Here is a 57,671-nt window from a genome sequence, read left to right as displayed (position 1 = left end):
CAATCCCATACTTTTGTGTTTTCATATAATTGTTTTAAATGCTGTTTAAAGTGTGAAAAACTGCAACAACCACATTCTTATATAATTGATTCCAAAAGAGTCAACACCCCTTTTTCTTTCAAATCGCGAACCATCTCCAAATAAACTTTCACAAAAGCATCCGCTTTCTTCAGGTCGGTACTATGAAACGGAGAAATGCCAAGAAAATCAATCGGGTCGTTACTCTCTATCAACTGCAAGTCCTCACCAGTGAGCCACGGATCGTTTATATCGAACGATACGCCCTTGTCATCGATTCTATATTTGAGGTAGTGGCGGTAACTGGCAATAGAAAAGGCAACACGCTTCATATCTGCCTTGTCGCGGATCATGCTGATCAGGTTGGGCATCACATACACGGGGTACTTCGATGCACCGTCAGCACAAAGACGGCTAATCTGGTCGCTTACCGAGCGGTTGCCGAAACGTTCAATTAGTGTCTGCTTATAAAGTTCGAGATCGGTATTTGCAGGTGCCGGCACATAGGGAGTGATGTCGATATCCATAAAGTCGCGCAACAGTTTCGCAAAGCGCTTATCATGCATCGCCTCGTCTACTTTTCTGTAACCGCTAAGGAATGATGGATATGACAGAAGTGTGTGCGAAGCATTCAGCAGGCTCAACTTCATGTTTTCAAAGGCAGTCACATCGTTGGTAAACTCTACGCCCACCTTCTCCCATGCGGGACGGCCGGCAATAAAATTATCCTCGATGACCCACTGGATAAAATCCTCGCAATAGACCGGGACATCGTCTTGTGTACCATTTTTCTTATTAAGTCTTTTCACATCATCGGGGGTGGTAGCAGGGGTGATCCGGTCTACCATACTGTTAGGGAAGGTGACATTTTCTTCCACCCAGGCCTCCAGCTTTTTGTCCTGTGCTTTCATGAATGAGGTGAAAACCCGTTTGGCTGTATCGCCGTTATGCTGCAGGTTGTCACAGGTAAGGAATGTCACCGGCCCTGCACCGTTCTTCATACGCCTGCGCAATCCTTCGGCCACATACCCAAAAACGGTTTTTGGGGTTGCGGGATTAGCCAGGTCAAACTGAACATCCTTATTATCAAGGATAAACTCACCAGTTGACCGGTCTACATTATATCCTCCCTCTGTGATTGTGCAGGTAATAATCTTCACGTTCGGGTCGGCCAGCTTCTTCAGCCCCATTTCGGGATCTTCCACAGCCCAGATCAGCTCTATCAATGATCCAATCTGATAGGATTCATCCACTCCCTTTCTTCCGCATACGGTGAGTGTGTAGAGGTTGTCCTGTTTTTCGAGCCCCTTAACAATCCTCTCATCTCCAGGGAGAAGGTTCAAGCCGCAGATACCCCACTCTTTCTGTGATGAGTCTTCCAACAGCTTATTTGTATAATACTCCAGGTGTGCACGGTGAAAATTTCCCACTCCAATATGAACAATCCCTGTTTTTATCTGGTCTCTTTCGTAACCAAACGATACTAAATTTTTTTTCACGTTTTTCGTTAATTTTTCTTGTTAATTTACAAATTAGTTTTAACAAATGTAAGCCTCTCCTTATTATCTCAGAAAGAAAGTATGTTAATTAATTTTGCAAACGTTCCCGCAAACGTTCCCATTGTTTGCAAACGTTTGCATTACAATTAAAATAATATCTAATTTTTATTTTGTTTCCTTTATTATATTTATTTTTTAATTATCTTTGTTCGTTACAAGGGGGTATTTTGTATTAAAATAATGAAGCCAAAACGCACAACAATAAAAGATATCGCAAAACATCTCGGCTTATCAGTTTCTACTGTTTCACGCGCTTTAAATGATAGTAAAAATATCAAAAAGGAGACTAAAGATCTTATAAGAGAGACGGCACATGCATTGAATTACAGGAGTAACCCCATTGGGCTCAGCCTAAAACATGGTGTTACGAACACAATCGGAGTACTGGTACCTGAAATGGTCACCCCATTTGCATCGGAGGTTATAACCGGTATTCAGGAAACCCTGAACAAGACCGGCTATAAAGTGATTATCGCACAATCGGATGAAGATCCGGTAAGGGAACGGGAGAATCTCCAGCTGATGGAAAATTTCATGGTCGACGGGATCATTATTTGTCCCTGCGATTACAAAACAAACAAAAAAGAATATCTTCGTTTGCAGGACAACGGCATTCCTATTGTGTTTTATGACAGGATACCTTTTGGTATGAATGTGCCGAATGTTATTGTAGATGACTATCGGGAAACATTTTTCATGATAGAGCATCTTATACGCTTGGGCCGAAGAAAAATCGTATATATACAAGGTCCTAATTATATTTACAACTCTGTTGAAAGAATACGTGGATACAAAGATGCCTTAAATAAGTTTAGCATATCCTATGATGAATCACTGGTCGTATATACGGGAATGACTTTTGATGATGGAGGCGTGGCTGCCGAAAAACTGCTAAATAGAGGTGTTAAGTTCGATGCAATTTTTACTTTCACTGAAACACTCGCACTTGGCGCTATGAACTATCTGAAATACAACCAAATTAAAATTCCTAAAGAAGTAGCGATGGCCAGTTTTTCAGGCACAATTCTCTCAACGGTTGTATATCCACAACTTACGAGTATTGAGCAACCCAAAAAAATGATGGGGGAAACAGCTGCAAATCTAATTTTGGAAAAAATAGCGAACCCTTCTGTTGCAAACAAAAAAATAATATTAAGCTCGGAAATTAAATTGCGGGCATCTACTGAAATTAGTCTGTTAAAGAAGGATATAGAAACTCAATAAATAACATACTATCTTTTGGGAAAAGAGAACTCTGTAAAACGCTTTTTGAGTGTGAAACAGCATTATTTTCCTATACAAAACTTGGAGAAGATGTTGCCCAGAATTTCATCGGTGGAGATCTGCCCGGTAATTTCGCCAAGGAAAAACATGCACTCACGGATATCCTGTGAAATAAAGTCGTGGGTAATACCGGTTTCAAGCCCATGCTTTACACGGCGAATAGCCTCCAGTGCTTTGCTCAAGGCCTCATAATGACGGAGATTGGTGACAATCACATCATCTTCGCCAATAGAAGGTATAGCAAAAGCTTTTACCAGCAGTTCCTGAAGACGATCGGTATTGTAGTTAGCTTTCGCTGAAATAAAGAGCCTTTCGCCCTCTACTTCAGGAAGGATAGTCCCGAATTCGTCAAGTTGATCATCCGGAATTAAATCGGCTTTGTTAAACAGCAGGATCACATGCTTGTCTTTCAGCTTCGGTATAATGGATGTTGCCAGCGCTGCGATCTTTTCATGTGGTGTTGTAAGGTCTATCATCCACAAAACTATGGATGCCTGTTCTATCTTTCGGAACGTACGTTCAATACCCATCGTTTCAATAGCGTCGGAGGTTTGCCGGATACCAGCGGTGTCAATAAATCTGAACAGGACTCCTCCTATGTTCATGGTATCCTCAATTACATCGCGTGTGGTACCATGGATATCGCTAACGATTGCTTTCTCTTCGTTAAGCAGCAAATTGAGCAGGGTAGATTTGCCTGCATTGGTCTCCCCGATGATTGCAACGGGGATACCGCTCTTGATAGCGTTACCAAGCTGGAAAGAGCCGGCCAGCCGATTGATTTCCCTTTCAATCTCTTTGGTGAGCTCATAAAGCTTATCACGGTTGGCAAACTCAACATCCTCCTCTGAAAAATCGAGTTCCAGCTCAATCAGTGAAACAAACTGCAGCAATTTATCTCGCAGATCGGCAAGCTTTTGAGCGAAACCACCACGCATCTGGTTCATGGCCACCCTGTGCGATGCCCTTGATGTGGATGAAATCAGGTCAGCCACTGCCTCAGCCTGGCTCAGATCAAACTTCCCGTTGCGAAAAGCACGGCGTGTAAACTCACCTGCAAGTGCCATTCGCGCCCCTTTGCTAAAAAGCAACTCCACTATCTTCTGTTGAATATATATCGAGCCATGACATGATATCTCCACACTATCCTCCCCTGTGAAGGAGTGCGGAGCATGAAAAACCGTTACAAGCACTTCATCAAGCACTTCACCGTCAGACTGTATCCGCCCGAAATGTACTGTATTGGCAGGTGCCTCTGCAAGCCTGTTTCCTGAGGGAGAGATAAAAACGGTATCGGCAAGGGCAATGCTCCCCTTTCCGGAAAGACGGACTATGGCAATGGCTCCCATGCCGGGAGGAGTGGATATAGCGCAAATGATATCATTCATATAATAACGAGTGTGAAGAATGCTGCGGGATGCTATGCTTTGAACTTACGGATAAACAAACCACAACACGAAAACAACTAACATCAATACCGGAAGCTGCTTCCCCCTAAAAACTCCCTTAGAAGCGAGGTAGGCGGTAGTTCACGATCGGTGATATAATTGAAATAGTTCAAAAATTTGAGCAGCCGGTAAGCTTCTGAATACTCTGGTACTGTACGTGGTACACGCATGAGAATTGGTTCAACATGGCGGCGGATGGCGGCCAGTTCATAGATCATTGCGGAATTGAACATCACATCTGCATTCTCCTGAAAAGGGAAAATCCATTTTTCTTCACCACGGCGTACGCTGTCCCACCGAGATATTGTTTGTTCCGCTGAATAACCGCGATAGCGGTAATCACGCACAATACGGCGTATGAGCCGGTTGTCGGAAGCAGGTATCCAGTTGTGCTCGTCGAGTGAGATAGTTGTCAGAGCCGACACATACACCATGAATTTCTTTTCGGCTGGTATGTGTGCCGTAAGTTCCGGATTAAGTCCATGAATGCCCTCGACGATAAGAAGGCTGTTTTCATCCATCTTTAGATAGTTCTTTCTGAACTCCCTTTTACCGGTGACGAAATTATAAAAAGGCAGTTCAACCTCCTCACCCCGCATAAGTGCGAGCATATGCTCTTCGAAGAGTTCCAGATCGAGTGCATAAAGCGACTCGTAGTCTTTCTCTCCATTCTCATCGAGGGGAGTTTTGTCCCTGTCAACAAAATAATCATCGAGCGAGATGCCAACGGGCCTAAGAAGATTCACAAGAAGTTGTATCTCAAGCCTTTTACGGAAAGTGGTCTTTCCCGATGATGAGGGCCCAGATATCAGCACCACACGCACACCTTCCCTGAAACGGTTTGTTATCTCTTCTGCTATCCCGGCAATCTGTTTCGCCTGATATGCCTCGGCCACCTGAATAACTTCCGACATGCGATCGCCACGTTTTGCCATGTTCAGATCACCCACGTTATCAAGACGGCTTATCTTAAGAAACTTCAGATGCTCGCGATACACATTCAGCAACTTATCTTGTTGAATTTCGGGCTCAAGCTCTACAGGGTTTTCACGGTTTGGCACCCTCAAAAGATAACCTCCGTTATAGGGCTGAATATCGAACATGGTTATATAACCGGTCGATGGTGTAAGGCACCCGTAAAAATAGTCGATGTAATTATCAAGCATCGAATAACGAGCATACAACATATCTGCTGTTTCCAGCAATCTTGCCTTTCCCTCCATACCCAAATCACGGAAAAGCTGTACCACTTCAGGCGTCTCCTTCTCCACCTGAACAAAGGGGATATCGGCCTCCACTATCTCCCGCATCCTTTTACGTATAGCATCAAGCTCGGGTTTGCCTACCGGCACTCCAGCCTCTATCTGAAAATAATATCCTTTCGCAACAGCATGTTCAATATACATTTCGGCGTTGGGTAACAAATCATCAACCGCCTTTGCCAATATAAAACAGAGTGAACGCACATAGGTGCGCATAGCCGATGAATTACTTAAATCGACAAATTCTACTGTTTTAGGGCGAAAAACACGGTAGGAAAGAGATTCTGTTTTGTTGTTGACTTTTGCATTCGCAATTAAATAAGGCGATTCAACCTCAAAAACATCAATTAGTTCTTCCAACGATGAACCAATTTTCACATTCTTGTAATCATTAGTGTTTATACAGTGAACACGAACGGTTTCATTCATAATGTTGATTTCTAATTTTCACATTAATTCCCAAATAGATTTATTTTTTCTATATTTGCACGCTAATATACGCTATTTTCTGAACATGGACTACAGTTTATTCGATTTTTTAAGGCTTGTAGGGGCATTGGCCCTGTTTCTGTATGGGATGAAGATCATGAGCGAAGGTCTGCAAAAGCTTGCAGGCAATAAGCTCAGAAATGTTTTGTCCGCGATGACGAAAAACCGTCTGATGGGGGTCCTTACCGGGATGCTTATCACAGCGCTCATCCAATCCTCATCTGCTACAACTGTTATGGTTGTGAGTTTTGTTAATGCAGGCTTGCTGAGCCTGATTCAATCCATTGGCGTGATAATGGGAGCCAACATAGGGACCACAGTCACAGCATGGATGATATCATTTTTCGGTTTCGGGAAGTTCTCAATAAGTGCTTTATCTATTCCGTTAATGGGTATTGCACTTCCTCTCATTTTTTCTTCAAAGAGCAAGAACAAATCTCTGGGCGAATTCATTTTTGGATTTGCCTTTCTTTTTATGGGACTGGATTTTTTGAAAGATTCCATGCCCGACCTCCAAAACGATCCTGAAGTTTTGTCGTTTGTGCAAAATTTCACAGACATGGGGATCGTCTCTACTCTATTTTTCCTGCTGGTTGGAAGTATACTAACCATCGTTGTTCAATCTTCCAGTGCTACAGTAGCACTTACCCTGATTATGGCGGTAAAAGGATGGATAGATTTCCCAAGTGCTGCAGCAATGATTATGGGGGAAAATATTGGGACCACTATTACTGCCAACCTTGCAGCCATTCCGGCAAACATCTCCGCTAAAAGAGCTGCTTTTGCACATTTCATGTTCAATGTGCTGGGGGTTATCTGGATGCTTTTCATATTCAAGTTTTTTGTGAATATGGTAGATAGTATTGTTGCTAACTTTTCATCTGTCCACCCATCTGAATTGCCATCATTTATCGCCTCGCTAACACCGGAACAATACGCACAGGTAACTAACCTCCCTAAATCGGAACTTTCACCTGAACTTGCATCACTCCACGACAAATATCTCAGCTTCCAGGCTGCTACATCATATGGATTATCGCTGTTTCACACGATGTTCAATATTTGTAATGTTTCAATCATGATCTGGTTTGTAAAATTGTATGAAAAAATTTGTCTCACCCTTATAAAGCCGAAGAGCGGAGAGGAGGAAGATGAGGAGTTCATACTGAAATATATATCTACTGGCATGTCCTCTACAGCCGAACTTTCAATTATTCAGGCTGAAAAAGAGGTAGAGGTTTATGCTTACCGTGCAAGAAAGATGTTTGGTTTTGTGAAAAAAATGACCAATATGAGTCATAATGACAAAAAGTTCCTTAAACTTTACAACCGCACGGAGAAGTATGAAAATATTTGTGACCAGATGGAGGTTGAGATAGGCTTGTATCTGAACAAAGTTTCAGAAGGAAGGCTGAGTAATCAAAGCAGGGAGCATGTACGTTCAATACTCCGCGCTGTGACTGAGATAGAAAGTATAGCCGACTCCAGTTGTAATATTGCCAGGCACTTAAAACGAAAAATGGAAGCAGACGTTGTTTTTGAAGATATCATTATTGATAATATCAATTCAATGTACAACTTGCTTGACAAGGCTCACGAAAATATGCAGGCAATGCTGAAGAATAAAAAAATATCTGAATCAGATCTGTTAAACAGCAAGCAGATGGAGAAAATTATAAATGAAAAACGGAACAATCTTAAACGTGAGAATCTGGACAATGTAAACCAAAATATTTATTCCTATCAGAATGGTGTCTTCTATATGGATATAGTCTCGGAATGTGAGCGTATGGGCGATTATATAATAAACGTGATTGAGTCGATAGAGGTGAAACATAGTTAAAGATGATGTTTTTTTTTCTCATAAACCGGGAAAAATATATCTTCGTGTCTAAGACTTATAATGCGATATTTTGTATGCGCCATAGTCTGCTGTAACAGATAAATTCCTTAACAACATGAATGACTGGAAAAAGAGACTTGACATTGTCTATTCTACCAACCCCGATTACCACTACATGAAGGAGGGACAGGAGTATGAAGAGACACTGCCAAAGGAAAAACAGATGCTGCGTGTCAGCCTCGATAAGCGTAACCGCAAAGGAAAGGCTGTAACGCTTATAACCGGATTCACCGGAACTGAAGAGGACCTGCAGGAGCTTGGGAAGATGCTGAAGATAAAATGCGGGGTAGGCGGTTCAGCCAAGGAGGGAGAGATCATTATCCAGGGCGATCATCGCGAGAAGGTACTGGGAATTTTGCAAAAAGAGGGATATGCAGGGTCACGTATCATCTGACCGGCCCTCGGTACATGTAATCAAAGCATCAGCAGGATCGGGGAAAACGCACCGCCTGACAGGTGAATACCTCCGTCTGCTCTACTCCGGGACAAACAACTACAGGCATATTCTGGCGGTTACCTTTACTAATAAGGCGACTGATGAGATGAAATCACGAATCGTTGAAGAACTGCACCGGCTGGCATCGGGGAAAAAATCCACCTACCTGAAAGAGCTGATGAGTGATTTTTCGATGAGTGAAATTAGTGTTCGAAAACAGGCAAAGGTTATTTTAGAAACAATTCTCCACGACTACTCAGCTTTCTCAATCAGTACTATCGACCATTTTTTTCAGCAGACCATGCGTGCTTTCACGCGTGAGATTGGACTGGGTGGCGGATACAATATAGAGGTGAATGAAACGTCACTCCTTATGGAGGCTGTAGACCTGATGCTCTCGGAACTGGATAAACCGGAAAACAAAGCTCTTGCCGACTGGTTGTTGCGGTTTATGCAAAACCGCATTGAAGAGGGAAGAAGCTGGAAAATAGGCCAACAGGTGCTGGAGCTGGCAAGACAACTGTTTAATGAGACTTATAAATCGCTCTCCGACAGAGAGATGGAGACAATCTGTGACAAAGGTCAACTCGAAGTGTACAAACAAATGCTTGTCCGTATTGTAAAAAGCTACGAGAACGAGTTGAGATCGATTGGCATAAAAGCGCTCTCTGTCATGGAGCAATACGGCCTGGGATACGATGACTTCAAACATAAAAGAAATTCCGGCTTCATGCTGTTTGTGAAGCTGGCTAACGGAATTGTGGAGAAACCTTCAAAACGGCTAATAGCACTTGCAGACAACATCGACCTTTGGTTTAGCAACAGTGAAAAAGAGGCCGACATAAGATCGGCCTACGATTCCGGATTGAATGAGTGTGTGAAAGATATAATATATCTGTCTGAAAACGACCGTGAATACCAGACGGCAAAACACCTTCTGCGTAATTTCTATACCCTTGGTATACTTAATGATATCAAAACACGGCTGAATAAGCATCAACAGGAGACTAACACGCTGTTCCTTTCAGACACTACTGAATTGCTGAACAATATCATTGCCGGAACTGATTCGCCATTTATCTATGAAAAAACCGGTACGCGGATCAACCATTATATGATAGACGAGTTTCAGGACACATCTGTTATGCAGTGGCAGAATTTTAAGCCGCTTATTGGCGAGAGCCTTGCATCGGGTAATTTTAATCTTATAGTGGGCGATGTGAAACAGAGCATCTACAGGTTTCGCAATTCAGACTGGCGGCTGTTAGAGGAACAGGTAGACGATGATTTTCATCCGGAGAATATCCAGAAACATATATTGGATACCAACTGGCGCAGCGATGCTTGCCTGGTACAGTTCAACAACGCTTTTTTCTCTAAATCACCATTAATTCTTCAGAGTGATTTTAACATGTCGGTGGAAACGGAACAGGATAATAACCCGGGCCCATCAGGCGATTTGATGATTGCTCATGCATATGCCGATGCATTTCAACATATTCCTCCACAAAAACCGGAGGGCGAAGGACAGGCGAAGATCACCTTCCTGAAAGATGATAAGGAAACTGACTGGAAAGCTGAAGCACTGGAACGGTTGCCGCACGAGATTGAGTCGTTGCAGGATCAGGGCTTCGCACTTAAGGATATCGCCGTTGTGGTACGGCGGAATCATGAAGCTGTACAGGTAGCTGAAACATTGCTCACTTACAGGGAACAGCACCCTGAATCACCATACCGGTACGATATCATATCAAACGAAGCGCTGATAATAGGTAACGCACAAAGTATCAAAGCGGTCATCGCGCTGATGCGCTACTTAAGAAACACGAAAGATAAAGGCTGTCTTATGATGGCGGTGTATGAATATTTCCGGTTCAGCATGAACTGCACCCCAGGCGAAGCGATACGTAAATTTAGTGAAGAGGCTTCCGGAGATTTTCCCGATGAGCTGAAAATTCATATCAACAGGCTGGCTTCTCTTCCTTTGTATAACATGGTTGAACGTTTTTTCTCGCTTAATAACGGCTCGCTCAACATGAAAGAAAATGCTTACATACAGGCATTTTTAGATATTACCCTCAAATTCTGTACCAACAGCCCTGCAGACTTGAATAATTTTCTCGATTGGTGGGATGAAGAAGGTTACAAAAAAGCTCTTTTTTCACCCGAGGGACAGGATGCAATCCGCTTGATCACAATACATAAATCAAAGGGATTGGGATTTGGAGCAGTCATAATGCCGTTTGTAAACTGGGATGTGGATCACAATCAACATCACACCAATATCATATGGTGTAAACCCAATGTGGCACCGTTCAATAAGCTTGGAGTAGCACCTCTCCAATACAGTAAAGGGCTCTCGGGGACCATTTTCAGAGATGACTATCTGGAAGAAAGACGTATGTCATATATCGACAATCTGAACCTGCTCTACGTCGCATTTACCCGTGCAAAACATCGCCTGATAGTTTTTGCGCCCATCCCCAAAAAACCAGGAACCATATCCAATGTTGCCGATCTGCTTTGGCGAACCATAACTGATAAATCTATTCCACATAATTCTGAAAAAGGAGAGATATTACTTGATGATTACTTTACTGAAGATGAGAACGAATCGTCTTTCGTGTTAGGACAAGCTGACGTTATAATAAAAGAAGATGAAGAGAAAGCGGTTATGACATATACTACAGGCGAATGGCGGTCTGTGCCTTTCGACAACCGCCTAAAGATGCGCCTCAACTCTACAGGGTTCTTCTCCGGCGATGGTAGCCGCGATTACGGCAAGCTGATGCACGATGTTATAAGCAATGTAAAAACATTTTCCGATATTCCAATTGCAGTAGAAAAAAAGATCTCGGAAGGAGAGCTAAATGAACGTGACAGGGAAAGCGCTATACGCGAAATGACAGAATTCTTGTCACTTCCAGATATTGCAGATTGGTACAGCGGCAGTTACACCGTGCTCAATGAGGTACAGGTACTGCATCCTCGCATCGGATTCAGGCGCCCCGACAGGGTAATGCTGGGCAACGGCGAGGTGATTGTAGCCGACTATAAATTCGGCGAACTTGAAAGCCCGCAATACATCCGTCAGGTAAGGCAATACGTTAAAACCATAAAAGAAATGGGGTACAGTAATGTAAAGGGATATATCTTCTATGTTAAACTGGGCAAAATTGAACAGGTTTAGTACGCAGACAAGAAAAAAATAAAAAAATCCGGCAGGCCGCAATAAATATTTCTTTGCAGGAGTTGGCCTGACGGATCATACGCATCGGTATTATGCGCTTTGGATAATCTTAAAACAATTAACTTTTATACTTAATCAATTCGAAACTCTTCCGATATTTCACGACGACTGTTTATCAATCACTGTTTTATAACAGTGAATCGGGATTCAAGTTGTCGTGCTCTATATCAAGAAAATATTTATAGGTACCTACTTTCAGCTCAGCGCAGGCATCATAATCGCAAACAATAATTCCCTTCTGATGCAACTGCAGAGCACTTATTGTCCACATCTGGGTGATAGGGCCTTCCACAGCGTGATACAATGCCCTGGCTTTATGATGGCCATTGACCAGTATGAGCACCTCCCTGGCATCCAATACAGTTCCCACACCGACTGTCAAAGCCGTTTTAGGCACCTTGTTTACATCATTATCAAAAAAGCGGGAGTTGGCGATCACCGTATCGGTGGTAAGCGTTTTTATTCTTGTTCTAGAACTGAGCGAGGAGCCCGGCTCGTTAAAAGCTATGTGGCCGTCAGGCCCTATTCCTCCAAGAAAAAGATCAATTCCTCCAACATCGGCAATAGTCTTTTCGTATGCTGCACATTCGGCTTCCGGATCTTCTGCCATACCATTGAGGATATGGACATTTTCTTTTCTGATATCAATATGGCTGAAAAAATTGTTCCACATAAACGTATGGTAACTTTGCGGATGATCAGCCGCCAAGCCGATATATTCATCCATGTTGAACGTAATGACGTTCTCAAACGACACTACACCTGCCTCATAAAGTTTGATCAACGATTTGTAGGTTTCTAATGGTGATGAACCGGTGGGCAACCCCAGTTTAAAAGGATTCTTTTCAGTAGGCTTTGCCTTATTGATCTTTGCAGCAATGTAGTTTGCTGTCCATTGAGCCATTTGACCGGCATCGGGTTGAATAATAAGTCTCATATTTTCATATTAAATTTTAGTGACAAACAGTAGATATATTTGGTGTTACATCTGCTCCGGACATCAGTTTCAGGGCCATGGCACGTCCCAGGCCACGGGCTTTTTCCTCCACCTCTGCCAGCATCGCCTGCTTCATAACCACAGGATCAGCGACAATTTCAAATTCCATCTGTTCAGCAAATAAAGAAAACTGTTTAGCAGATGCATCAGCCCATGTGAAGCTGCCAAAGCAACCGAAGAAACGGTTTTTCAGAAACCTGTTCTGCAGTGCTGAGAGAAGGCTCTCCACGCCTGTATAGAGTTTATTGTTATAGGTGGGCGATCCGATAATAAGTCCCCTGTATTTAAACGCATCGCGTATAATATCGGACAGGTGGCTTTTCGACACATTGTGCATAACAATATTTCTTACGCCGTTCACAGCCGCCTCTTCCGCGATAATCTCGGCAAGCTCTGCGGTGTTTCCGTACATGCTGCCGTAAGCAATCACAAGCCCGTTATCGGCTTCATACCTGCTCAGTTTATCATAGATGCCAACAACCTTCGAGATGTTCTCTTTTTTGGTCCATACGGGACCGTGTGTGGAACAGATAATATCAAGACCTATTCCATTTAGTTTTTTCAGAGCAGTCTGTACAGGAGAACCAAATTTACCCACTATATTGGAATAGTAACGGATCATTTCATCCCAGTATCTTTCCGGACAAAGCTGTGCATCGATCACGCCACCATCGAGAGTACCAAATGTACCAAAGGCATCGGCGCTGAATAATGTTTTCCTTTCCGGCACATAGGTCATCATTGTCTCAGGCCAGTGTACCATGGGTGTAAGATGAAACTGCAGGGTGTTCTTTCCCAGGCTAAGCTTCTCCTGATCCTGCACAGTAACAACATTGGCGGTGATTCCATAATATCCTTTGAGCATCTCTACTGTTCGTTTGTTTCCCACGATCTTCATGCCGGGATATTTTGTTAAAAGCCATACAATAGATCCTGAATGGTCGGGCTCCATATGGTTTACAATAAGATAGTCGACAGGTTTATCTCCCAATACCGATACTATCTTACGAAAGAACTGATCGGAGTAGCAGATATCTACGGTATCGATCAGAGCAGTTTTATCATCGTTAATAATATAAGAGTTGTAAGACACGCCGTGAGGCAGTGGCCACAGGTTTTCAAAAAGATGCTTGGTACGGTCGTTTACACCTACATAAAAAATATCTTCCGTTATTTCGAGCGGTTTGTACATAAATGTTTGTTCTTAATTTGATTTTTTGGGTTGGATCTATTATTTATGTTTTCTACTTTTTTTATTTCTTTCTTGGTTTGTATTTCTGTTTGTGTTTATCCATATCCGACTGTCTGGGAGTAACCGCCGCTTGTGCCGGGCGCCTCACGGCTCTAAAAATAAGCCATATGCCCCATATGATAAAGGGGATACTCAACCATTGTCCAAGGATCAGGCCTGTACTTTCACGCATGGCATTTTCGGAATCGACCTGTACATTCTTGAGAAATTCCACAAAAAAGCGGAAAAGAAAAATGAACAGGATCCCAACACCCGTGATGAGCCCTTTCCTGTCTTTGGCACTTGTATTCCAATATAAATACATGGTAATGCCGAATACAACAAGATAAGCCAATGCTTCGTAAATCTGTGTGGGATGCGAAGGATCGGAATAAACGGGTTCAGCTCCCCGCATCCAATAATAGATGTTGGTAATGAAGCGAAAGCCCCAAGGTTGATCGGTAGGTCCGCCATAAATCTCGTGATTCATCAGGTTTCCAATGCGAATCATCGCAGCGGTAAACCCAGTGGGGACCATCACCCTGTCGAATGTCCACAACATACTGAGCTTTGTTACTTTCCGTGAGTAGAGCCACACGGCAATGATAATGCCTATTACTCCGCCGTGGCTTGCCAGGCCCCCTTCCCAAACCTTTAACATCTCAACGGGGTTGGCAAGATAGTATTTCGGTTCGTAGAAAAGACAGTGACCGAGTCGTGCTCCAACGATTATACCAACTATCATGTAAACAAACAGCGAGTCGAACCACTTTTCGGGAAGGTCTTCTCGCTTGAATATTCTTTGTACGATATAAACGGCTACAATAAGGCCGATTACCCACAAAAGGCCGTACCACCTTATTTCTCGTCCTAAAAAGGTGAAAAGTGTGGGATCTGCATTCCAGGTTACAGAGAGTAATGTGTCCATCAGAATTGAATTTGTGACAAAGATAATAAAAAAAGCAGATTCTCCGGTTTACCGGGAGAACAAAGACTGTTTTAGAAGCTATAAATCAGGGGAAGCTATTTTCTAAACCAGTTTACTGATCCATGCCTCTTTTTCTCCAGGTAAAAAATCAACCACAGGAATCTCTATCATAGTATATGCTCCCGGCTGTTTCCTCAGCGAGGCGCGCGCCGCCCCCACAAGTACCTGAGCTGTGAGGGCGGGATTGTTAATGCGCATGTCGAACTTAAAAAGCTGGTTTTGTGTATTTCCGGAAACACCTTTACGTTCCATCAATACGCCATGGCCCATATCCTTAAGTGCTTCCACATCCTGTACCTGAAAAACATGGGTCTCATCATGAGCAAAATAATCGTCTGTTTTTATTTTCTGAGCAACTGTTTTGAAATCGTACCCTTCCTGCAGTTCAATATATACCATTCTGCGATGTACACCTGTCCCCGCAGGTATCGTCATAGAGATTGCAGCTTTTACACCATCAATAGCCTTCACGGCTACGGTATGCCCCATGCTCATTCCCGGGCCAAAGTTAGTGTATGTGATACCTCTTGGCGCAAGAGCTTCAAGTAGTGTGCGCACAACGGAGTCGCTCCCCGGGTCCCATCCTGCCGAAACAACTGCAACAGCGTTGTTGCTCTTTGCCGTTTCCTGCAATGAATCACGAAGATGCAATATCTCACTATGTATATCAAAACTATCCACTGTATTAATTCCCAACGCAAGACATGTTTTGGCGAATTTCACCACACTCCGGGTAGGGGTACAGAGTATGGCAACATTAACATCAGTCAGCTCCGCAATAGAAGAGACAACGTTATAATCTCTCAGTTCCGAAGGTATATTAGTGGCATCGCGACGCACGATGCCTGCTATTTCAAAATCTGGAGCGCACTCAAGTGCTTCCACTACATATTTCCCTATGTTTCCATAACCGACGACTGCAGCTCTGATCTTATTTGGCATTTGAGGTAATTTTTTTGTGTAGATTCTGTTTAAAATAAATATTTGTGGTTACAAAAATATATAAAATGAATAGAATTCATTGCGTTTCGCCAGGATAATTTGACAAACCATCTTCGCCAGGCGGCTCTTCATCATCTTCTTCCCAAATTACCTCAGGCTTCTGCGGCCCCTCACCGCGAAGTACTATTGAAAGAATGAGGCCGCTAATGGCACCCGAAAGATGGCCTTCCCACGAGATGGAGGCATCCAAAATTTCCGTGATTGGGAAAATGCTCCATACCATGCCACCATAAATAAAAGCGACAATAAGAGAGACCGATACAAGAGGAATATATTTTCTGAATATACCGCTGAAAAAGAGAAAAAAAAGGAGTCCGAATATCAATCCGCTAGCCCCCGCATGATATGACTCCCGCCCGATTACCCATGTTATTGACCCGCTTAAGACCCATAGAACGGCGAATGCTGCGAATGCAATATTACTGTAAAAATAGAACAGAAACCATATCAATATAAGAAGAGGAAGGGTGTTTGAGAGCAGATGAGAAAAAGATGAATGCAGGAGAGGCATAAACAATATTCCTTTCAGTCCGCTAATCTCCCTGGGCAACATCGCAAATCTGTAAATGTTATCTCCCAAAGCTCCGGTATGTTCAATAAGAAAAGCCAGCCACAACATAGCAGTTACTACAACTGCAGGTATAAAAGCGATACGCATCCGCTTTCTTTCAAAAGAATACCGGTCGGGATTATTCATATTCATTTGCATTCGATACCCGCCAATGAGGTTGTTTATATTACTCTCTTGCCGCAAATATACAAACAAATCCTTTTAAAGCATATTCAGTTGTTATCAGTCCAAATAACTGCATTGCAGTGATATCACATATAAGTCAGCCACTGCTGCTGAGTCGAACCTTATTTAAAACGGTGAAATGTGATGAAATTATTCTTTTTTTGTTTGGGTAATAATTCCAATTTCATTATCTTTCGCAGGAATTAACGGGAAAAACATTTACATACATTACTTTTTAACATGGCGATGAGTTATCTGAAATTCGACAAAGACCTGATAATTAACCTGGAGTACTCTTTATACCGAAACGTATTAAGGACAAACAGAAAAGGAGCTTATCACAATACATCGATATCAGGGTGTAACACAACCAAGTACCAGGGCTTGCTTGTGATGCCAGTACCATATCTGGACGATGAAAACCACCTAATCTTGTCGTCTTTCGATGAGACCGTAATTCAGCACGGAGCCGAGTTTAACCTTGGAATTCATCGTTATGCAGGTGACAACTACAGTCCTAAAGGGCATAAATATATCCGTGAGTTCAACAGCGACAGTGTCCCGAAAACCATTTACCGTGTAGGTGGTGTGGTCCTTTCAAAAGAGATCATGTTCTCATCAAAAGAGAACCGGCTGATGATAAGATATACACTGCTTGATGCACACTCTCCGACTAATATCCGTTTCAGGCCGTTCCTGGGATTCAGGCGCGCATCGCAGCTAACGAGAGAAAACGACCGTGTGGACAAGTCGTATCGCGAGGTGGAAAACGGCATCAGCACTTGCATGTATCCCGGATACCCCGAACTGTTTATGCAGTTTAACAAAAAACCTGAATTTATTTATCATCCCGACTGGTACCGTGACATTGAATATTTGCAAGACCTGCAAAGCGGCGATACCTTTCAGGAAGACCTGTACGTACCGGGGTACTTCGAGATGTCAATTTCGAAAGGTGAAATTATAATCTTCTCTGCGGGAGATATTCTTGTTGACACATCCAGCCTGATAAAAGAGTTCGATTTCGAGATTTATAAACGTACGCCGCGTTCCAATTTTTTCAACTGCCTTAAAAACTCAAGTCATCAATTTTATTACATCCCCGACAGCGACGAATACTTTCTTTTAGCCGGATATCCGTGGTTCAAAGTGCGGGCACGCGACCAATTCATTGCACTCCCTGGCTGCACACTTGCTACAGAAAAGCCAAAGGATTTTGAAAAGATAATGGATTCTGCCATCCCTCATCTGAGAGATTTTATGGAGGATAAGCCTTCGAAAAGCTTTCTCAAACAGATAGAGGACCCTGATGTGCTGCTTTGGGCAACCTGGGCATTGCAGCAATTCTGGCTGGAAAATAAAGAGGTGTTTATTTCTAAATACAGTGATTTTCTGTTTGAGATAATTGATTATATAATCTCCGGGAAACACCCAAACCTGTTTTTTCATAACGACGAGGGACTAATCTCAACAAATGGCCGAAAAGTTGCCGTAAGCTGGATGAATGCTTTAATTGACGGGCATCCTGCCGTACCCAGATCGGGGTATCTTGTTGAATTTAATGCACTTTGGTACAACACACTTAAGTTTGGAGAAGAGGTGGCACTCGAAACTGGCAAAGATAAACTTGCAGCCTCTTTGGAAGAAACAGCCCGATTGTCGGGCAACTCCTTTACTGGGATATTTTTCAACAAGGCAGGTTACCTCTATGATTTTGTTGACGGCACCTATAAAGATCCGGATGTTCGTCCCAACATGATCTTTGCCGTATCATTACCATATTCCCCCCTGATAAGGAGTCAAAAAAAATCGGTAGTAGATTTTGTCACCAAAGAGTTGTTGACCACATGTGGAATACGCTCACTGACACCCAAAAGCGATAAGTTCCGCCCTCATTACACAGGTTCGGAGAACGAGAAAAAATTAGCATATTTCAACGGAATGGCTTTCCCCTGGCTGCTGGGCCCGTATATTGAAGCATATTTGAAAACCTTCCGGCAAAGCGGGTTGTTTCTTGCAGACAGGATTATGGTGGGTATGGAAAACGAGATGCAAAATGATTGTATAGGTTCCATATCTGAATTCTACGATTCCAACCCTCCTTTCATTGCCCATGGTGGATACTCTTTCGCGATGAGTGTTGCGGAGCTTCTCAGAGCACAGCGAATTATGAATTCATACCAATAATGAGTGTCTATTGCAACAAAGAAAAAGAAGGTGTGTAGTTATTAACGGATAAACCGGAACAGGAAATAACAAATATTGGAGAAATGAAAGCATTAATGTTTGGCTGGGAATTCCCGCCACATATACTGGGGGGACTTGGTACTGCAAGTTACGGGCTCACAAAAGGGATGGCCAGGCAGGAGGATCTGGAAACCATTTTCGTTATTCCCAAACCATGGGGCGATGAAGATCAAAGCTTTATTAAGATAATAGGTGCCAACAATACTCCCATCGTATGGCGTGATGTATCGTGGGAAACGGCACAGGCAAAACTGGAGAAATTTATGGATCCTGCCGAATATTACAGGATGAGGGATCACATCTATGCCGATTTCAGCTATTTGAACACAAACGACTTAGGATGCATTGAGTTCTCGGGCAGGTATCCCAACAATATTCTGGAAGAGACCAACAATTACTCTATTGTGGCAGGTGTCATAGCCCGTTCATATGATTTCGATGTTATTCATGCGCACGACTGGCTTACCTACCCCGCTGGACTTCATTCTAAAAGCATTACCGGTAAACCATTGGTAATTCACGTACATGCAACCGAATTCGACCGCAGTCGTGGCAAACCCAATCCAATTGTCTATGGCATTGAAAAGGATGGTATGGATAACTGCGATCACATTATTTGCGTGAGCAATCTGACCAGGCGTACGGTAATTGAAAATTACCATCAGCCACACTGGAAGGTGACTACCGTGCATAACGCCGTAGAACCGCTTAGCCCGGAGATAGAGGCAATTAAGAGAATCTCTGGCGTCTCGGAAAAAGTGGTTACATTCTTAGGGAGAATCACAATGCAGAAGGGGCCTGAATTTTTCGTTGATGCTGCCACTCAGGTCATTCGCAAAACCGATCATATACGTTTTGTGATGGCGGGCAGCGGCGACATGATGGATCAGATGATTCGCCTGGTTGCCGACCGGGGTATTGCCCATAAATTTCATTTCACTGGATTCCTTCGCGGCAAACAGGTATATGAAATGCTTAAATCAAGTGATGTATATGTGATGCCTTCAGTATCGGAGCCGTTCGGTATTTCACCGCTCGAAGCCATGCAGTGCAACGTTCCTAGCATCATTTCTTACCAGTCGGGTTGTTCGGAAATACTGAATAACGTTATCAAGACCGATTACTGGGATGTTGACGCAATGGCCGACGCCATATACTCTATCTGCACCTACCCTGCAATGGCAGAGCATCTGAAGGTAGAGGGGAAAATTGAAGTGGACAATATCAAATGGGAAGACGCCGGCTTAAAAGTTCGTGAAATATACAACAGCCTTATCTGAGAACCAGCATGAGAGAATCAAAAACAATCAAATAAGAAACGATGAAGACAATTTGCTTTTATTTCCAGGTTCACCAACCGTTCCGATTGAAAAGATATCGTTTTTTCAATATCGGCAGAGATCACTACTATTTTGATGACTACGCAAACGAAGATATTCTGCAGCAGATAGCCGCCCGTTCATTCATACCTGCAAACCGTATGCTGCTGGATCTGGTGAACCAATATAAAGGAAAATTTAAAATTGCTTTTTCTATTTCAGGAGTAGCTCTTGAGCAGCTGGAGGTGTATGCTCCCGAAGTAATTGACGGATTTCGTGAACTCAGCAAGACAGGGAACGTTGAATTCCTTACTGAGACATATGCCCATTCGCTCGCCAGCCTCTTCGATCCGGAGGAGTTCCGGCTGCAGGTGAAAAATCATTCGGAACGAATAGAACTGCTTTTTGATCAAAAACCTACCGTTATCCGTAACACGGAACTTATATACTCCGATGAAATAGCCGAAATGGTATACAAGATGGGGTATCACAAGATGATTACTGAGGGAGCCAAGCATATTATCGGCTGGAAGAGCCCTAACTATGTATATCATTCAGCCTCTCAACCCAAACTGAAACTATTGCTCAAAAACAGCCGTTTCAGTGACGATATAGCTTACAGATTTTCCAATTACAGCTGGAATGAATATCCGCTGACTGCCGAGAAATTCATCTCCTGGATTGCTTCTACGCCAGCAGAAGAAAAGGTGATTAACCTGTTTATGAACTACGAGACACTGGGCAACTTGCAACCATCGCACACAGGAATTTTTGAATTTATGAAAGCACTGCCCAGGTTTGCATTTGAAAGAGGAATTGGATTCGCCACCCCCAGCGAAGCAATTGACAACAACAAATCTATTGGAGCCATAGATGTTCCAAATCCCATATCGTGGGCAGATGAAGAGCGTGACCTTAGCTCATGGACTGGCAATAAGCTTCAACGGAGCGCATTGGAGTCGCTTTACAAGATAGGGGAACGTGTACGCCTCTGCACAGATCGCAGGCTTAAGCAGGATTGGGTTTATTTGCAGACAAGCGACCACTTTTACTATATGTCCACCAAACATCATGGCAGCGGGGAAAGCCACTTTAGCCCTTACATGTCACCATATGATGCTTTCAATAACTATATGAACGTTTTGAGCGACTTCATCGGGCGTGTGAAAGCGCAGTACCCCGACACAGTGGATAACGAGGAACTGAATGCGCTACTCACTACCATTCATAATCAGGAGATGGAGATAAAGCGCCTTCAGATGGAGTTGAAAAAGGTGATCGGAACAAATGAGGAATTACTGGTGGGAAAAAGTAAGAAAGCACAAAAAATTGTAAAGTAAAAACCCGTAGCATGTAAACTCCCGACAACGTTTAAACACTATCGGCATGTGAACACCAGACATCATGTATGATATAGAAAAAGGAGCATTTAATGCTCCTTTTATTTTATATGTCGGAAACGCCGGTTTGTTTTATATAGCCTATTTAGCGTAGCTCACTGCACGTGTCTCGCGAATAACAGTAATCTTCACCTGTCCCGGATAGGTCATCTCGGTCTGTATCTTTCGAGCGATATCGGCTGAAAGCTTTTCTGTATCCTGATCATCTATCTTATCGGCTCCAACAATAACACGGAGTTCACGTCCCGCCTGAATGGCATATGTTTTTAAAACACCGGGATAAGAGAGAGCCATATTTTCAAGGTCGTTCAACCGTTTAATATATGCCTCCACTATCTCACGCCGAGCTCCGGGACGTGCTCCGGAAATAGCATCACACACCTGAACAATGGGCGCCAGCAGAGTAGTCATCTCTACCTCATCGTGATGTGAGCCTATTGCATTACAAATATCAGGTTTTTCCTTGAATTTTTCAGCAAGTTTCATACCAAGCACAGCGTGTGGAAGTTCGGGCTCATCATCGGGAACCTTACCTATATCATGCAATAACCCGGCACGCTTTGCTTTTTTGGGATTCAATCCAAGCTCAGAAGCCATTATCGCACAAAGATTGGCTGTCTCACGCGAGTGCTGCAACAGATTTTGCCCGTAAGATGAACGATATTTCATTTTCCCCACCATACGGATCAGCTCGGGATGAAGTCCATGAATTCCCAAATCTATAATGGTACGCTTACCTGTCTCCACAATCTCCTCCTCTATTTGCTTCCTCACTTTTGAAACAACCTCTTCTATGCGGGCAGGATGAATGCGCCCATCGGCTACAAGTTGATGCAGTGAAAGGCGTGCAATTTCACGTCGTACCGGATCGAAGCCCGACAAAACAATTGCTTCGGGGGTATCATCAACCACAATCTCAACTCCTGTAGCTGCTTCCAAGGCGCGAATATTTCTTCCTTCACGGCCTATGATCCGCCCTTTTACCTCATCGGAGTCTATATGGAACACTGTAATGGCATTCTCAATTGACGTCTCTGTTGCCACTCGCTGAATAGTCTGTATTACAATACGTTTAGCCTCTTTGTTTGCAGTCATTTTGGCCTCTTCCATAATGTCGTTTACATATGACTGCGCATCGGTCTTGGCTTCTTCTTTCAAGGACTCTACCAAGCGCTCCTTGGCCTCCTCTGCCGAAAGCCCTGAAATGGTTTCCAGCTTCTCAACCGATTGTCTGTGCAAACGATCCAGCTCTGAACTTTTCTTATCAAGAAATTCCTGCTGATTAACCAGATTCATTTTAGATTCATCAAGCTCAATAAATTTCTTGTTCAGTTCATCCTGCTTCTGGTTTATCGTCATTTCACGTTGTTTCAGCCTGTTTTCAGTAATTTGAATTTTAGACGTACGTGCATTTGCCTGCTTCTCTGCTTCCGTTTTCATTGCGAGGATCTCCTCTTTGGCTTCAAGCAATAATTTCTTCTTTATTACCTCAGCATCCTTTTCTGCGTCGCTCAAAATGTTCTGAGCACGCGAATTGGCCATCTTACCGGTGATAAACCAGGCAACAGCCGCCCCTATTACCAATCCGATAATTCCTATAACTATTCCCATATTTCGTATTATTAATTTATTTATATTCTCTTGCCGGATTCATAATTAATACTCCGGAAAGAAGTTCTTTGTCCTATCTCTTAAATAAATAAAAAAAGCACACAATTAAGCCTATCACAACTAATGTGCCTAAAAGGTGCGTTTATACATACCCCTTTATATAAGAGGTATGAATTATTTTCTCAGATAATTATCCAACTCGTTAATTAACGAATCTATTTTATCTTCAAAGGGTTTCGTATTATTCTTATCACCGAGTGAAAAATTCTCTGCCAATGCCTGAATGGCCGTCATAGCCATAAAATCCTGTGTTGTAAGGTTAGAGTTGCCCCCACCGTAAGCAACACGGTATTGGTTTATTTTACTGTTTATCTTTTTAGCGGCTTCACGGAATGCCTGTTCTTCCGATAGCTCAATTTTCAGCGGATACCTCCTGCCGGCAATCTCTAATGTTAATAATAATTTCTCGTCGCCCATCACATAAATTTCTTAAAGGTTATTTCAACAAATTTATGCACTTATCAACTTCTCGCACCAATTTCGACAGCCTGGCCTTCGCGATATCCACATCTACCGATGAAGCAGTAATGGTCCGGGCTATTTTTAAACTGTCATATTTTGTTTTCAACTGCTCAAGTTCTTCAACCGTAGCGCTCAACTGATTATACTTCGACTGTATCTCTGTCTTTAATCGAGCGTTTTCGTCTTTCAATGAGTCACATAAAAACATCACCTGTTTTATTCGCACCTCCAGATCGATAAGCAGTTTATCATGTTTCTCAGCCATATGAAAACAAAAATTCACGCAAATATAGTTATTGCTACAGACTTACACAAATTAATCGGTTCTTATTTTTTAGAATATATAAATAATTAATACTACTGATTTTTACTAAGGTTGGATATTTAAATTTGCTTCCAGACTTTCTCATACATTCATAATGTGTGAATATAGCTAAATATAAGGTGTGATGATGTTTTGCGTTGCATGGAAGCACGCTAAGTGTTTTCTGCACTTTATTAGGCCAGATTCGGGCAAGGGCAGCATTAGGCCAGATTCGAGAGAGGGCAGCGAAACATCACCTGTCGAACTTTTTGTGTTATATTTTTTATCTTTGTGTAAAGTTTGAAGCGGATTAATGGAGATTAGATGAGATTTATAGAAATTGATAAAGGTTAATAATGGAGGTGAGGAATATTACAATAAGCGAAGAAATTTTAGAGGTATGTCCTGAATTTAGCATGGCAGCGATTACTTGTGAAGTAATTAATAGCCCGTTTAATGCCAGTTTATGGCAGGAGATCCAGTATTTTTCAAGTCGGTTTGCCTCAAAGCACAATATTGAAGATATCAAAAAAAGGCCGGCAATACTCGCCACGCGGCAAGTGTACAAAAAGCTGGGGAAAGACCCAAACCGTTACCGGCCTTCAGCTGAGGCTTTATGCCGAAGGATTCTGAAAGACCAGAAACTTTATCAGATCGGCACACTGGTAGATCTGGTCAACCTGGTTTCACTTAAAACCGGCTATTCAATTGGCGGTTTCGATGATGATAAGATTCAGGGAGGCCTGGTTCTGGGTGTAGGTGAAGCAGGCGAGAAGTTCAATGCTATTGGCAGAGGGCTAATGAATATTGAAGGATTACCCGTTTACCGTGATAAGCTTAGTGGAATCGGTACCCCAACAAGTGATGAAGAGCGCACAAAGATCACAGCCGGTACTACACGCCTGTTAATGCTAATCAACGGATATTCAGGTAAAGAGGGGCTGCAGGAGGCAGTTGATTATTCGGTGGATTTATTGAAAAATTATGCCGGGGCATCAGAAGTAACAGTTACACTCTAAGAAAGATATTCGCTTAACAGATTTTCTTTTGGTTTTGTATGGAAAAAAATGTTTGCACTCAAATAATAGTATTCGCCTAACTAGCTTATTTCAGGATAAAAAATTATTGATCAAGTTTTAAGGTTTTTACTTAATTCAATGCGAAAAGTGGTGCCTTTGCCCAGTTCAGATCTCTTTACAAAGATTTTCCCGCCATGGCTCACTTCAACTATTCTTTTCACAAGTGAGAGCCCCAATCCCCACCCTCTCTCTTTGGTGGTGTACCCGGGTGTAAATATTGTTTTGAATTTCGATTTATGGATACCCCTGCCCGTGTCGGAAACATCCAGTATAACCCTGTTTCCCTTCTCGGTGATTGCAAACATCATGGTTCCCTTCCCCTGCATGGCATCCACCCCGTTTTTGGCCATATTCTCGATCACCCAGCCGAACAGCGATTCATTCAGCAATGTAATTACCGGTTGTTCTGGTAAAAGCGTACGAAATATCACTTCTCCTGAAACGCGCTTCTCAAGATATGACAACGAGCCGGTAATAACCTCACGCAAGTCGGCATTTGTGAGATCTGGTGTTGAACCGATTTTCGAGAAGCGCTCTGCAATCACCTGGAGACGTGTAATATCTTTATCAATCTCAGACAGCAGGCAGGAATCCACTCCCTTCATCCTTAGATATTCCACCCAGCCCATAAGCGATGATACCGGTGTCCCCAACTGATGCGCTGTCTCTTTAGATAAGCCAGCCCACACCTTGTTCTGTTCTGCCCTTTGCGTACGGTTCAGTGCAAAAAAAGCCAAACCAATAAAGAGGGCTATCACCAACAGTTCCACATAGGGATAGATCTGCAGCTGTTTAAGAGTATGCGAGTCATCGTAATAAAGCAACTGGTTCATTTCGTCCAACACAATAGGATTATGCCTCCGGCCAAACTCTTCAGTTTTATTTTGCAGAAATACCTCCATATCCTCTTCCGGAAGCTTTATATTGCGAGGTATTAGCCTACCCGTTCCTTTATCATAAAGAATAACAGGAATAGTGTTGTTACTCTCCAGAATTGTCAAAACCAAAGACATATCAACTTCATCATTTGAAGCCATCGACTCGGTAGCAAGCGCCCATATCTCCATTTTGCGCCGCTCTTCATTGGCCAGCTCATTGACCAGCCTGTTTGATAACAGCAGCGACAGTAATGCACCGGCGATTGCCAGTGTTACAAACAGGTATATGAGTGGTTGCCGGAATTGAATATGGAACATAGGGCTTTAGTCTTATAATTAGGGATGAACCGTTTTAATATAAGTATTCGGATGAAAGATCTCAGGTGAATTATCAGGGAAATGGCCGCTGCGGATACGCCACTCGTGAGGATACAGATTATTAGCCCGGCTTCCGAGGTTCTTTACAAAGCCAATAGGTTCATCATTATATGTAAGCAGCAAAAAACCTTTTGGTGCATCGGGACAAACAATGCTTTCTCTCCGGAGATATGCGATAGCCTTTTCATAATTCACACTGTAACGAGGGAATACTCTGGCGTTGAGTTTTCTGTTCATGGCAAGAATATGCGAAGGAATGAAATCCTTACCTTTGTATTCACCTATTTCTATTCCCATGGAGACAACATTTAAACGTTCGTTTAAAGAAATTAACAATTCCAGCTGTTCTGCAGGCAGAGCATGTACAGAATGACCTGACTCTAAAAAACAGAAAGAGTCGGGGGTTACCAAAAAATTCGAGTAATAAGATCGTTCCTTCAATAACAGTGATGTTTTCTTTTTATTCTTTACAGTTGCAAGCACCTTTTTAAATCCCTGTTCCTCAGATTTTTTTAAAATGGTTACAAATAACCCCTCGCCTCTTGTTTTATGCGGAAAAAAACGATAGCCGGGCACCCGATTGTCGAACGAGGAGGAGATTCCCCACCCTTGATCAATATCAACCTGCACAAATTCGGCATTCCACTTCCCTGCTGTTTTGAGAACATTTTCTTCATTCTCTGCAACATTATATGTACAGGTGCTGTAAACAAGCACTCCTCCGGGTTTGAGAGCCGGCCACACATCGTTCAAAATATCTTTTTGCCGTGCTGCACATAGTCGCACACTGTTTACGGACCACTCACTTATCGCCTCCTTATCTTTACGAAACATCCCTTCACCGGAGCAGGGTGCATCAACAAGTATAAAATCGAAAAGTTGAGGGAAACTGTTAAATTCGTTTGGAGCGTTATTTGTGACCATTACGTTGGAATATCCTGATTTTGCAATTGTCTCGGATAATACATTGGCACGCTGACGGACCACTTCATTGCTAACCAGCAGGCTTCCTTCGGAAAGTGAGGAAAGAATGGAGAGCGATTTCCCCCCGGGAGCAGCACACAAATCGAGGCAGGTTACCGGATGTGTAAATAATTGCCGCACAATATGCTCTATAAACATTGAAGAGGCTTCCTGCACATAGTAATACCCGCTGTGGAATAGAGGATCGAATGTGAAAGCCGGACGTTCTTCCAGATAAAATCCCCATCGGGACCATGGAACACGTTGCACCGGCTCTGCAAATGCCATAGGATTGCGTTCCGTTTTAACCGGGTTCAGGCGGATGCTTATCGGCGCATCGCCAGTTAGCGCTGTAAGGAATGATTCCGTTTCATCTTCCAATAAAGGCCTGACAGATTTGGTAAAATCGTTGGGTAATTTCATCACAAACACGTTTAAGCTACAAAGATAAAAGGTTTTTTGAAGTAATAATCCCGTTCATATTCATAAAGATAAATATGAGATGTTATTTGCTGGGAAAAAAGAGAATAAATAAATGCAGATTAAAAAAACAGGTGCAGCTGCAAATATTTATAAAATTTCAACTATCTTTGTGTACGTACACAATAAAAATGTAAAAAACATGAGAAAAACTTTTTTAATAACGGGATTAATGGTATCACTCGTGATTTCAGCACAAGAACGGCCTGACCCTCAACCGGCACCGGAAACATTCGAAAAGTTCAATATTGGCATGGCAGGCTATACATTTGCAAACTTTGATCTTGACAAGACACTGGAGATAATGGAAAAGTGCGATGTTAAATATCTATGTATAAAAGACTTCCACCTTCCTTTCAAAAGTACGGGCCCCGAGATTGCCGCTTTTCACAACAAGCTTGCCTCCAAAGGAATAACAGGTTATGCCGTAGGCCCTATCTACATGAGGTCAGAAAAAGAGATCGATGATGCATTCGAGTATGCAAAACGTGTAGGCGTGAAATTGATTGTTGGTGTTCCCAACTATGAGCTGCTGCCTTATGTCGACAAGAAAGTGAAAGAGTATGATATGCGCTATGCTATTCATCTGCATGGCCCGGACATGCCTTTGTATCCTGATGCCGATGATGTTTGGGAAAATGTAAAGAATCTGGATCAGCGTATCGGCATGTGCTTGGATGTGGGGCATGACACACGAAATGGAAAAGATCCTGTAAAAGACCTGAAGAAATACCACTCACGTGTGTTCGATATCCATATCAAAGATGTTACAGGAGCTTCCAAAGCCGGTTATTCAGTTGAGGTAGGACGAGGCATCATCGACTTCCCGGCTTTTGTGAAGATGCTACGCAAAATGGGATACACAGGAGTATGCAGCCTTGAGCATGAACGTAATATGAAAGATCCTTTTCTGGGTATTGCAGAATCAATCGGCTATTTCAGAGGCATTATTGCGTCTACCGCAGGCAAATGAGCATATTTAAACTACCGTACGCCATGCATCAGTTTATTTAATTGCCTGGACAAAAGGAGCAGGATAAAAGAAGCAACTGCGGCCATCACTACAAACACCATAAAAAAATCGAAGAGGGTGGAAATCTCAATCCCGAGAAGCGATTTCACCTTTCCCTCCTCGGGATAAAGTGAACTTAATGCGCCTGCCAGCTTATTGGCTGTCGCCATTGAGAGATACCAGACCCCCATCAAAAGTGATGCAAAACGTACTGGGGACAGCTTGTTTACCATGGAAAGACCAATGGGAGAGAGGCAGAGCTCTCCCATTGTGTGAATGAAATATAACCCGGTAAGCCAAAGAATACTCACCTTCACACCCGGCTCCACACCCTGCACGCCAAAGGCAATAAGGAGATATCCCAGAGAGAGAAGCAACAGTCCCACAGCCTGTTTCACCGGCGAGGACGGCTCTATGTTTTTTGCTCCAAGTGAGAGCCACAAGCGTGCGAAGATAGGCGCCAGCAGAATAACGAAGACAGCATTAAACGATTGAAACCAACTTGTGGGCATTGTCCATCCAAGAATTTCACGATTAGTCTGTTCAGCAGCGAAATAGGTTAATGAGATCCCTGCCTGCTCAAATGCAGACCAGAAGAAAATCACGAAAAAAGCGATGATATATATTACCCAGATACGGTGACGCTCAATCTTGGTCAGCGACTTGTCAGAGATAACAAAAGCCGGCACAATTATAGTGGCAGTGTATATCAAAGCACCTATAAAATCATTATTGAACAGATACATAAAACCTGCAAACAGAGCAATCGTACCCAAAAACCATAATGCGATCTCTTTGAAGGTGTATTTTACAATAGTAGCTGCACCTGTTTTTTCCGATTTCTTCATTGCAGCAGGTTCAACACCTATGGAATTTCCATGGGGATCAACCAAATATTTATCTTTTCGGGCAACAAACAGGATTAGACATATGACAGAGACAAGGGCTGCAACAAGAAAGCCCCATTTAAAATCGGCTGGATTACCCGTGTCACCCAAAAATCCACAAATGAGAGGAGCTGCAAACGCACCCAGATTAACTCCCATGTAAAAAATGGTATAGGCTGAATCGAGGCGCCTGTCACCGGGCTCATATAGCTGCCCTACAAATGTTGAAACATTTGGTTTGAAAAAGCCGTTGCCAAATATCAACGCACCAAGGCCTGTATACATCAGCAATTTTGCAGCTTCCGGATGTTGAAAATAAAGCGCACTGAAAAACATAAATAGCTGACCGATAACCATCAGCACCGTACCCAGTAAAACCGATCGCCTCATCCCCCAGTACTTATCAGCAACATACCCACCTATCAGCGGAGTAAGATATACTAGCCCGGTATAATTCCCGTATATAAGAGAAGAGAGTTCCTTATCTATCATGAGGGCTTTAATCATGTAGAGAACAAAAAGTGCGCGCATGCCGTAGTATCCGAAACGTTCGGCAATGGAGATGGAGAATACAAAATAAAGTCCTTTGGGGTGTTTTGCAGAATTTGCTGTCATAAAAGTAAGTGTTATAAAACAACAAAAGTAACCAATTTAACCCACTTGAGCTTAACATTCAGGTGATCATTTCCGATATCTCTGAAAAAAAGGCTTGCTTTGCCCTATTTTGACTATTTTTGTATTCAAAAGCTTCGAAATTGAGATGAGAAATCCAGCCCTTTATTTAATTCCTGTTTTACTTGGCGACACCGCTGTTGAAAAGGTGATACCCGAGTATAACATTTATGTGGTATCGCAACTGAAATACTTTATAGTGGAGAATGTTCGCTCTGCAAGGCGTTTTTTGAAAAAATGCGATCCCGGTATCGATGTGGATTCTCTGGCCTTTTATGAACTCAACAAGCATACCGACAAAAGGCTGCTGTCAGGATATCTGTCGCCAATGAAATCGGGAGAGAGCATAGGTGTAATTTCCGAAGCAGGATGTCCCGCCGTGGCAGATCCGGGTGCCGATGTTGTGGCTATTGCCCAGCAGGAAGGATACCGGGTGATTCCCTTAGTAGGCCCCTCATCTATTCTTATGGCGATAATGGCGTCAGGATTCAACGGACAGAGTTTTGCATTTCACGGCTACTTGCCTATCGATGCATCAGAACGTATAAAACAGCTGAAACAATTAGAGGCAAGAGCTTACTCGGAAGATCAGACACAACTTTTTATAGAGACACCATACCGGAATCAAAAAATGGCTGAGGATATTCTGCAGCATTGCAAACCAAAGACCAGACTCTGCATCGCAATAAATATTTCGTGTGAAGATGAGTTTATAGTTACAAGAAATGTGAAAGCATGGAAGGGAAAGCTGCCTGATATGCATAAAAAGCCGGCTGTTTTCCTTATTTACAGAGGATAAAATATGATCAGGCACATGGCATTTAAGTTGCGGCTTGCAAAAATTAATTGCAGTTAAAGACCTATGAATTATATAATACCCGGAAAGTAAATTCAAACGATAAACCCCGGGAAGAAAATTAATATTTGAAAATGCTTATTCAACATAACGTACAACTTCAACCATACAACTCATTCCGTACGAAAGCAGTTGCTAAATTGTATTGCGAACCTCAAACAACAGAGGAGCTGTCTGAGATAATAAAAAGCTGTCGAGACCAACAGAAGCTGGTTATGGGAGCAGGCTTTAATATGTTTTTCACGAAGGATTTCGATGGCCTCATCATTAGGCCGGGCATGCAGTATATTCGTATGCTGTCGGAATCGGATGATAATATTGAAATTGAGGCCGGCGCCGCCATAGAATGGGACAAATTCGTGGAATATTGTGTCACAGCCGGATATGCGGGCCTGGAAAACCTCTCGATGATCCCTGGCACAGTAGGTGCAGGGCCTGTGCAGAATATCGGAGCCTACGGAACTGAAATAGGTGAAACAATCATTCAGGTGAAGGCTGTTGACCTATGTTCCGGTGAGTATAGAGTTTTCACAAACGAAGAGTGTGAATTTGCTTACCGCGACAGCATATTTAAGCGGGAGCATCGCTTCGCAATAACTTCTGTAATTTTCAGGCTGAGTAAATCGTTTTCATATAAAGAGAAATATATTGACCTGGGGCGCGAACTTGAAAATGTGGCCACTCCAACACTCTTGCAGGTACGTGAAGCAATAATCCGTATCAGAACACGAAAACTACCGGATCACAATGTTCTCCCCAACGCAGGCAGCTTCTTCAAAAACCCAATCCTTACCAAGGAAGAAAAAGAGCACCTGCAACACAAACTGGCTGATGCCCCTGTTTATAAAGCAGGAGATACAGAGTTTAAGACATCGGCGGCTTTTCTGATCGATAAGGCCGGTTACAAAGGCAAACGACAAGGGATGGTGGGCACATATGAACATCATCCACTTGTAATAGTTAATTACGGTACCGATAATGGGCAGGATATTGTGAATTTTATGAATGAAGTCCGGGAGGAAGTTTTGAAACAGTTTGGCGTGAATCTGGAGCCGGAAGTGTGGATTTTTTAATATTCTGATTTAAAACAGTAAAAAAGATATATGTCATCATTTGTTATTGAAGGCGGACGAAGCCTGAAAGGAGAGATTATACCACAAGGAGCCAAGAATGAGGCCCTGCAGGTAATATGTGCCACATTGCTGACACGGGAAGAGGTAATTATTGAAAATATTCCGGATATACTGGATGTAAAGAACCTTATCTCACTGCTTGAAGATATGGGAGTGGAGGTTAAAAAAATTAGCCTGGATACTTTTTCCTTCCAAGCCTGCAATATTAATCTGGCATATACACGAACAAAGGACTTTATGCTTAAATCGGCTGCACTCCGCGGCTCCATCATGTTAATTGGCCCGCTGTTGGCGAGGTTTGGACGCGCTGTCATACCAAAGCCCGGGGGCGACAAGATAGGCAGGCGAAGGCTTGATACCCATCTCAACGGCATCATGAAGCTGGGCGCGGAGCTTGTTATAGATGAAAAAGAACAGCTTTTCAGCCTAACCGCCGAAAAACTTACGGGACAATACATTCTGCTCGACGAGGCATCAGTCACAGGAACAGCAAATCTGTTGATGGCTGCCGTTTTTGCCGAGGGAGAAACTATCATCTACAACGCCGCCTGCGAGCCATATGTGGAGCAGCTGAGCCATATGCTTGTACGTATGGGTGCAAAAATTGAAGGTATCGGTTCAAACAGGTTAACGGTTAAGGGGGTAACGGGACTTTCGGGTTGCCGCCACCGTCTGCTTCCCGACATGATAGAAATTGGAAGCTTCATCGGCATGGCTGCCATGACCGCCTCCGAAATCACAATCAAAGATACATCAGAAGCAAACCTGGGCATTATACCAGAAAGCTTTCGCCGTCTTGGCATTACCGTTGAACAGAGGGGAAACGATCTTTATATACCACAACAAGAAGGATACACTATTGAGTCGTTTATCGACGGATCCATTCTCACCATTGCCGATGCACCATGGCCAGGACTCACACCCGACCTGCTAAGCATAATACTTGTGGTTGCGACCAAAGCTGAGGGGTGTGTGCTTATTCATCAGAAAATGTTTGAAAGCAGGCTCTTCTTTGTAGATAAACTGATAGATATGGGAGCACAGATTATTCTGTGTGACCCGCACCGGGCAACGGTTATAGGGCTGGGCAGCCGTTTCAGGCTACGGGGCATGACAATGACATCGCCAGACATACGCGCGGGAATCTCACTGCTTATCGCAGCCATGAGCGCCAAAGGAACAAGCACAATACACAATATTGACCAGATCGACCGCGGCTATCAGCATATCGATACACGACTGAATGCGCTGGGTGCAAGTATTGAAAGAAAATAAATTAAATTTGCTTTTTAAACAACTCTTTTATTACTTTGCATCTGTTTTTAAATGATTATTCTCAGATTATTAAATTTAAATTTTTCAACCGCCTCATTTGAGGTGGACAATAGCGTTTTTTAGCACATACTCTTGATAATCACTCAATAAAATAACTACAACAGTCATAGGCTGCTTTGCTGAACCAAGAGTTGATTGCAATATTATAAACTTTTCAAATAACCACATAATAAGAATTATGCCAAAAAATTCGGTCGTAACCGACATTAAACAGGTAACCATACGTTTCTCAGGCGATTCCGGTGACGGAATGCAGCTTTCGGGGACGTTATTCTCTACGCTATCAGCTATCTTTGGAAATGAAATAGCAACATTCCCAGATTATCCGGCTGAAATCCGTGCGCCGCAAGGATCACTGCACGGTGTATCCGGATTTCAGGTGCGTATCGGGGCCAAAGACGTGTATAATTCAGGGGACAAAACAGATGTTTTAGTTGCAATGAACCCAGCGGCGCTGAAAGTAAACTCACAGTTTCTGAAAAAAGGATCTATTGTACTTTATGACACAGATTCATTTCAGAAAAAAGATCTCGACAAAGCTCTGTTCAAAACTTCAGATCCTTTTGCAGAACTTAATCTGAGCCATGTGCAACCTATTGGAGTAGGAATCACATCTCTTACAAAAGCATCGCTGGAAGATTCAGGGCTGGACAACAAAGATATGCTTCGCAGCAAAAACATGTTTGCCCTGGGAGTGGTATGCTGGCTCTTTAACCGGCCTCTGGAGATTGCAGACAGGCTGCTGGAGCAGAAATTTTCAAAGAAACCGAAACTGGTGGAGGCAAACATTAAAGCGCTTACCGACGGGTACAACTATGGGCACAACATACATCTGACAGCATCGACTTACAGAATAGAACCTGTTGAAGGGAACAAGGGTTTATATACCGATATAAACGGGAATACAGCTACCGCATACGGATTGATAGCTGCTGCCGAAAAAGCGGGTGTCCAGCTCTTTCTCGGTTCCTACCCTATTACACCTGCTACCGATATTTTGCATGAGCTCTCAAAAAGAAAAGACTTCGGAGTAAAAGCACTGCAGATGGAAGATGAGATCGCCGGAATAACATCAGCTATTGGTGCCAGTTTTGCGGGGTGCCTGGCAGCTACATCTACCTCGGGACCGGGATTATCGCTGAAGAGTGAGGGACTGGGGCTGGCGGTGATGGCTGAACTTCCACTGGTGTTAATAGATGTACAGCGAGGCGGCCCTTCTACGGGATTGCCTACCAAAAGTGAACAGACCGACCTCAATCAGGCTTTGTATGGGCGCAATGGCGAGAGCCCGCTTGTTGTTATGGCGGCTAAATCACCGACGGACTGCTTCGACTCTGCCTTTGAGGCTTCAAAAATAGCACTTGAGCACATGACACCGGTCATCTTGCTTACTGACGGTTATATTGCAAACGGTGCTTCGGCATGGAAAATCCCCGATTTAAATGAATATCCTGATATAAAGCCACCCTATGTGCAAAACCATTTCAATGGAGATCCGGGGGAATGGAGGCCATTTCTAAGAAACGAAAAGACGCTCGTAAGATACTGGGGCGTACCAGGTACCCCAAAGTATATGCATCGCATAGGTGGCTTGGAAAAAGATCAGTTTACAGGCGTCATTTCAACTAATCCTGACAATCACCAGATTATGGTAAATATACGCAGGAACAAAATAGAAAAGATAGCTGATTTTATACCCGACCAGAAGGTTATGGGGGATGAAAATGCCGACACTTTGATAGTGGGATGGGGAGGGACATATGGTCATCTGCTGGAAGCCTCTTTACGCATCAGAGATAATGGGAAAAAAATTGCATTCACCCAATTCAAACATATCTCTCCGCTTCCACGAAACACATACGATTTATTGAAAAAATACAAGAAGGTGATTGTGGCAGAACAAAACAACGGACAGTTTGCCGCTTACCTGAGTGGTAAGTTTCAGGATCTTAAAAACATTCACAGGTTCAACCGTGTGGAAGGCCAGCCTTTTAAAGTGAGTGAACTGGTGAAAGAATTTACAAAAATAATGGAGGAAAAATAAGTATGGAAGCTACGGAAATAAAATATCAGAAACATCTTCCAAAAGACTATAAAAGTGAAAACGCCGTACGATGGTGTCCAGGTTGTGGTGACTATGCCATCCTGAATTGCCTTCACAAAGCAATGGCAGAGTTGAATATTGAACCGCACGAGACAGCTGTCATCTCAGGTATAGGATGCTCTTCGCGCCTGCCCTATTATATGAACACATACGGATTCCACAGTATCCACGGCCGGGCAACTGCCATAGCCACGGGAGTAAAGGTGGCAAACCCAAAACTGAGTGTGTGGGTTGCCACAGGCGATGGAGACTCACTTGCTATCGGAGGTAACCATTTCATACATGCTGTTCGCCGCAATGTGGACATCAATATCCTACTGTTCAACAATAAAATTTACGGACTTACCAAGGGGCAGTACTCACCCACATCGGACAGGGGATTCGTCTCAAAATCGTCACCTTACGGAACAGTGGAGGATCCTTTCCGCCCGGCAGAACTAACTTTTGGTGCAAGAGGAACATTCTTTGCCAGAGCGTTAGACGTGGATATGAAGAACCAGGTAGATGCTATGGTAGATGCCGCCCGCCACAAAGGTACATCGGTAATTGAAATACTACAGAACTGTGTTATCTTTAACAACGGCATACACAATAAAATTAGCGACCGTAGCTGGAAAGCCGATAATACGGTTTTACTGAAACATGGTGAAAAGATGATCTTCGGCAAGGATGAGAACAGGGGAATAGTATTGGATGGCTGGGACCTTAAGGCAGTGACTATTGGCGAAGATGGATACACAATTGATGATGTGCTGGTGCACGATTCAACAACTGTGGATAATTCCTTGCATATGAAGTTGGCACTTATGGACACTGCAAACGGGCTGCCTGTTGCGCTGGGAGTAATACGCAATGTGGACGAGCCTTCATACGAAAATGATTACGAAAAACAGATAGCAGAGGTGCAGAAGAAAATGCCGAAAAAAACTTTCACAGAGTTTCTTCTCAATACTCCCAATGTGTGGGAGGTAAAATAGACAAGGTTGAATAAAAACTTGTTTCAATGAATTTTTTGAGGGTGGTATCGAAATATGATATCACCCTCAATTTAACTGCAGCAGTATCTAATCGGGATAAACGAATGAATCAGCAGGGGATAATCATTTTGCCAAAGGTTTGACTTAATTGCATCTCTTTCGGCAAGCCTGATGCCAAACATGTTGCCGAGCCTCGCTGAAACCCAGGATCGGCCTTGGCGAAAACCCCACTTACTTCTTCTTTCTTCTTCTTACTTCTCTCTGAATGAGCTTCAGTTCGCGGCTCGACTGTCCTTTAACCGAAGAATTCTCCTCAGCACGGCGAAACAGATAGGGCATCATGGTTTTAACCTCTCCGTAAGGTACATATTTCACAACATTGTACCCCTGTTCGGCAAGATTAAATGTTATATGGTCACTCATACCATACAATTGTGAAAAATAGATTCCCTGATGATTTCTTGGCAACTTGTATTCATCAATCAACCGCGCCAGCAGAAGCGAGCTCTCTTCATTGTGGGTTGCAACCATAAAATCGATTGTATCAAGATGATCCATAAAGTAACGGATGATGGCATCAAAGTCGTGATCTGTTGCCGGCTTATCGGGCTGAATAGGCGATGGGTAACCCTTCACCAAAGCTCTCTCCCTCTCTTTTTCCATATATGCCCCACGTACAATTTTAAGTCCGAACTTAAAACCCTTTTCCAGAGCTTGACGGTGGTGCTGTTTAATTCGCTCCATACTATCGTGGCGGTACATCTGATAGGTATTCTGAACAATGGCTTTATCTTTGTTATATTTCACCATCATCTTCATTACAATATCATCAAGCACGGGTTGTATCCACGTCTCTTCGGCATCGATAAGAATGGGGACTCCCAGTTCGCAACCACGTCTGAAAATTGAATCCACCCTCTCTTCTACACGTCTGAATTCATCTCTCTCTTCATCTGTTATGGAATGATTCTCACTGACCTTCGCTAGTAAATCGAAGCGAGCTATCCCGGTAATCTTGAAAGCACTAAACGGCACATTACTGTTCTTGTGCGCAATCTCAACTGTACGGATGATTTCATCACAGGTGGCATCAAACAGATCTTCACGCTCCTCTCCTTCAACAGCGAAATCCAGAATAGTACCCACATTCCGGGATGCGAGTTTCTCAATGGTCTTCACGCAATCATCGATTGATGTTCCTCCAACAAAATGTTTGTAAATAGTTTTGCGAAGAATACCTTCTACAGGGAAATGAATAGCAAATGCAAAATTCACAAGATATTTGCCGGTTTTTACCAGTGTGCGGTTGTTCATAACTTTAAACAGCAGGCATGACTGCCTCAGGCTGTTGTTGGATTGGCCACGAAAAGCGATCTCTGAATTTTCGAAATTGGTAAAAGTAATGTTTTCTGAATACATGCGTTTTTATAAAAGTATTAAGGTGTTACAAATATATAAAAAAAATGAATCAGATGTAGTATGATTGAAAATTTTCATCATAAAACTACTCCTCAAAGTGCCATAATATAACTTTTTTTGGTATGTTTGTACTATCCCAATAAAGTAATAACCTAACTAAACTAATTATTTATGCCTAAAGGAGTCTATCAATTACCGGAAGTAAAAAATGAACCTGTGAGGAGCTATGCCCCGGGAACGCCAGAAAGAATTATACTTAAACAGAAATTGGTCGAACTCAACAAGGGGGGACTCGACCTTCCCATGATCATCGGCGGAAAAGAGGTCCGCACCGGCAAGCTGAAAGATATTCGCCCTCCGCACAACCACCGGCACCTGCTGGGGCACTACCACCAGGGCGACAAGAAACATGTACAGATAGCTATCGATGAGGCATTGAAAGCCAAGCCGGCGTGGGAAGCAATGCAGTGGGAGAGCCGCGCAGCTATTTTCCTGAAGGCCGCCGAATTGATCGCAGGTCCATATCGTGCCGAGTTCAATGCCGTCACCATGATCGGGCAATCTAAGAACGCGTTTCAATCTGAGATAGATGCTGTTTGTGAACTGGTAGACTTCTACCGTTTTAACGTGAAAAACATGTATGAGATATACTCCATGCAGCCCAGTTCTTCACCGGGTATATGGAACCGGATGGTATGGCGGCCACTGGAAGGGTTTATTTTCGCACTTACCCCTTTCAATTTCACCTCCATTGCAGGCAACCTGCCTGGTGCTCCCGCACTGATGGGCAACACTGTAGTCTGGAAACCATCAAAGACAGCTGTCTTCTCTGCACATCTAATTATGAAGGTCTTGCAGGAAGCAGGATTACCCGGTGGTGTAATAAACCTGGTATATGCAGACGGAAGAGATGCAGCAGATGTGATATTTAACCATCGCGACTTTGCCGGATTGCACTTTACAGGATCTACTGCTGTATTCAACAGTATGTGGAAAACCATTGCAGGGAATATGGATAAATACAGATCCTACCCGCGCATAGTGGGTGAAACAGGCGGAAAGGACTATGTTTTTGCCGACGAGACCGCCGATGCCATACAGGTCGCTACGGCCCTTACCCGTGGTGCATTCGAGTACCAGGGACAGAAATGTTCTGCCGCATCTCGCGCATATATTCCCACTACATTATGGGAAGATGTTAAGAAATACATCTGCAGCAATCTTGCCGGAATGAAAACCGGAGTGGTGGAAGATTTCAGTAATTTTGTGAATGCGGTAATTGATGAAGAGTCGTTCGATAAGCTTGCGAAAGTTATCGATGATGCCAAATCTTCTCCAGATGCCGAGATAATATGCGGTGGCAGCTATGACAAATCGAAAGGTTATTTCATCTGTCCGACTGTGATTCTGGCTAAAAACCCCGACTATATCACGATGAGAGAGGAGCTTTTCGGCCCCATACTTTCAGTATATCTGTATGATCCGGCAGACCTTGATAAGACTTTAGATATTCTTGATACAACTACAGACTATGCTCTTACGGGTGCAATATTCTCTGCAGACAGGGCCAATATTGAAAAGATGACTACCCGCCTGACTCACACAGCCGGAAATTTCTATATCAACGATAAGCCAACCGGTGCCGTGGTTGATCAGCAACCGTTCGGTGGCGGCCGTGGATCGGGCACCAACGACAAAGCCGGGTCGGTTTTCAACCTCCTGCGATGGGTTTCCCCACAATGCATCAAAGAGACATTTGTACCGGCAAAGGAATATATGTATCCCAACTTTCTTGAAGAGTAATTGACGAAAACTTATTAAGCAGCATATCCTTACTGTTGGCAAAGACAGATATTCCAATATCAGGACGGGATGCCGAAGAATATCACGAAAATAAAAAATTTGAGGATACTAATAGCCACTTATCTATTACAACATGCTGTTTAGAAAAGTATTGTTACAACATGACAGAAAACCTAGCCGATAAAATTATTACTTTCAACAGGGAGTTACACTATTCCGATGGTTTGCCCGAGGAGTTTCAGGTATTGAACCCTTTTCTAGAAAATACCGAAACATTACCGGTCATGGAGAGATTCTATCGCAAATATTATAACGACATGAACTCCAGAAAATTTATTGTCGGTATCAATCCAAGCCGCCACGGTGCAGGTGTGACAGGAGTTCCGTTCACTGATACGAAGCGACTGGAGAGTGTTTGCGGGATAACGATGCATTCAGCCCACACTCATGAGGTCTCTTCAGTGTTTTTTTACGATATGATTGATGCATACGGCGGTGCAGTTGATTTCTACAGTCATTACTATATCAACTCGCCATTTCCGTTGGCAATTATCCGCAAAACCAAAGACGGCAGGTGGATAAACGCCAACTACTATGATGATGAAAATCTTTTCAAGATGGTAAAAAATTTTATGGTCACATCTATGAGAAAGCATATCAACATGGGGCTGGACACCTCCGAAGTATATATTCTGGGGAAGAAAAACGGCAACTTCATTGAAAGGTTAAACAGAGAGGAGAAACTTTTTGACAGGATAACCGTCCTTGATCATCCGCGCTATATCCAGCAATACAAGTCGAAAGAGAAACAATTATACATTGATAAATATCTGCAGGTATTGAGATAACCGTATTAAAACTGCATCAGCTGTACAGTAAGCCCGTTGATACAACTTACAGGGTTGTTGATCAAGCTTTTTGTACAAGCTTGTACTCGTATTGGATAAGGTGATATTGCAAAAAAAGGATTGTTGATCAAGCTTTCTGTACAGGCCTGGGCAGGTATCCAGACTTTAATGCCAATTAAGTGGTTTTAAAAATGCAAAATAATCACAATGGGAACAACAGGGGTATTCATCTTTTTATGCCAATTATGTGGCTATGCAGGTAGATGTTAAATATTTTTCTCGAAAAAACATTCTACCTTTGCTGATTGTTTAGTCTGTCCGGAAAGATTGCAGTTGCAGGTTGTAGCGAAGAACAATAAAAGAAGACTGCCGGTTGCAACGGTCCGGTGTTTTTTAAGGGGCTAATCATAATTAATTGATTATCAAAATTTAACAGGATTTTAAAGTGAACGGCATAATTGCCTGATTATTTAGATATTAAGTGAATATTTGCCGGACTATCAGATTAAATATGCATGCAAAAAAGATAAATATTGCCGTTGACGGTTACTCGTCATGCGGCAAGAGTACGATTGCTAAAGGGTTGGCCAAAGAGCTGGGTTACACATATATCGACAGCGGCGCCATGTATCGCGCTGTTGCCCTGTATGCTATCCGCAACGGATGGATTACAGAGACGGGGATAAACGAGGAAGCCTTGCTTGAACATATATCAGGGATAAAAATATCTTTCAAACCCAATGATCAGGGAACACAGGATACTTTCCTGAACGGAGAGAACGTGGAGCAGGAGATTCGAACGCTGGAAGCGGCCAACGGCGCAAGCCGTGTGAGTACAATCGGTTTTGTGAGGAAGGAGCTGGTCCGGCAGCAAAAGGAGCTGGGATACAAAAAAGGAGTAGTGATGGATGGACGTGATATAGGAACGGTCGTTTTCCCCGATGCAGAACTCAAAATATTTCTCACCGCATCGCCGGAAGTACGTGCTAAGCGACGCTATGATGAGATGAAAGCCAGGGGTGACCAGCCTCTGTTTGAAGATGTGCTGGCAAATGTGAAAGAGCGCGACCAGCGTGACACCACACGTGCCGAGAGCCCGTTACGCAAAGCCAGTGATGCCCTGGAACTGGATAACTCCCACATCGGCATTGAGGAGCAGTTGCAATGGGCTCTGGATATGTTTAACAAAATCACAACAGAAAATGAACAGAATAGAAATTGACAGCCATTCAGGATGTTGCTTTGGTGTGGCCAAGGCTATCAGCAGAGCAGAAGAGGAATTGCAAAAAGGAGGTACCCTCTATTGCCTGGGAGATATTGTTCATAACAATATTGAGGTGGAACGCCTGGAAAAAATGGGATTGATTACAATCAACCACGAGCAGTTTAAACAGCTGAAAAATGTTCGTGTGCTACTTCGTGCTCATGGAGAGCCACCCAGCACCTATGAGATTGCAAAGCAGAACAATATAGAGATCATTGATGCATCGTGCCCGGTTGTACTTGGGTTACAGAAAAGAATAAATAAGAAATTCACCAGGCGCAGTAACAACAATGCGCAGATAGTGATCTATGGCAAGAGAGGGCATGCCGAGGTTAATGGCCTACTGGGGCAGACAGACGATTCCGCCATAGTTATAGAGAGCAAGGATGAGATTGACAAACTAGATTTTTCGCGCGATATCAGCCTGTTTTCCCAAACGACAAAACCGCTCGACGGATATCGGGAGGTGGGGGAAATTATCAAATCACGTATGCTGAATGGAGCCACCTTTGAGTTCTATGATACAATATGCCGACAGGTATCGAACCGTGTCCCCAACATACAGGAATTTGCACAAACCCACGATCTGATTTTTTTCATTGCCGGAGAGAAAAGTTCAAACGGCAAAGTTTTATTCGCTGAGTGCAAAAAGAAAAACCCAAACTCCTACCTTATCCATTCACCAGATGAAATAGACCCGGCGTTACTAAAAGACAATATGAGCATAGGCATTTGCGGTGCCACCTCAACGCCAATGTGGCAAATGAAAACCGTCGCTGAAAACATTAAGAAACTAAAACCCCGGATGTACATTGAAAAAGCTGCTTTTTAAGCAGCTTTTTTTTGTTGCATCGTTAAAAAAATCTATCTTTGCGATTCATTGTTTTAAAGGGAATCTTAGTAAATAACCAACAAAGATTCAAAGACTAACATTTCAATTATGGACTCAAATATAAAAAGCGTGGGCGTCCTCACTTCTGGTGGAGATGCGCCGGGTATGAATGCAGCAATTCGCGCGGTGACGCGTGCAGGTATTTTCAACGACATGAAAGTTTACGGAATCTACAGGGGATACAAAGGACTGATCTCCGATGAAATAGTTGAATTCAAGACCAATAGCGTAAGTAACATTATTCAGCAAGGCGGAACAATGCTGAAAACAGCCCGGTCTCAGGAGTTTTTGACAGTTGAAGGACGTAAGGTTGCTTATGAAAACATGCAGAAACATGGGATTGATGCGTTGGTAGTGATTGGTGGCGATGGTTCGCTTACTGGCGCCGGGGTTTTTGCCAATGAATACAATATCCCTATTGTAGGACTTCCCGGGACAATTGATAACGACCTCAACGGTACGGATACGACAATAGGATACGATACAGCACTTAACACCATTATGCAGTCGATGGACAAGATCAGGGATACAGCCACTTCTCATGAACGACTGTTTTTTGTGGAGGTTATGGGAAGAAACTGCGGTTTTCTGGCACTTAACAGTGCTATAGCATCGGGTGCCGAAGCGGCTATCATTCCCGAAATTAGTATTGAGAAAGACCAGCTTGGAGAGCTTATTGAGCAAGGCTTCCGTAAATCGAAGAGCAGTAGTATGGTACTTGTTACCGAGAGCGAAGTTACTGGTGGAGCCATCAGACTGGCAGAAAGAGTAAAAAAAGAATATCCACAATACGATGTACGTGTTTCCATTCTCGGGCATCTGCAGCGAGGCGGATCACCCTCCGCACAGGATCGAATCCTGGCCAGTCGCATGGGTATTGCAGCTATACAGGCTTTAATAGAGAATCAAAGGAACGTGATGATGGGAATACGTGAAAACGAAATTGTATATGTTCCGTTTAAACGAGCCATAAAAAAAGAGAGGGAGATAAATGAAGAGATGCTGGAGGTGTTACGTATCTCCTCCATGTGATGATAATTCATCATATTGATATCAAAAAAAGAAATATTCTTTTTTTTTATTTTTAGGATTGAAAGAGGTACTTTTGCAGTTAAACTAAAAAATTATACTCGTATTATATGGAAATTACACACATTGAACACATTGGAATAGCAGTAAAGAATATTGAAGAGCATCTCCCTTATTACGAAGACGTTTTGGGATTAAAATGCTACAATATCGAAACAGTTGAAGATCAAAAAGTTAGAACAGCATTTTTCAAAGTGGGACAGACCAAGATTGAGCTGCTGGAGCCAACCGATGAAGAGAGCACCATTGCTAAATTCATAGAGAAGAGGGGTGAAGGGGTTCATCATATCGCCTATGCAACAAAAAATGTAAATGAAGCACTGAAAGAGTTGGAGAATAAAGGGGTACGGCTCATAGACCGGCAGGCACGCGGAGGTGCTGAAGGACTAAGCATTGCTTTCCTACATCCCAAGTCAACAGGCAGCGTTCTGACCGAACTTTGTGAGCATCCTGAATAATTAACCGTAAGGTGAAGTTAAACAATTCACAAACGGGATTACACTGCCAACTTTACTATCGAAACCTTTCAAATTCAAATAAAAGCCTGAACCGAAAACCCTGAATATCAAAAATTATTATTTATAATACATTGGATATCAACATTTGTTTCGGTTCACTTGCAATGGAAAAGATTTCCCGGGGGGGCAAGGATATAAAGCTGAATAGCAAGAGGCAAGCTTGTCAGAAATATTTACGGCATGCAATGAGCAGAAGTCAAGTTCTCCAGGATTATAATGTTTCGTGAACTTACAATAAACCGTGCCGGCAAAGTATCAGCAAGCCTCTCCTTTACCGTGGCGGGCAAATCAAATACAGATCAGGATTCAAAAAAAATAAGTTTACTTGAATATTACATAGCGACTGAACAGAACAATTAATTTAATGAACATTTTATATGAGCAACCAACTCGAAAAAGTAAAGGAGCTTATCCAACTGCGTGAGAAAGCTCGATTAGGAGGTGGCGAAAAGAGAATTGAATCGCAACACCTTAAAGGAAAATACACGGCACGTGAAAGAATCGCAATGCTCCTTGATGAGGGCAGCTTCGAAGAGTTCGATATGTTCGTGGAACATCGTTCACACAACTTCGGAATGGAAAAAAACAAGTTCCTGGGTGACGGAGTGGTAACCGGTTACGGGTCCATCGACGGGCGACTCGTTTATGTATTTGCACAGGATTTCACAGTTTCCGGCGGATCATTGTCGGAGATGCATGCACAAAAGATCTGCAAGGTGATGGACCAAGCAATGAAGATGGGGGCACCTCTAATCGGTATCAACGACTCGGGCGGTGCTCGTATTCAGGAAGGTATTAATGCTCTGGCTGGCTATTCCGAAATATTCCAGCGCAACATATTGGCATCGGGAGTGATACCGCAGATATCCGGAATTTTCGGTCCCTGTGCAGGCGGAGCAGTCTATTCTCCCGCGTTGACCGATTTTATTATCATGACACAGGGAACATCATATATGTTTCTTACCGGCCCTAAAGTGGTAAAGACTGTAACCGGAGAAGATGTTACACAGGAGGAGCTTGGAGGTGCATCAGTGCATTCCGCAAAGTCTGGCGTATCGCAGTTCCAGGTACAAACGGAAGAAGACGGAATGAAGCTTATTCGCAAGCTTTTAAGCTTTATTCCTCAAAACAATCTGGAAGAGGCGCCCCTCCTCCAAAACGACGACCCTATTGACCGGCTTGAAGACGGGCTGAACGATATTATACCTGACAGCCCAAATAAACCATACGATATGTATGAGGTAATTGGCGCCATCATCGACAATGGTGAGTTCCTTGAGGTACACGCCGATTATGCCAAAAACATTATTGTAGGTTTTGCTCGATTCAACGGAATATCGGTTGGCATTGTTGCCAATCAGCCCAAGTACCTTGCGGGTGTGCTCGATATTAACGCTTCACGCAAGGCAGCCCGTTTTGTTCGTTTCTGCGATGCTTTCAATATACCACTTGTAACCCTTGTGGATGTTCCCGGCTTCCTTCCAGGAACAGGACAGGAATACGGCGGCGTAATAACACACGGTGCCAAACTGTTGTATGCCTACGGAGAAGCTACCGTGCCCAAAGTGACCGTAACACTACGTAAATCATACGGTGGCGCACATATAGTGATGAGCTGCAAACAACTCCGTGGCGACATCAATTACGCATGGCCTACCGCTGAAATTGCAGTGATGGGTGCCGATGGTGCTGTGGAAGTGCTCTACAGTAAAGAGATTGCAGCCGAAAAAGATCCGGAAAAATTGGCAACTATACTGGCAGAAAAGAAAAAAGAGTATAACGACCTCTTTACCAATCCATATGTGGCAGCACGATATGGATATATCGACGATGTGATAGAACCGCGCAACACCCGTTTCCGGGTAATCCGTGCTCTTCAGCAGCTGCAGACAAAGAAATTGCAGAATCCGCCTAAGAAGCACGACAACCTGCCACTTTAAATAAAGATTAATATGAGAAATACAATAAGATTTTCGGCTCTTTTCATCGCAATTGTATTATTCACGGGATGTGCCAAACAAAAGAAAAATCCTGACTGGGTAATCAACGAGGTGATGGTGGTGAACGAGACCAATTACATGGATAATTTTGGACAAAGGAACGGATGGATCGAGATATACAACAATACGGCAAAGACGCAAAATCTGGGTGGACGATATCTCACAAACGACCGCAATAATCCGAAAAAATATCCTATCCCAAGGGGAGATATAAGAACAAGCATTTCTCCACATCAACATGGACTTTTCTGGGCAGACAATGAACCTTTCAACGGAACCTTCCATTTGAATTTCACACTCGACCCCACGGAAGAGAACTACATCGCGCTGTATGATAACGATGGAAAAACGTTGCTTGACGAGATTGTTATTCCCGCAGGAATGCTTGCCGATCAGACTTACGGATACGTACAGGACGGAGTTAAATATGATGAAAAGGGTAACATTGCTGCTACACATTTAAATAGGGTAACGCCTAACAGCAACAATGCCATTCTGGAAGAAAACCCAAAGGTTGCTAACCTTAAGGAAAACGACACATGGGGAATTATGATTACAATAACCTCAATGCTTGTTGTGTTTTCCGGACTGGTTGCGCTTTACTTTTTCTTTAAATTTTCAGGGAATCTAGCCAAAAGAGTATCTGAAAAGAATGTGGCAAAAAGTGGCACTCTCTCCGCTGCCAGAAGTCAGTCTCATATGTCGGGCGAAGTACTGGCTGCAATTTCTGCTGCTATTTACGATTTGAAAGAGAATCAGCACGATATAGAGTCTACAATTCTAACTATAGACCGGGTGAAACGGAACTACTCACCATGGAATGCTAAAAGGCAATCGCTGAGAGAATTACCTAGATAATACAAAACCAGTAATAATAAATCAAGACTTGCAGGCTTAAGATGTAAAACAGCAAAAGCAGAATAAAGGATATTGATAAGTCGATAGTCAAGAAGAAATTAAAAACATTGTACGTCGTATGAAAGAATTTAAATATAAAATTAACGGCACACCTTACAGAGTTGTGGTAACAAAATCAGATAGCGACTCTGTGGAACTTGAAGTAAACGGCACACCATACACCGTTGAAATGGTCCCTTCCAAAATGAAATCGCTCTCTGGCATTAAGCGCCCCAGCACTGCAGCGGCCCCTGCCCCCACTCCACAATCTACAACCACTCCTCTGGTAACTAGGCCTTCTGCCCCCGTTGGAAAAAATACACTCCAATCACCTCTGCCGGGAATTATTTTGGATATACGTTGCAAAGTGGGAGATAGCGTGAAAAAAGGACAAACTCTGATGATACTTGAAGCGATGAAGATGGAGAACAACATCTTGGCAAACAGTAATGGAAAAGTGACTGAAATTCTTGTCCAGAAAGGGGATTCGGTTTTAGAGGGAGCTGAACTTGTAATAATAGAATAAAAGAGGCGGCAAAAGATGAATACATTACTATCATTAACAGACAATTTACAAGCATTCTGGAATTATACGGGTTTTGCAAATGCAGAGAGGGTACATATAATAATGCTCCTTGTAGGTCTGTTTTTTATCTACCTGGCAGTAAAAAAGGAGTATGAACCACTGCTGCTGATCCCAATAGGATTTGGCATCCTAATCGGAAATATTCCTTTCAACGAAGCAGCAAACCTGCAAGTGGGTATATATGAAGAGGGTTCAGTATTTAATATTCTCTACCAGGGTGTGGTAAAAGGCTGGTATCCGCCCCTTATCTTCCTGGGTATTGGAGCTATGACAGACTTCTCGTCATTAATATCAAACCCGAAACTAATTCTAATCGGAGCTGCCTGCCAGTTCGGGATCTTCGGTGCATATATAATCGCTTTAAAATGGGGATTTGCACCCAACGAAGCAGCTTCTATTGGCATCATAGGCGGTGCTGACGGGCCTACGGCAATCTTTACAACATCAAAGCTTGCCCCGCACCTCCTGGGAGCAGTTGCTATTTCGGCCTACTCATATATGGCTCTGGTCCCGGTTATCCAGCCTCCTTTCATGAAGATGCTGACAACAAAGAAAGAACGGCTGATAAAGATGAAAACTCCTCGAGTGGTCTCACAAACAGAAAAGATAATGTTTCCTATCATGGGCCTGCTGTTGACAACTTTCCTGGTTCCCTCGGGTTTACCTTTGCTGGGTATGCTTTTTTTCGGTAACCTGCTGAAAGAGTCGGGGGTAACCCGCCGTCTGGCCGAAACAGCCCGTGGGCCTGTGATAGACACGGTGACCATTCTGCTGGGACTGACTGTAGGTGCTTCCACACAGGCTACCACGTTCCTGCGCCTTGAGTCATTGAAGGTGTTTGCTATCGGTGCACTTTCATTTATTATTGCCACCTGTGCAGGAATCATATTCGTTAAAATCCTGAATCTCTTCTTGTCGAAAGAGAAGAAGATCAATCCACTTATCGGAAATTCCGGAGTATCGGCCGTGCCCGATTCTGCAAGGATTTCTCAAGTTATCGGATTGCAATACGATCAAAGCAACTATCTGCTGATGCATGCAATGGGGCCGAATGTGGCAGGTGTGATTGGTTCAGCGGTAGCTGCAGGTATCTTGCTTGGTTTCTTGTATTAATAAAGTTTAATTGAAAAATTTATGGGTTTAGAACAACTGTTACCTGCTATTGCGGGCATGACCTGGCAGCATTTGGTGATGATAGCTATTGGCCTTATCCTTATCTGGCTTGCCATTGTTAAGAACTATGAACCGACGCTACTGCTTCCGATGGGATTTGGCGCCATACTGGTGAATATCCCCCTGTCATCGGCAATCTCTCAGATTGACCCTGCCACGGGTCAAGCTGTTGAGGGCGTTCTAAACGTCTTCTTCGATGCAGGTATTGCCACGGAGATTTTTCCGTTGCTCATTTTTATTGCTATCGGGGCTATGATCGATTTCTCACCGTTGTTCCGGAACCCTTCACTGCTGCTGTTCGGTGCGGCAGCTCAGTTTGGCATTTTCCTCACGATGCTGCTTGCCTCCCTGCTGGGATACGACATCAAGGAGGCAGCATCCATCGGGATTATTGGGGCGGCCGACGGCCCTACTTCCATAGTAGTGGCATCACGATTTGCCCCAAACCTGCTGGGGCCAATCTCTGTAGCTGCTTACTCATATATGGCGCTTGTGCCTATAATTCAGCCGCCTGTTATACGGATGCTTACTTCACGTAACGAACGGCTAATCAGAATGTCGACCGCTAGCCATAGCAATAAGAAGATATCCAAAAAAGCGCTGATAGCTTTCCCTATTGTAATAACCATAACGGCAGGCATTATTGCTCCTTCGTCGCTGGCACTAATAGGATTCCTGATGTTTGGCAATCTGATTCGCGAGTGCGGCGTACTGAACAAACTATCACTTTCTGCTCAGAACGAATTGTCGAGTCTAGTCACCCTGTTGCTTGGTATAACCATTGCCAGTACAATGACGGCTGAACGGTTTGTCAGGACAGATACTCTAATTATTATTGCACTTGGACTATTCGCGTTTGTCTTCGATACCTTCGGGGGTGTAATCTTCGCTAAGTTTCTTAACCTGTTCCGTAAGGAAGGCAACAAGATAAATCCCATGATAGGTGCATGCGGTATTTCTGCATTTCCCATGTCGGCCCGTGTAATTCACCAGATGGGGCAAAAAGAAGACCCCTACAATTATCTGCTAATGCCGGCAATCAGCGCTAATGTGGGAGGGCAGATAGGTTCGGTTGTGGCTGGAGGTATTATATTGACTCTTGTTCCATTGCTTGCTTAAAAAAGAAATATTATGACGCCAACAGTAAAAACAGCACTGCTTATTGCCTTAATAGGTATTGTGGGGATTTTTATCTTTATGTCTCTCTTTTACCTGCTCATCCTGGCGCTCGATAAGTATCTGCCTTACCAGGAGGAAAAACCTGAGGAAGAGGTTACTGAAGATTCAAATGATGATTAATACTGCTTTCTAACATCCGCTCCCCACATCAATTTGTCGCGCAGGGTTTCATAGAAGGTATGTCCTATTCTTTTTACCACGCGAAGAGTGTAGTCACCCTTTCTTACCTGCAACGCGATGTTCTCGTCCAGCACCCTTGACTGCCCGTCCACCGACACAAGAAACATATGACTGCGGCTTTCTACTTTTAGAGAGATAATGCTGCTGTCGTCCACAACCAGTGAACGAGATGTAAGATTGTGGGGGGCTATAGCAGATAGAATTATGCTTGGCGTTGTGGGCGATAAAATTGAGCCGCCAATACTCAATGAATAGGCAGTAGATCCAGTAGGAGTGGATATCACAAGGCCATCGGCCTGGTACGAAGTCAGGTAATCGTTATTGATATATGCATGAATAGAGAGCATGGATGCGGTGTCTTGTTTCAGAATAGCAACCTCGTTAAGCGCGTGGGTGTTAAAAAATTCAGGTGGAAATGTTTCATCAGTAGTCAACTTCAAAAGTGTGCGTTCTTCCACCCTGTATGTACCATTCATCACCTCCTGTAAAGTCTCCTCTACATCTGCATAGTTTATGGCTGCCAGAAAACCGAGACGGCCGGTGTTAATACCCAATACCGGAATTCCTGAATTGCCAACAGTAGCGGCAGTTCGCAAAAACGTGCCATCGCCGCCAACACTTACAACAATATCTACTTGAGGCAGTTTTTCAGCCAGTTCACATATTGGCTCAATTTTCTGACGAATATTTCCTGGTAGTGATTGAAAAAAATTTCCTGGCAGATACAACTCACCTCCATGCCTTTTAATAGCATCACAAACCCCGTATATCTGCTCTTCCGCCTTCGCGGTTCTATCGGGGAACATACTTCCAAATAAAGCAAACCTCATCTGTCTCAATCCAATTTCGTTACTCAGTATTTACATCTCAAGATAATACAATAACTCAGCCAGCCGCTGTTTTTGGGTATCGGTCACCTCGCCTTCACGCATGAAATAGTAAACCACATTGTAGTTGAATCGTTCGAAGCTTCTTAACAGGATTGTAACATCGTCCACATCAAGCTTTAACGATACTAACAGGACTGCACCGCCGGAGACCGGCATTACATATAGTGCCATCACATGCGCATTATTGCTCTCCACAATCCTGGCTATCTCGGTGAGAGTATAATCTTTCAGCGGAATCTCCAGAATGATAAGCGAATTTTCCGTTTCAGAAAGTTCGGTGAACTGCTCGGGAGTAGGGGGAGAAGTGAACTGTTCAAGCTGTTTTTTGATAAATTCTTTGACTGACATTGCGCAAAACGGTTATTTCGTATTACTTTTGTATCTGATTTACAAAGATGGTGATTTTTTGTCTAAATAAACTCCATTGTTTAGTTTTTATTATTTCTTTATCTAATTTAGGCAAGACCTCACCACTTTATAACAAATTGTTTGTAATATAATTTTATGACAAAACTTAGTGTAAATGTAAATAAAATAGCCACTCTAAGGAATGCCCGCGGAGGAAATATTCCTGACGTGGTACAAGTGGCTATAGACTGTCAGCTTTTTGGTGCGGATGGAATTACCGTTCATCCCCGCCCCGATCAACGTCATATCCGTTACTCCGATGTATTTGATCTGCAGGCTAAAGTAACCACAGAGTTCAATATTGAGGGAAACCCCACACCTGAATTTATCTCCCTCATCAGAAAAATCAGGCCCACACAGGTAACCCTTGTTCCTGATGCCCATGATGCCATCACTTCCGACTCCGGATGGGACACTATTACGCATAAGGCATTTCTGACCGATATTATAGCTGAGTTTCAATCAATAGGTGTACGTACCTCAATATTCGTAGACGCAAACCCAGAAATGGTTCGTATGGCATCGCAAATAGGAACTGACCGTATAGAACTGTACACAGGCCCTTACGCCGAAAAGTATCATGCTGACAGGGAAAAGGCCGTAGCGCCCTTTGTTGAAGCTGCCACGCTGGCAAAGAACCTGGGCCTTGGAGTGAACGCAGGGCACGATCTTAATTTGAATAATCTCCAATATCTATACATAAACATTCCATGGTTAAAAGAAGTATCTATAGGACATTCACTTATCAGTGATGCTCTCTACCTGGGATTAAAAGAAACAATAAAAGCGTATAAAAATTGTTTAAAAGAACCTCAGAGTGATGTTTGAATTTCCAAAATAACTACCTTTATCAAAATAAACTAACAGGAAAACTATCATTTAGAATATTATTGGCATGATTCTTTTGCAAATACCCTCTCCTGCAGATACTGCAGATACATTGTTCAACAACCTACAACCGGCAATAACAGCTGAAACAGAAGCGATAACAATGAACGCGTTCGATTTAACAATGAAGGGCGGATGGTTGATGATTGTATTGTTTATACTGCTATTGATGACAATTTACGTGCTTATTGAAAGGACACTGGTCATAAATAAGGCTAGTAAAGAGGATAACTCTTTTATGAACCGCATTAAAGATTATATTCACGACGGGAAAATAGATGCTGCTATTACTCTTTGCCGCAATACAGACACACCTTCGGCCCGTATGGTAGAGAAAGGTATCACAAGGTTGGGGAGGCCTACTGCAGATGTGATGACCACCATAGAAAACCAGGGAAACATAGAAATATCGAAACTGGAAAAAGGGCTTCCCGTACTGGCTACTTCCGCTTCGGGTGCGCCTATGATAGGTTTTCTTGGGACAGTTACCGGTATGGTAAAAGCCTTTATGAGTATGGCAAGTGCAGGCGCCAACGTTGATGTGACTATCCTCTCAACAGGTATTTATGAAGCTCTGGTGACAACGGTGGGAGGTTTGATAGTCGGCATTATTGCACTGTTTGCTTACAACTACCTGGCAACACGTATAAAAGGGATAGTGAACAGGCTTGAAATGAGAATTATGGAGTTTATGGATATCTTAAACGAACCGGTTATTTAGCAGTATCAGGAGGCTGAATTTACCATCTGATGAATTACAGACTGGCTAATTAATACTGACTTACGGCCACTGATTTCTGATCTTTTGCTTCAGGATTACGGTAACTGACTTCTGATGACAAAACTCTGATTTTTTTGATTACAGACTTCAAAAAACACAAAAAAATGGCATTAAAACAGCGTTTTAAAATAGAATCTAACTTCAGTCTGGCATCTATGACAGATGTGATATTTCTGCTCCTTATTTTTTTCATGATCACATCTACCATTGTAGTGCCAAACGCTATACAGGTATTATTGCCAAGATCGCAGCAACAGGCTCAGGCAAAACCCATAACAAGGGTTACCATAGACAAGGATATGAATTACTATGTAGCCAATGCAAATGAAAAGGAGCGACAAGTGCCTTTCGAAGCGATCACGCCTTTTCTGCAATCGGTTTACACGGCCGATCCAAATATTTTTGTGGCTCTTTATGCCGATGAGAGTGTTCCCTATCGTGAGATTGTAAGAATTCTTGATATCGCCAATCGTAACCAGTTTAAAATGGTGCTGATGACCAGGCCAAATTAAACCTTTCAGGCTCTATTGGCTCAAATCATATCACAACATAATAATAATGATGCAGTTTACAAAAGAAAAAACAGCAGGGATAGCAGGAGCAATAATCTTTGCCATATTGCTTCTGTTAATCCTTTTGTATTCATACTTCACACTTGCATCACCACCAGATGAACTGGAAGGGATACCCGTGATGTTCGGTACTGCAGAGAATGCTTTTGGTTCTGTAGAACCACTAATGTCCGAAGTGGTACCAACACCAGTACAAACTCCTGTTGTCCCTGAATATTCTCCCAGGGAGCAGCTTATAACACAAACGACTGAGCCCACTATAGATGTGGAGGCCAAACGCGAAGAAGAACGTCGCCAGGCACAACTGGCAGAAGAACGCAGAGTCCGTGAAGAAGCTGAGCGCAGGCAACGTGAAGAGGAGGCCAGGAAAAGAGAGATCAATCAACAGATCTCAGGCCTTTTTGGAGAGGGCTCCGGAAGTCGCGGAAACACTGAAGGCAGCGGCACACAAGGTGTCTCTACCGGGAATGCTTCACAGGGATCACCCACCGGTACCGGGGGAATAGGTTCTTATAATCTGGGTGGGCGCAGCCTGGGAAGCGGGGGACTCGCACAACCTCGATATAATGTGAACGATTATGGCACGGTGGTTGTTAATATAATTGTGGACCCTTCCGGTAATGTGATTGATGCTGTGATTGGGCGCGGTACCACAGCCGATAACGCCACACTCCGAAACGAAGCTTTACGCGCTGCAAAAAGTACCAAATTCAACGCGATTAATTCTGCCAACAACCAGAAGGGAACTATAACATATCAATTTAAACTAAAGTAAAAAAACTGATAGTATGAAGAAAGTAGCCCTGTTTTTAGCTAACGGATTTGAAGAAATTGAAGCGCTTGCTACCGCTGATATTTTGCGAAGAGCATGGATACCGGTTGAGACAGTCTCCATTTCGGATGATAGAGAAGTAACCGGAGCACACAAAATTACTGTTACCGCCGACATAACATTCAGTAAATCGGACTTTTCAGATGTGCAGATGTTGTTGCTGCCCGGTGGAATGCCCGGGGCAAAACATCTAAACGAACACGATGGTTTAAAAAAACTGCTGGTTGAATTCAATTCGCAGGGAAAACCTATTGCAGCCATATGCGCCGCTCCAATGGTTTTGGGTGGGCTGGGTTTGCTTAATGGCAAACGCGCTACCTGTTATCCGGGTTTTGAAACTGAGTTAAAGGGTGCGCATGTTACAGGTGAGAAGGTAGTGACAGACGGGAACATAACTACAGCCAAGGGGCCGGGACTCGTTTTCGATTTCGCTTTGAGCCTGGTGGAACAGATTGCCGGAAAAGGCACACGTCAGGATGTTCAGAAAGGATTGCTTCTATAATATCCTCAAAAACAACATCGCAGGCACTACTCAAATTCCGAGACAATAAAAAACAGCCTGCCTCAATAAGACCAAGAGAATATTTCTCTTTATTCACTAAAAAAATTATGGTGCAAAGAGTTGGTTATTAATAAAAAACCAATTACCTTTGCACCACTTTTTTTGAACTTCTCGTTAAGCTGAATCATCTGAAGCCTCTATATGGCAAGCAAAACCCCAAAGAACTTGTCCGGGTTTTGATTGGGTGCGAATGCTGAAATAAAAGTCTGAAATAAATAGTATAAATTTATTGAACAATATAATGTCTCACTTTTTAATTTAAAATTATTATTCACAACAAATGACTGAAAACCTAAAAAATGTGGCCCCCATAGAAGAATTCGACTGGGATGCCTATGCCGAAGGAGATCCTTATAGTAAGGAGAACAGGGAAAAACTTACCGAAAGCTACGATAGTACACTGAGTAAAATCAGTGACAAAGAGGTGGTAACAGGTATTGTAACCTCCATGAACAAACGCGAAGTGGTTGTAAACATCGGCTATAAATCCGATGGCGTTGTATCAATGAATGAATTCCGCTACAACCCCGAACTGAAAATTGGCGACGAAGTAGAAGTGTACATCGAAAGCCAGGAAGATAAAAAAGGACAATTGCTCCTTTCTCACAAAAAAGCACGTGCATCACGCTCTTGGGACCGTGTAAATGCTGCGCTCGAAAATAATGAGATCATCAAGGGATACATCAAATGCCGCACTAAAGGTGGTATGATTGTGGATGTATTCGGTATTGAAGCATTCCTCCCGGGATCACAGATAGACGTGAAGCCTATCCGCGATTACGATATGTTTGTAGATAAAACCATGGAATTCAAGGTTGTGAAAATCAACCCTGAATACAAGAACGTGGTGGTTTCACACAAAGCCCTCATCGAAGAAGAGCTGGAACAGCAGAAGAAAGAGATTATTTCCAAGCTCGAAAAAGGACAGGTACTTGAAGGTGTGGTTAAAAACATCACCTCCTACGGTGTGTTTGTCGACCTTGGCGGTGTTGACGGCCTTGTTCACATCACTGACCTCTCTTGGGGACGTATTCAACACCCAGAGGAGGTGGTTAAACTGGACGACAAGATAAACGTGGTAATTCTCGATTTCGATAATGAGAAAAAACGTATAGCCCTTGGCCTAAAACAGTTGACTCCACATCCATGGGATGCCTTGAGCGAATCGTTGAAAGTAGGCGATATAGTCAAAGGTAAAGTTGTTGTTATGGCCGATTACGGTGCATTCGTAGAAATAGCTCCCGGCGTGGAAGGATTGATTCACGTATCGGAAATGAGCTGGACACAACACCTTCACAGTGCACAAGACTTTATGACTGTAGGAGAAGAGGTGGAAGCCGTTATTCTCACACTCGACCGCGACGAGCGTAAAATGTCGCTTGGTGTGAAACAGCTCAAACCCGATCCATGGGAGAGCATCGAGGTGAAATATCCCGTTGGAAGTACTCACACTGCTACTGTACGCAACTTCACCAACTTCGGTGCATTTGTTGAAATAGAAGAGGGTGTGGAAGGATTAATTCACATATCCGACCTCTCATGGACCAAGAAGATCAAGCATCCAAGTGAAGTTACAGAGATAGGAGCTCCCATTGAGGTTCAGGTGCTTGATATAGACAAGGAAAACCGCCGTTTGAGCCTCGGGCACAAGCAGCTTGAAGAAAATCCATGGGATGTATTTGAAACTATCTTCACAGTCGGTTCTATACACGAAGGGACAATTATTGAATTGCTGGATAAAGGTGCGGTTATCTCTCTACCGTACGGTGTTGAAGGGTTTGCAACTCCCAAACATCTGGTAAAGGAGGACAATTCTCAGGCACAGGTAGAAGAGAAGCTTGAATTCAAAGTTATTGAATTCAACAAGGATGCTAAACGCATTATTGTCTCTCACAGCCGTATTCACGAAGATATCGCAGGAGACGACTCCAGGAAAAGAGGCAAACGTGGTGGCAAAAAAGATGGAGGAAGTGATGTTACAGCTTCTATACCTGTAATGGAAAAAACCACGTTAGGTGATATCGAAGAGCTGGCTGCCTTGAAAGAGAAGCTGGATAATCAGAAACTTGAAGCTCTCAACAAGAAAGCAAAAAAAGAGGCTGAAGCTAAAGCCAAAGCTGAAGCTAAAGC

General features: G+C 43.2%; 50 protein-coding genes (1 of these 50 only partly in view). 32 read left to right on the top strand and 18 right to left on the bottom strand.

The window, feature by feature from the left end:
* Together B3B27_RS01460 and B3B27_RS01455 are read right to left on the bottom strand one after the other, a co-directional pair.
* A protein-coding gene (locus B3B27_RS01460; protein ID WP_286846694.1) for an MFS transporter crosses the window boundary here: on the bottom strand, positions 1-25 show its 5' end (the start). Its footprint begins 1,304 nt before the window's first position; the window shows 25 of its 1,329 coding nt (coding positions 1-25); it begins with the start codon at positions 23-25; its stop codon lies beyond the left edge, outside the window.
* A 52-nt stretch (positions 26-77) separates the two neighbouring features.
* Complete coding sequence (locus B3B27_RS01455; RefSeq protein WP_286846692.1) at positions 78-1,517, bottom strand: mannitol dehydrogenase family protein; 1,440 nt, start codon at positions 1,515-1,517, stop codon at positions 78-80.
* Positions 1,518-1,757: 240 nt separating this feature from the next.
* On the opposite strand from B3B27_RS01455, the gene B3B27_RS01450 reads away from it, so the two are divergent.
* Positions 1,758-2,801 carry a LacI family DNA-binding transcriptional regulator gene (locus B3B27_RS01450; RefSeq protein WP_286846690.1) on the top strand — a complete coding sequence of 348 codons (1,044 nt, stop codon included), beginning with the start codon at positions 1,758-1,760 and terminating at the stop codon, positions 2,799-2,801.
* A 62-nt stretch (positions 2,802-2,863) separates the two neighbouring features.
* Here the strand turns inward: B3B27_RS01450 and mnmE are convergent, their stop codons facing one another.
* Together mnmE and B3B27_RS01440 are read right to left on the bottom strand one after the other, a co-directional pair.
* Positions 2,864-4,249, bottom strand: a complete 1,386-nt coding sequence (gene mnmE, locus B3B27_RS01445) for a tRNA uridine-5-carboxymethylaminomethyl(34) synthesis GTPase MnmE (protein ID WP_238841622.1) — start codon at positions 4,247-4,249, stop codon at positions 2,864-2,866.
* 83 nt (positions 4,250-4,332) lie between these two features.
* Complete coding sequence (locus B3B27_RS01440; protein WP_238841621.1) at positions 4,333-6,000, bottom strand: nucleoside kinase; 1,668 nt, start codon at positions 5,998-6,000, stop codon at positions 4,333-4,335.
* Positions 6,001-6,085: 85 nt separating this feature from the next.
* On the opposite strand from B3B27_RS01440, the gene B3B27_RS01435 reads away from it, so the two are divergent.
* The 3 genes from B3B27_RS01435 to B3B27_RS01425 all read left to right on the top strand — a co-directional run bounded on the left by B3B27_RS01435 (position 6,086) and on the right by B3B27_RS01425 (position 11,589).
* Positions 6,086-7,903 (top strand): Na/Pi cotransporter family protein, encoded by a 1,818-nt coding sequence (locus B3B27_RS01435; protein ID WP_238841620.1) that lies wholly within the window; start codon positions 6,086-6,088, stop codon positions 7,901-7,903.
* Between the two features lie 115 nt (positions 7,904-8,018).
* The gene (locus tag B3B27_RS01430; RefSeq protein WP_238841619.1) at positions 8,019-8,357 is read left to right on the top strand and encodes a translation initiation factor; all 339 of its coding nucleotides are present in this window, start codon (positions 8,019-8,021) and stop codon (positions 8,355-8,357) included.
* The gene (locus B3B27_RS01425; RefSeq protein WP_286846084.1) at positions 8,335-11,589 is read left to right on the top strand and encodes a UvrD-helicase domain-containing protein; all 3,255 of its coding nucleotides are present in this window, start codon (positions 8,335-8,337) and stop codon (positions 11,587-11,589) included. The genes B3B27_RS01430 and B3B27_RS01425 overlap by 23 nt, the downstream gene beginning before the upstream one ends.
* Positions 11,590-11,776: 187 nt before the next feature.
* Here B3B27_RS01425 and nagB read toward each other — a convergent pair whose 3' ends face one another.
* The 5 genes from nagB to B3B27_RS01400 form a co-directional block, all read right to left on the bottom strand.
* Entirely contained in the window at positions 11,777-12,586 is an 810-nt protein-coding gene (gene nagB / locus B3B27_RS01420) for a glucosamine-6-phosphate deaminase (RefSeq protein WP_238841617.1), read from the bottom strand.
* A 16-nt stretch (positions 12,587-12,602) separates the two neighbouring features.
* Positions 12,603-13,838 (bottom strand): FprA family A-type flavoprotein, encoded by a 1,236-nt coding sequence (locus tag B3B27_RS01415; protein WP_238841616.1) that lies wholly within the window; start codon positions 13,836-13,838, stop codon positions 12,603-12,605.
* Between the two features lie 61 nt (positions 13,839-13,899).
* Positions 13,900-14,805, bottom strand: a complete 906-nt coding sequence (gene lgt / locus B3B27_RS01410) for a prolipoprotein diacylglyceryl transferase (protein ID WP_238841615.1) — start codon at positions 14,803-14,805, stop codon at positions 13,900-13,902.
* A 102-nt stretch (positions 14,806-14,907) separates the two neighbouring features.
* A complete protein-coding gene (locus B3B27_RS01405) occupies positions 14,908-15,807 on the bottom strand; it encodes a diaminopimelate dehydrogenase (protein ID WP_238841614.1) in 900 nt (299 codons plus the stop codon).
* Positions 15,808-15,883: 76 nt separating this feature from the next.
* Entirely contained in the window at positions 15,884-16,564 is a 681-nt protein-coding gene (locus B3B27_RS01400; protein WP_238841613.1) for a rhomboid family intramembrane serine protease, read from the bottom strand.
* Positions 16,565-16,849: 285 nt separating this feature from the next.
* On the opposite strand from B3B27_RS01400, the gene B3B27_RS01395 reads away from it, so the two are divergent.
* From B3B27_RS01395 to B3B27_RS01385, 3 genes are all read left to right on the top strand, one after another.
* The gene (locus tag B3B27_RS01395) at positions 16,850-18,790 is read left to right on the top strand and encodes a glycogen debranching enzyme N-terminal domain-containing protein (RefSeq protein ID WP_286846688.1); all 1,941 of its coding nucleotides are present in this window, start codon (positions 16,850-16,852) and stop codon (positions 18,788-18,790) included.
* 83 nt (positions 18,791-18,873) lie between these two features.
* The gene (locus tag B3B27_RS01390) at positions 18,874-20,130 is read left to right on the top strand and encodes a glycosyltransferase family 4 protein (RefSeq protein WP_238841611.1); all 1,257 of its coding nucleotides are present in this window, start codon (positions 18,874-18,876) and stop codon (positions 20,128-20,130) included.
* A 41-nt stretch (positions 20,131-20,171) separates the two neighbouring features.
* The gene (locus B3B27_RS01385) at positions 20,172-21,509 is read left to right on the top strand and encodes a glycoside hydrolase family 57 protein (protein ID WP_238841610.1); all 1,338 of its coding nucleotides are present in this window, start codon (positions 20,172-20,174) and stop codon (positions 21,507-21,509) included.
* Between the two features lie 141 nt (positions 21,510-21,650).
* On the opposite strand, the gene rny is transcribed toward B3B27_RS01385, so the two are convergent.
* From rny to B3B27_RS01370, 3 genes are all read right to left on the bottom strand, one after another.
* Positions 21,651-23,180 carry a ribonuclease Y gene (gene rny, locus B3B27_RS01380; protein WP_286833153.1) on the bottom strand — a complete coding sequence of 510 codons (1,530 nt, stop codon included), beginning with the start codon at positions 23,178-23,180 and terminating at the stop codon, positions 21,651-21,653.
* Between the two features lie 174 nt (positions 23,181-23,354).
* On the bottom strand, positions 23,355-23,657 hold the full coding sequence (locus tag B3B27_RS01375; protein ID WP_238841608.1) for a cell division protein ZapA: 303 nt from the start codon (positions 23,655-23,657) through the stop codon (positions 23,355-23,357).
* A 19-nt stretch (positions 23,658-23,676) separates the two neighbouring features.
* Positions 23,677-23,967 carry a hypothetical protein gene (locus B3B27_RS01370; protein WP_238841607.1) on the bottom strand — a complete coding sequence of 97 codons (291 nt, stop codon included), beginning with the start codon at positions 23,965-23,967 and terminating at the stop codon, positions 23,677-23,679.
* A gap of 395 nt (positions 23,968-24,362) precedes the next feature.
* Between B3B27_RS01370 and B3B27_RS01365 the strand changes: the two genes are divergently transcribed.
* Positions 24,363-25,025: a B3/B4 domain-containing protein gene (locus B3B27_RS01365; RefSeq protein WP_238841606.1), complete on the top strand. Its 663-nt coding sequence runs from the start codon at positions 24,363-24,365 to the stop codon at positions 25,023-25,025.
* Between the two features lie 110 nt (positions 25,026-25,135).
* Here B3B27_RS01365 and B3B27_RS01360 read toward each other — a convergent pair whose 3' ends face one another.
* Together B3B27_RS01360 and B3B27_RS01355 are read right to left on the bottom strand one after the other, a co-directional pair.
* Positions 25,136-26,281, bottom strand: coding sequence for a sensor histidine kinase (locus B3B27_RS01360; RefSeq protein WP_238841605.1), 1,146 nt, complete (start codon positions 26,279-26,281; stop codon positions 25,136-25,138).
* A gap of 18 nt (positions 26,282-26,299) precedes the next feature.
* Positions 26,300-27,727, bottom strand: coding sequence for an RsmB/NOP family class I SAM-dependent RNA methyltransferase (locus tag B3B27_RS01355; protein WP_238841604.1), 1,428 nt, complete (start codon positions 27,725-27,727; stop codon positions 26,300-26,302).
* Between the two features lie 199 nt (positions 27,728-27,926).
* Between B3B27_RS01355 and B3B27_RS01350 the strand changes: the two genes are divergently transcribed.
* Positions 27,927-28,757, top strand: coding sequence for a sugar phosphate isomerase/epimerase family protein (locus B3B27_RS01350; RefSeq protein WP_286846684.1), 831 nt, complete (start codon positions 27,927-27,929; stop codon positions 28,755-28,757).
* A gap of 11 nt (positions 28,758-28,768) precedes the next feature.
* On the opposite strand, the gene B3B27_RS01345 is transcribed toward B3B27_RS01350, so the two are convergent.
* Positions 28,769-30,298: a peptide MFS transporter gene (locus B3B27_RS01345; RefSeq protein ID WP_238841602.1), complete on the bottom strand. Its 1,530-nt coding sequence runs from the start codon at positions 30,296-30,298 to the stop codon at positions 28,769-28,771.
* A 145-nt stretch (positions 30,299-30,443) separates the two neighbouring features.
* Here B3B27_RS01345 and B3B27_RS01340 point away from each other — a divergent pair, with 145 nt between their 5' ends.
* The 5 genes from B3B27_RS01340 (at position 30,444) to B3B27_RS01320 (ending at position 36,760) form a co-directional block, all read left to right on the top strand.
* Complete coding sequence (locus B3B27_RS01340; RefSeq protein ID WP_238841601.1) at positions 30,444-31,154, top strand: SAM-dependent methyltransferase; 711 nt, start codon at positions 30,444-30,446, stop codon at positions 31,152-31,154.
* Between the two features lie 131 nt (positions 31,155-31,285).
* The gene (gene murB, locus B3B27_RS01335; protein WP_238841600.1) at positions 31,286-32,284 is read left to right on the top strand and encodes a UDP-N-acetylmuramate dehydrogenase; all 999 of its coding nucleotides are present in this window, start codon (positions 31,286-31,288) and stop codon (positions 32,282-32,284) included.
* A gap of 30 nt (positions 32,285-32,314) precedes the next feature.
* Positions 32,315-33,619: a UDP-N-acetylglucosamine 1-carboxyvinyltransferase gene (murA, locus tag B3B27_RS01330; protein WP_238841599.1), complete on the top strand. Its 1,305-nt coding sequence runs from the start codon at positions 32,315-32,317 to the stop codon at positions 33,617-33,619.
* Between the two features lie 238 nt (positions 33,620-33,857).
* On the top strand, positions 33,858-35,723 hold the full coding sequence (locus B3B27_RS01325; protein WP_238841598.1) for a 2-oxoacid:acceptor oxidoreductase subunit alpha: 1,866 nt from the start codon (positions 33,858-33,860) through the stop codon (positions 35,721-35,723).
* Positions 35,724-35,725: 2 nt separating this feature from the next.
* Positions 35,726-36,760, top strand: a complete 1,035-nt coding sequence (locus tag B3B27_RS01320; RefSeq protein ID WP_238841597.1) for a 2-oxoacid:ferredoxin oxidoreductase subunit beta — start codon at positions 35,726-35,728, stop codon at positions 36,758-36,760.
* A gap of 231 nt (positions 36,761-36,991) precedes the next feature.
* Here B3B27_RS01320 and B3B27_RS01315 read toward each other — a convergent pair whose 3' ends face one another.
* Complete coding sequence (locus tag B3B27_RS01315; RefSeq protein WP_238841596.1) at positions 36,992-38,179, bottom strand: proline dehydrogenase family protein; 1,188 nt, start codon at positions 38,177-38,179, stop codon at positions 36,992-36,994.
* Between the two features lie 171 nt (positions 38,180-38,350).
* On the opposite strand from B3B27_RS01315, the gene pruA reads away from it, so the two are divergent.
* The 12 genes from pruA to B3B27_RS01255 all read left to right on the top strand — a co-directional run bounded on the left by pruA (position 38,351) and on the right by B3B27_RS01255 (position 50,548).
* Positions 38,351-39,982, top strand: coding sequence for an L-glutamate gamma-semialdehyde dehydrogenase (gene pruA, locus B3B27_RS01310; RefSeq protein WP_286846681.1), 1,632 nt, complete (start codon positions 38,351-38,353; stop codon positions 39,980-39,982).
* Positions 39,983-40,143: 161 nt separating this feature from the next.
* Positions 40,144-40,830, top strand: a complete 687-nt coding sequence (locus tag B3B27_RS01305) for an SMUG2 DNA glycosylase family protein (RefSeq protein WP_238841594.1) — start codon at positions 40,144-40,146, stop codon at positions 40,828-40,830.
* A gap of 511 nt (positions 40,831-41,341) precedes the next feature.
* Entirely contained in the window at positions 41,342-42,052 is a 711-nt protein-coding gene (cmk, locus tag B3B27_RS01300) for a (d)CMP kinase (RefSeq protein ID WP_286846075.1), read from the top strand.
* Positions 42,033-42,926 (top strand): 4-hydroxy-3-methylbut-2-enyl diphosphate reductase, encoded by an 894-nt coding sequence (locus B3B27_RS01295; RefSeq protein WP_238841592.1) that lies wholly within the window; start codon positions 42,033-42,035, stop codon positions 42,924-42,926. Before cmk ends, B3B27_RS01295 begins: the two co-directional genes overlap by 20 nt.
* A gap of 108 nt (positions 42,927-43,034) precedes the next feature.
* A complete protein-coding gene (pfkA, locus tag B3B27_RS01290) occupies positions 43,035-44,018 on the top strand; it encodes a 6-phosphofructokinase (protein WP_238841591.1) in 984 nt (327 codons plus the stop codon).
* 107 nt (positions 44,019-44,125) lie between these two features.
* Positions 44,126-44,533, top strand: a complete 408-nt coding sequence (gene mce, locus B3B27_RS01285; RefSeq protein ID WP_238841590.1) for a methylmalonyl-CoA epimerase — start codon at positions 44,126-44,128, stop codon at positions 44,531-44,533.
* 437 nt (positions 44,534-44,970) lie between these two features.
* On the top strand, positions 44,971-46,533 hold the full coding sequence (locus B3B27_RS01280) for an acyl-CoA carboxylase subunit beta (RefSeq protein ID WP_238841589.1): 1,563 nt from the start codon (positions 44,971-44,973) through the stop codon (positions 46,531-46,533).
* A gap of 12 nt (positions 46,534-46,545) precedes the next feature.
* Complete coding sequence (locus tag B3B27_RS01275; protein ID WP_238841588.1) at positions 46,546-47,451, top strand: OadG family transporter subunit; 906 nt, start codon at positions 46,546-46,548, stop codon at positions 47,449-47,451.
* Positions 47,452-47,569: 118 nt separating this feature from the next.
* Complete coding sequence (locus tag B3B27_RS01270) at positions 47,570-48,016, top strand: acetyl-CoA carboxylase biotin carboxyl carrier protein (protein WP_238841587.1); 447 nt, start codon at positions 47,570-47,572, stop codon at positions 48,014-48,016.
* A 15-nt stretch (positions 48,017-48,031) separates the two neighbouring features.
* Entirely contained in the window at positions 48,032-49,189 is a 1,158-nt protein-coding gene (locus tag B3B27_RS01265) for a sodium ion-translocating decarboxylase subunit beta (RefSeq protein WP_286846678.1), read from the top strand.
* 21 nt (positions 49,190-49,210) lie between these two features.
* Positions 49,211-50,368: a sodium ion-translocating decarboxylase subunit beta gene (locus B3B27_RS01260; RefSeq protein ID WP_238841585.1), complete on the top strand. Its 1,158-nt coding sequence runs from the start codon at positions 49,211-49,213 to the stop codon at positions 50,366-50,368.
* Between the two features lie 12 nt (positions 50,369-50,380).
* On the top strand, positions 50,381-50,548 hold the full coding sequence (locus B3B27_RS01255) for a hypothetical protein (protein ID WP_286846073.1): 168 nt from the start codon (positions 50,381-50,383) through the stop codon (positions 50,546-50,548).
* On the opposite strand, the gene B3B27_RS01250 is transcribed toward B3B27_RS01255, so the two are convergent.
* Positions 50,545-51,438: an NAD kinase gene (locus tag B3B27_RS01250; protein WP_238841583.1), complete on the bottom strand. Its 894-nt coding sequence runs from the start codon at positions 51,436-51,438 to the stop codon at positions 50,545-50,547. The two genes, B3B27_RS01255 and B3B27_RS01250, sit on opposite strands and share 4 nt — an antisense overlap.
* Before the next feature lie 30 nt (positions 51,439-51,468).
* Complete coding sequence (locus B3B27_RS01245) at positions 51,469-51,846, bottom strand: hypothetical protein (protein WP_286846677.1); 378 nt, start codon at positions 51,844-51,846, stop codon at positions 51,469-51,471.
* 156 nt (positions 51,847-52,002) lie between these two features.
* Here B3B27_RS01245 and B3B27_RS01240 point away from each other — a divergent pair, with 156 nt between their 5' ends.
* From B3B27_RS01240 to rpsA, 6 genes are all read left to right on the top strand, one after another.
* Complete coding sequence (locus B3B27_RS01240) at positions 52,003-52,734, top strand: pyridoxine 5'-phosphate synthase (protein WP_286833123.1); 732 nt, start codon at positions 52,003-52,005, stop codon at positions 52,732-52,734.
* Positions 52,735-52,801: 67 nt separating this feature from the next.
* Positions 52,802-53,515 carry a MotA/TolQ/ExbB proton channel family protein gene (locus tag B3B27_RS01235; protein WP_286846675.1) on the top strand — a complete coding sequence of 238 codons (714 nt, stop codon included), beginning with the start codon at positions 52,802-52,804 and terminating at the stop codon, positions 53,513-53,515.
* Between the two features lie 164 nt (positions 53,516-53,679).
* Positions 53,680-54,087: an ExbD/TolR family protein gene (locus B3B27_RS01230; RefSeq protein WP_238841579.1), complete on the top strand. Its 408-nt coding sequence runs from the start codon at positions 53,680-53,682 to the stop codon at positions 54,085-54,087.
* A 46-nt stretch (positions 54,088-54,133) separates the two neighbouring features.
* Positions 54,134-54,922, top strand: a complete 789-nt coding sequence (locus B3B27_RS01225; RefSeq protein ID WP_238841578.1) for an energy transducer TonB family protein — start codon at positions 54,134-54,136, stop codon at positions 54,920-54,922.
* 13 nt (positions 54,923-54,935) lie between these two features.
* Positions 54,936-55,481, top strand: coding sequence for a DJ-1 family glyoxalase III (locus B3B27_RS01220; RefSeq protein WP_286846672.1), 546 nt, complete (start codon positions 54,936-54,938; stop codon positions 55,479-55,481).
* 340 nt (positions 55,482-55,821) lie between these two features.
* Positions 55,822-57,671: 30S ribosomal protein S1 (gene rpsA, locus B3B27_RS01215; protein ID WP_286846670.1), on the top strand; the 1,850-nt coding region annotated here is incomplete at its 3' end.

The sequence above is a fragment of the Proteiniphilum sp. UBA5463 genome, assembly GCF_002427225.1.
Classification (GTDB): domain Bacteria; phylum Bacteroidota; class Bacteroidia; order Bacteroidales; family Dysgonomonadaceae; genus Proteiniphilum; species Proteiniphilum propionicum.
This window is presented reverse-complemented; position numbering and strand designations above follow the sequence as displayed.

Excerpts from the sequence above, each read along its gene's own strand:
- B3B27_RS01245 (WP_286846677.1), bottom strand. The coding sequence starts at position 51,846 with ATGTCAGTCAAAGAATTTATCAAAAAACAGCTTGAACAGTTCACTTCT.
- B3B27_RS01230 (WP_238841579.1), top strand. The coding sequence starts at position 53,680 with ATGGCATTAAAACAGCGTTTTAAAATAGAATCTAACTTCAGTCTGGCA.
- B3B27_RS01260 (WP_238841585.1), top strand. The coding sequence starts at position 49,211 with ATGGGTTTAGAACAACTGTTACCTGCTATTGCGGGCATGACCTGGCAG.
- B3B27_RS01390 (WP_238841611.1), top strand. The coding sequence starts at position 18,874 with ATGAAAGCATTAATGTTTGGCTGGGAATTCCCGCCACATATACTGGGG.
- B3B27_RS01250 (WP_238841583.1), bottom strand. The coding sequence starts at position 51,438 with ATGAGGTTTGCTTTATTTGGAAGTATGTTCCCCGATAGAACCGCGAAG.
- B3B27_RS01425 (WP_286846084.1), top strand. The coding sequence starts at position 8,335 with ATGCAGGGTCACGTATCATCTGACCGGCCCTCGGTACATGTAATCAAA.
- pfkA (WP_238841591.1), top strand. The coding sequence starts at position 43,035 with ATGGACTCAAATATAAAAAGCGTGGGCGTCCTCACTTCTGGTGGAGAT.
- B3B27_RS01385 (WP_238841610.1), top strand. The coding sequence starts at position 20,172 with ATGAAGACAATTTGCTTTTATTTCCAGGTTCACCAACCGTTCCGATTG.
- B3B27_RS01305 (WP_238841594.1), top strand. The coding sequence starts at position 40,144 with ATGACAGAAAACCTAGCCGATAAAATTATTACTTTCAACAGGGAGTTA.
- B3B27_RS01345 (WP_238841602.1), bottom strand. The coding sequence starts at position 30,298 with ATGACAGCAAATTCTGCAAAACACCCCAAAGGACTTTATTTTGTATTC.
- murB (WP_238841600.1), top strand. The coding sequence starts at position 31,286 with ATGCTTATTCAACATAACGTACAACTTCAACCATACAACTCATTCCGT.
- B3B27_RS01395 (WP_286846688.1), top strand. The coding sequence starts at position 16,850 with ATGAGTTATCTGAAATTCGACAAAGACCTGATAATTAACCTGGAGTAC.
- B3B27_RS01270 (WP_238841587.1), top strand. The coding sequence starts at position 47,570 with ATGAAAGAATTTAAATATAAAATTAACGGCACACCTTACAGAGTTGTG.
- mce (WP_238841590.1), top strand. The coding sequence starts at position 44,126 with ATGGAAATTACACACATTGAACACATTGGAATAGCAGTAAAGAATATT.
- B3B27_RS01435 (WP_238841620.1), top strand. The coding sequence starts at position 6,086 with ATGGACTACAGTTTATTCGATTTTTTAAGGCTTGTAGGGGCATTGGCC.
- B3B27_RS01440 (WP_238841621.1), bottom strand. The coding sequence starts at position 6,000 with ATGAATGAAACCGTTCGTGTTCACTGTATAAACACTAATGATTACAAG.
- mnmE (WP_238841622.1), bottom strand. The coding sequence starts at position 4,249 with ATGAATGATATCATTTGCGCTATATCCACTCCTCCCGGCATGGGAGCC.
- lgt (WP_238841615.1), bottom strand. The coding sequence starts at position 14,805 with ATGGACACATTACTCTCTGTAACCTGGAATGCAGATCCCACACTTTTC.
- B3B27_RS01220 (WP_286846672.1), top strand. The coding sequence starts at position 54,936 with ATGAAGAAAGTAGCCCTGTTTTTAGCTAACGGATTTGAAGAAATTGAA.
- B3B27_RS01360 (WP_238841605.1), bottom strand. The coding sequence starts at position 26,281 with ATGTTCCATATTCAATTCCGGCAACCACTCATATACCTGTTTGTAACA.
- murA (WP_238841599.1), top strand. The coding sequence starts at position 32,315 with ATGTCATCATTTGTTATTGAAGGCGGACGAAGCCTGAAAGGAGAGATT.
- B3B27_RS01365 (WP_238841606.1), top strand. The coding sequence starts at position 24,363 with ATGGAGGTGAGGAATATTACAATAAGCGAAGAAATTTTAGAGGTATGT.
- B3B27_RS01265 (WP_286846678.1), top strand. The coding sequence starts at position 48,032 with ATGAATACATTACTATCATTAACAGACAATTTACAAGCATTCTGGAAT.
- B3B27_RS01340 (WP_238841601.1), top strand. The coding sequence starts at position 30,444 with ATGAGAAATCCAGCCCTTTATTTAATTCCTGTTTTACTTGGCGACACC.
- B3B27_RS01415 (WP_238841616.1), bottom strand. The coding sequence starts at position 13,838 with ATGTACAAACCGCTCGAAATAACGGAAGATATTTTTTATGTAGGTGTA.
- rny (WP_286833153.1), bottom strand. The coding sequence starts at position 23,180 with ATGGGAATAGTTATAGGAATTATCGGATTGGTAATAGGGGCGGCTGTT.
- B3B27_RS01255 (WP_286846073.1), top strand. The coding sequence starts at position 50,381 with ATGACGCCAACAGTAAAAACAGCACTGCTTATTGCCTTAATAGGTATT.
- B3B27_RS01235 (WP_286846675.1), top strand. The coding sequence starts at position 52,802 with ATGATTCTTTTGCAAATACCCTCTCCTGCAGATACTGCAGATACATTG.
- B3B27_RS01370 (WP_238841607.1), bottom strand. The coding sequence starts at position 23,967 with ATGGCTGAGAAACATGATAAACTGCTTATCGATCTGGAGGTGCGAATA.
- B3B27_RS01405 (WP_238841614.1), bottom strand. The coding sequence starts at position 15,807 with ATGCCAAATAAGATCAGAGCTGCAGTCGTCGGTTATGGAAACATAGGG.
- B3B27_RS01275 (WP_238841588.1), top strand. The coding sequence starts at position 46,546 with ATGAGAAATACAATAAGATTTTCGGCTCTTTTCATCGCAATTGTATTA.
- B3B27_RS01400 (WP_238841613.1), bottom strand. The coding sequence starts at position 16,564 with ATGAATAATCCCGACCGGTATTCTTTTGAAAGAAAGCGGATGCGTATC.
- B3B27_RS01325 (WP_238841598.1), top strand. The coding sequence starts at position 33,858 with ATGCCAAAAAATTCGGTCGTAACCGACATTAAACAGGTAACCATACGT.
- B3B27_RS01355 (WP_238841604.1), bottom strand. The coding sequence starts at position 27,727 with ATGAAATTACCCAACGATTTTACCAAATCTGTCAGGCCTTTATTGGAA.
- B3B27_RS01320 (WP_238841597.1), top strand. The coding sequence starts at position 35,726 with ATGGAAGCTACGGAAATAAAATATCAGAAACATCTTCCAAAAGACTAT.
- pruA (WP_286846681.1), top strand. The coding sequence starts at position 38,351 with ATGCCTAAAGGAGTCTATCAATTACCGGAAGTAAAAAATGAACCTGTG.
- B3B27_RS01450 (WP_286846690.1), top strand. The coding sequence starts at position 1,758 with ATGAAGCCAAAACGCACAACAATAAAAGATATCGCAAAACATCTCGGC.
- B3B27_RS01350 (WP_286846684.1), top strand. The coding sequence starts at position 27,927 with ATGAGAAAAACTTTTTTAATAACGGGATTAATGGTATCACTCGTGATT.
- B3B27_RS01315 (WP_238841596.1), bottom strand. The coding sequence starts at position 38,179 with ATGTATTCAGAAAACATTACTTTTACCAATTTCGAAAATTCAGAGATC.
- cmk (WP_286846075.1), top strand. The coding sequence starts at position 41,342 with ATGCATGCAAAAAAGATAAATATTGCCGTTGACGGTTACTCGTCATGC.
- B3B27_RS01430 (WP_238841619.1), top strand. The coding sequence starts at position 8,019 with ATGAATGACTGGAAAAAGAGACTTGACATTGTCTATTCTACCAACCCC.
- B3B27_RS01295 (WP_238841592.1), top strand. The coding sequence starts at position 42,033 with ATGAACAGAATAGAAATTGACAGCCATTCAGGATGTTGCTTTGGTGTG.
- nagB (WP_238841617.1), bottom strand. The coding sequence starts at position 12,586 with ATGAGACTTATTATTCAACCCGATGCCGGTCAAATGGCTCAATGGACA.
- B3B27_RS01375 (WP_238841608.1), bottom strand. The coding sequence starts at position 23,657 with ATGGGCGACGAGAAATTATTATTAACATTAGAGATTGCCGGCAGGAGG.
- B3B27_RS01240 (WP_286833123.1), top strand. The coding sequence starts at position 52,003 with ATGACAAAACTTAGTGTAAATGTAAATAAAATAGCCACTCTAAGGAAT.
- B3B27_RS01225 (WP_238841578.1), top strand. The coding sequence starts at position 54,134 with ATGATGCAGTTTACAAAAGAAAAAACAGCAGGGATAGCAGGAGCAATA.
- B3B27_RS01280 (WP_238841589.1), top strand. The coding sequence starts at position 44,971 with ATGAGCAACCAACTCGAAAAAGTAAAGGAGCTTATCCAACTGCGTGAG.